Here is a 55478-nt window from a genome sequence, read left to right as displayed (position 1 = left end):
CCAGGTCGTCGGAGACCGGCACACCCTGGCGCAGCAGCAGGTCCCGCACGGCGTGCCGCGCCTGCGGGACCGAGGCGTCCACGGCGGCTGCGGTGAACCGCCAGACCCCTTCGTACGGCAGTGGATCGGGCGGCCGCTCGGCGCCCCCCGCTGGGCGCGGGCCGTCCCCACGCCCGTGGTTGTCCATCGTCCGGTCGCCACCCTCGCGCTCGATTGTCACCACACGTCGAGTGTTGGTAACGATGCGCTCCGCTCCGGAGGACTGAACACAAGTCAGCGCTTATCGAGCGGTTCTGACCGCCTGCGCATGACATGGTCGGTTGCGGGACTGTTCCTGTCGCCCGGACGCCGGTTCGCGAACTCTTCGGGTTGTACGGGTTTGACGGCTCCCCCCGGCTGCTCGCCCCGGACTCCCCGGTCGCCCGGTCCGGCGTGCCGATAGCATCCGGCGCATGGAGCCCCAGCTGTCGCACCAGGTCACCGACTCCGTCGCCACGGTCGTCGTCCGCAACCCGGCCAAGCGCAACGCCATGACCGCCGAGATGTGGCGGGCCCTGCCGCCGCTGTTGGACGGGCTGGCCGGCGACCCCGCGGTGCGGGCTCTGGTGCTGACCGGCGAGGGCGCGACCTTCTGCGCGGGCGCGGACATCTCCACGCTCCAGGGGTCACCCGCCCAGGCGCAGGGACTGGCCGTGGCCGCCGAGGAGGCGCTCGCCGCGTTTCCCAAGCCGACCCTGGCCGCCGTGCGCGGGCACTGCGTGGGCGGCGGGGCACAGCTCGCCGCGGCCTGTGACCTCCGGCTGGCGGAGGAGGGCGCGCTGTTCGGGGTGACGCCGGCGCGGCTGGGGATCGTCTATCCGGCCTCGTCCACCCGGCGGCTGGTGTCCCTGGTCGGTCCGGCCACCGCCAAGTACCTGTTGTTCACCGCCGAGTTGATCGACGCCGGGCGGGCGCTGCGCACCGGACTGGTGGACGAGGTGCTGCCCGAGGGCGAACTGGACAAGCGGGTCGCCGAGTTGACCCGGATCCTGGTGTCGCGCTCCCAGCTGACCCAGGGCGCGGCGAAGGAGTTCGCGAACGGCCGGACCGACCGGGACGCCCACTGGGCCGAGCAGGCGCGCAGCAGCGGCGACACCGCGGAGGGCGTCGCCGCGTTCCTGGAGCGCAGGCAGCCGCGGTTCACCTGGACTGCGTCAGGATGAAGCGGCTGCGCGCGCGGAGCTTCTCCACGAGGTCCGCGGGGGCCTTGTGGGGCGAGCCGGCGTCGTAGGGCGGCTGCGGATCGTACTCATGGGCGAGCTGGACGGCCTGGGCGTGGGCGTCGCCCGAGATCCGGCCGGACAGGGTGAGCGCCATGTCGATGCCGGCCGACACGCCGGCGGCGGTGACGTACTTGCCGTCGAAGACCACCCGCTCCTCGACCGGTTCCGCGCCGAACCGGCTCAGCTGGTCGACGGCCAGCCAGTGCGAGGTGGCCCGGCGGCCGTCCAGGAGCCCGGCGGCGCCCAGCAGCAGGGAGCCCGTGCACACGGACGTCGTCCAGGTGCTGGTGGCGTCGACGGCGCGCAGCCAGTCCAGCAGCGGCCGGTGCTCCATCAGGGCGCTCTGCCCGGGGCCGCCCGGCACGAGCACGACGTCGGGCGCCGTCACCTCCGCCAGGGACGCGTCGGCGACGAGCGCGAGCGCACCGGTCTCCGTACGGATCTCCCCGGGCTGCTCGGCGACGAAGACGGTCTGTGCGTCCGGGGTGCGGGAGAGGATCTCGTAGGGTCCGACGGCGTCGAGGGCGGTGAAGCGGTCGTAGAGGACGACGGCGATCTGCACGGGGGTCCCTTCCGGGGCTCGGGGATGGGGGTCGGGGCTCAATGGCTTCGTGGGGTCAGTGGCTTCGCGGGGTCAGTGGCTTCGCGGGGTCAGTGGCTTCGTGGGGTCAGTGGCTTCGTGGGGTCAGTGGCTCAGCTGGTCGGGGCAGGGCGGAAGCGGCGTCGGTATTCGGCCGGGGCCGTGCCGAGGGTCTTGACGAAGGCGCGGCGCATGGCCTCGGGGGTGCCGTAGCCGCTGGCGCGGGAGATCTCCTCGATGCCGTCGGACGTGTCCTCCAGCAGCCGCCGGGCGTGTTCCAGGCGGACCCGGTCGACGTAGCGGCCGGGGGTCGTGCCGGTCTCCTCCCGGAACGCGCGGGCGAAGTGGCGGGGCGAGAGCCGGGCGCGGGCCGCGAGCGCCTCGACGGACAGGTCGTCGGCCGGGTGCTCGCTGACCCACCGCTGCACGTCCCGCAGCGGGTCGCGCTGTGCGGTCTGGGCGGCGAGCTGGGCGCTGAACTGGGCCTGGTTGCCGGGCCGGCGCAGGAACACCACCAGGTGCCGGGCCACGGCGAGCGCGACCTCCCGGTCGAGGTCCTCCTCGACCAGGGCCAGCGCCAGATCGATGCCGGAGGTCACACCGGCCGAGGTGGCGACGTGCCCGTCCCGGACGTAGATCGGCTCGGGGTCCACCGCCACGGCCGGGTGGTCGCGGGCCAGCTTGTCGCAGTAGGCCCAGTGGGTCGTCGCCCGGCGGCCGTCCAGCAGCCCGGCCTCGGCGAGCAGGATCGCGCCCGTGCAGACCGAGACCAGGCGCCGGGCGCGCGGGGCGTGCGTGCGCAGCCAGTCGACCAGCGGCGGGTCGGGGCTGCGGGTGCCCTGGCCGCCGGGGACCAGCAGGGTGTCCGGCACGGGCACCTCGGTGAGCGCCTCGTCCGGTACGAGGGTGAGGCCGCTGGAGGTGCGCACGGGGCCGCCGTCCAGGGAGGCGGTGCGGATGCGGTACGTGCCCGGCGTGTGCGTCTCGGCGCCGTGGAACACCTCGAGGGGGCCGGTGACGTCGAGGCTCTGCACGCCGTCGAAGAGGACGAGGAGGAGGGTGCGCTGCGGCATGTCACCGATTCTTCGCCGGTGCCGTCACGGCCGCAATGACGGGTTTCCCACCTTTCCTGCCACGGCACGCCCGGTCGCACGGGTCCCGGCCCGGCGCCCCGCCGGGCGGCGCCCTGATCCCCGGTTGTCGGTGTCACCTGCCACAATTGCCGCGCAACCTCAGTGAGAAGGCGGTACGGGATCGTGACGACACCCGGGTCCCTGCAAGCAGGGTCCATCGAAAGCAGGATCGCCGAGGAGCTCGGCGTACGGGAGCGGCAGGTGAAGGCCGCGGTGGAGCTGCTGGACGGCGGCTCCACGGTTCCCTTCATCGCCCGCTACCGCAAGGAAGCGACCGAGATGCTCGACGACGCGCAGCTGCGCACGCTCGAGGAGCGGCTGCGCTACCTGCGGGAGCTGGAGGAGCGGCGGACGGCGATCCTGGAGTCGGTGCGCGAGCAGGGCAAGCTGACGCAGGAGCTGGAGGCGCGGATCCGGGGCGCCGAGACGAAGGCCCGGCTGGAGGACATCTACCTGCCGTTCAAGCCCAAGCGGCGCACCAAGGCGCAGATCGCCCGCGAGGCGGGCCTGGAGCCGCTGGCCGATGGCCTGCTCGGCGACCCGTCGGTCGAGCCGCTGGCCGCCGCGGCCGCGTTCGTCGACGCCGACAAGGGCGTCGCCGATCCGCAGGCCGCGCTGGAGGGCGCCCGGGCGATCCTGACCGAGCGGTTCTCGGAGGACGCCGACCTGATCGGCGAGCTGCGCGAGCGCATGTGGGTGCGCGGGCGGCTGGTCGCGAAGGTGCGCGAGGGCAAGGAGGAGGCCGGTGCCAAGTTCGCCGACTACTTCGACTTCGCCGAGCCGTTCACCGAGCTGCCCTCGCACCGGATCCTGGCGATGCTGCGCGGCGAGAAGGAGGAGGTCCTGGACCTCGTCCTGGAGCCGGAGGAACCCACCGAGGGCCCGTCGTCGTACGAGGGGATCGTCGCGTCGAAGTTCGGGATCGCCGACCGGGGCCGGCCCGCCGACAAGTGGCTGACGGACACGGTCCGCTGGGCCTGGCGCACCCGCCTCCTCGTCCACCTCGGCATCGACCTGCGCCTCAGGCTGCGTACGGCGGCCGAGGACGAGGCGGTGAACGTGTTCGCCGCGAACCTCAGGGACCTGCTGCTGGCCGCCCCGGCGGGTACGCGCGCGACGCTGGGCCTGGACCCCGGTTTCCGTACGGGCGTGAAGGTCGCCGTGGTCGACGCCACCGGCAAGGTCGTCGCGACCGACGTCATCCACCCGCACGTACCGGCCAACAAGTGGGACGAGGCGATCGCCAAGCTGGCGCGGCTGGCGAAGGAGCACGCGGTCGAGCTGGTCGCCATCGGCAACGGCACGGCGTCCCGGGAGACCGACAAGCTCGCCGGTGAGCTGATCTCCAAGCACCCGGAGCTGAAGCTCACCAAGGTGATGGTCTCGGAGGCGGGCGCGTCGGTGTACTCGGCGTCGCAGTACGCCTCGCAGGAGCTGCCCGACATGGACGTGTCGCTGCGCGGCGCCGTGTCGATCGCCCGGCGGCTGCAGGACCCGCTGGCCGAGCTGGTGAAGATCGACCCGAAGTCGATCGGTGTCGGCCAGTACCAGCACGACCTGTCCGAGGTGAAGCTGTCCCGGTCGCTGGACGCGGTGGTCGAGGACTGTGTGAACGGCGTCGGCGTGGACGTCAACACCGCGTCCGTGCCGCTGCTGGCGCGGGTGTCGGGCATCTCCTCCGGGCTCGCCGAGAACATCGTGGCCCACCGGGACGCCAACGGGCCGTTCACCTCCCGCTCCGAGCTGAAGAAGGTGGCGCGGCTCGGCCCGAAGGCGTTCGAGCAGTGCGCGGGCTTCCTGCGGATCCGCGGCGGCGACGACCCGCTGGACGCGTCCAGCGTGCACCCGGAGGCGTATCCGGTGGTGCGCCGCATGGTGAAGACCACGGGCCAGGACGTGGCCTCCCTCGTCGGCAACACGGGTGTGCTGCGCTCGCTGCGCCCGGCGGACTTCGTGGACGACACCTTCGGTCTGCCGACCGTCACGGACATCCTCAAGGAGTTGGAGAAGCCGGGCCGCGACCCGCGGCCCGCGTTCAGGACGGCCACCTTCAAGGAGGGCGTGGAGAAGATCTCCGACCTGTCCGCCGGGATGGTCCTGGAGGGCGTGGTCACGAACGTGGCCGCCTTCGGTGCGTTCGTGGACGTCGGCGTCCACCAGGACGGTCTGGTCCACGTCTCGGCGATGTCGAAGCAGTTCGTCAAGGACCCGCGGGACGTGGTGAAGCCGGGCGACATCGTCAAGGTGAAGGTCCTCGACGTGGACATCCCGCGCAAGCGGATCGCGCTGACCCTGCGGCTGGACGACGAGGCCGCCGGCGCCTCCGGCCAGGGGCAGGGGGGCCAGGGGCAGGGCCGTCAGCAGCGCGGTGGCGGCAGCCGGCCGCCCCAGCAGCGCCAGGGACAGGGCCAGCGTCAGGGGCAGGGTCGCGGTGGGGACCGGGGCGGGCGCCAGGCGCCGCCGCCGGCCAACAGCGCGATGGCCGACGCGCTGCGCCGGGCCGGTCTGCTGGATCCCGGGAAGCGCTGACGCCTGCGGGGTTCCGGGCCTGGCGGGGCAGCCCGCCCGGCCCGGAAGGCTTGGCGGGAAAGTCTGTTGAGAGAACGGTCGGATCACTACTATTCGAGCGGTTTCGGCCTCCGCCCTGCATGGGGGCGGAACTCTCATCCTTGTGGGGACACATGTTCAGACGTACCGCCGTCGCGGCCCTGTCGGGCGCGCTGGCACTGTCAGCCTTCACCGCGACGGCAGCCCGGGCCGACTCCGGCGACGGAGACACCCAGGTCCTCCTGGCCGTCGTCAACGGCGGCGAGCCGGTCGTGCTGGGCGCGATGACGAAGAAGACGGTCACCCTCAGCATCAGCGCGAGCGACGACTCGGGGATCAAGGAGGCCTACGGCTTCCTCTGGCACGGCTCGTGGGACAACCCCGACGGCGCACTGGGGCCCGGTTCCGACACCCCGCTGACCTGCGCCCCGGTGTCCGGCAGCGCCACCACCTCCACCTGCACCGCCAGCATCGTCATCGACCCGAACGCGATGCTCATCAACGCCAACGCCGGTACCTGGCACATCTGGGCGGACGCGGAGGCCAACGACGGCGACTACATCAACAAGGAGAGCGCGGGCACCTTCCTGATGAAGCGTGCCGGGAAACTGACCGTCGACGCCTCCCCCGAACCGGTGGCCAAGGGTGGCGTGATCACCGTCAAGGGGGCGCTGACCCGCGCCGACTGGGGCCACGGCGGCACCTACAGCGGCTACGCGGGCCAGTCGGTGAAGCTGCAGTTCCGCAAGGCCGGCACGACGACGTACACCACCGTCAAGACGGTCACCAGCGGCACCGACGGGGTTCTCAAGACCACGGCGACGGCCACCGCGGACGGCTACTGGCGCTGGAGCTTCGCCGGTACCACCACGACCGGACCGGCCAAGGCCTCCGGCGACTACGTCGACGTGACGGGCGCATGAGAACCTAGCGCTCGGTCAGCTTGCCGTCCGCCACTTCCAGGCGCCGGGTCACCCGGACCGCGTCGAGCATCCTGCGGTCGTGGGTGACCAGGAGCAGGGTGCCTCCGTAGGAGTCCAGGGCGGACTCCAGCTGTTCGATGGCAGGCAGGTCGAGGTGGTTGGTCGGCTCGTCCAGCACGAGGAGGTTCACGCCGCGGCCCTGGAGCAACGCCAGGGCCGCGCGGGTGCGTTCGCCCGGGGAGAGGGTCGCGGCCGGGCGCAGCACGTGGCCGGACTTCAGGCCGAACTTGGCGAGCAGCGTGCGGACCTCGACCGGCTCGGTGTCGGGGACGGCCGCGCAGAACGCGTCGAGCAGGGTCTCGGTGCCGTGGAACAGCTTGCGGGCCTGGTCGACCTCGCCGACCACGACGCCCGAGCCGAGCGCCGCGTGTCCGGCGTCCAGCGGGACCCGGCCCAGCAGCGCGCCGAGCAGGGTGGACTTCCCCGCGCCGTTGGCTCCGGTGACCGCGACCCGGTCCGCCCAGTCGATCTGCAGGGTGACGGGGCCGAGGGTGAAGTCGCCGCGTCGTACCTCGGCGTCCCGCAGGGTGGCCACGACGGCGCCCGAGCGCGGCGCCGAGGCGATCTCCATGCGCAGCTCCCACTCCTTGCGCGGTTCCTCGACCACGTCCAGGCGCTCGATCATGCGCTGGGTCTGCCGGGCCTTCGCGGCCTGCTTCTCACTGGCCTCGCTGCGGAACTTGCGGCCGATCTTGTCGTTGTCGTTGCCCGCCTTGCGCCGGGCGTTCTTCACGCCCTTGTCCATCCAGGAGCGCTGCATCTGCGCGCGGTCCTGGAGGGCGGCCTTCTTGTCGGCGTACTCGTCGTACTCCTCGCGGGCGTGCCTGCGGGCGGTGTCCCGCTCCTCCAGGTAGGCGTCGTAGCCGCCGCCGTAGAGGTTGATCTGCTGCTGGGCGAGGTCGAGTTCGAGGACCTTGGTGACCGTGCGGGTGAGGAACTCGCGGTCGTGGCTGACGACGACGGTGCCGGCGCGCAGGCCGGTGACGAAGCGTTCCAGGCGTTCCAGGCCGTCCAGGTCGAGGTCGTTGGTCGGCTCGTCGAGCAGGAACACGTCGTAGCGGGAGAGCAGCAGGGACGCGAGGCCCGCCCGGGCCGCCTGGCCGCCGGACAGGGATGTCATCGGCAGGTCGAGATCGACGGCCAGGCCGAGGGAGTCGGCGACCTCCTCGGCCCGCTCCTCCAGGTCCGCTCCACCGAGGCCGAGCCAGCGCTCCAGGCCGGCCGCGTACGCGTCGTCGGCGCCGGGCGCGCCGTCGACCAGGGCCTGGGTGGCTTCGTCCATCGCACGCTGGGCCGCCGCGACGCCGGTGCGGCGGGCCAGGAACTCCCGCACGGTCTCGCCCGGCCGCCGCTCCGGCTCCTGCGGCAGGTGCCCGACGGTCGCCGCCGGCGGGGAGAGTCGGAGCTCGCCCTGCTCCGGCGCGAGGAGCCCCGCGAGCATCCTGAGCAGCGTGGATTTGCCCGCGCCGTTGGCACCGACCAGCCCGATCACGTCACCGGGCGCGACGACGAGGTCGAGCCCGGAGAAGAGGGAGCGGTCACCGTGTCCGGCGGCGAGATTCTTGGCGACGAGAGTGGCAGTCATCAGGGGCGATCCTAGGGCCTGCCCGGCAATTCCCGTCTGCCGCGCGAGGCCGTGCACGCACTCTCGGCTCCCCGGGTTCCCCGGCCCTCCAGGTGCCCGGCGCCTCAGGGCACCCGGCGCCCCCCACGGGCCCGGTGCTCCCCACGCGGTGCTGCGCCGGGCCCGGCACTTCGCCGGGTCTTCAGCGCCTCACCGGCTCCACCAGCACGCTCCCCGAGGTTCGGGCGACCAGGAACGACTGGCCCTTGACGGCCTTGGCGTCGAGAGGGACGCGGTGACGGCCGGGGTCCAGGACGCCGTCGAAGATCTCGCGGGTGTGGGTGCGGTAGAGCCGGTCGAGGCGGTACGCGGTGACGCGGACCCGGCACGGGGAGGTGACCTCGATGTCCGCGGTGCCGTCGGCGGCGGCCAGTGCGCTGAGCCGGCGCTGCGGCAGCGGGCTGCGGTCCAGCGCGTGCTCGATCTGCGCGACGAGCAGCGGGACGATCGGCGCCAGGCCGTCCACACAGGCGACCTCGACCCCGGCGCGCTCGAACGCGTCCCGTACGGCGGCCCGTTCGGCCTCGCCGACCGCCCGGCCGAAGGCGACGGCGCCGTAGCCGCGCAGTTCCTCGGCGGGGACGGCGCCGGCGTCCTGGGTGATGTCGGCGCCTATGCCGATGCCGCGCAGCGCGGCGGCCAGCCGGGCGAGGACGGCGACGCGGGCGCCGATCAGCAGCACCCGGCGGCGGGCCGCGGGCGGGGCGCCGGCGTCCTCGACCAGGGCGGCCAGCGCGGCGCGGTACTCGGCGCCGGGGAAACGGAACGGCCCCATGCCGTGGTAGCCGTTCCGTTCCAGGTCGGCGTGTTCGTCGGTCTGCCAGGCGAAGTCCCGCCAGACGTAGTCGTCGCCGTCGCGCTCGATGACGGCGGTGACCGCGCCGCAGCCCAGATCCGCGCACTCGGGGCAGCCGTAGAGCACGAACCGGCCGTCCGGCAGCGGCGGTTCGGCCTCCAGGAGCAGGCTGCGCACGTGGGCGCTGAAGATCGCGGGCGGCACGTCGGAGGCGAGCGGGGAGACGGCGTCCAGGTCGGCGAGCCGGAAGAGCAGCGGACGCCCGTCCACGACGAAGTCCACGAAGTCGCGGTGGACCTGGTAGCCGCCGTCGGCGAGGACGCCCCCGGCGCGGGTCGCCGGTGCCAGGCCGAAGGTCGCGTATGGGGCAGACATGCTGTGAGTATCCCCACACCCGGAGTGATGTGAGCACAGCATGACAGAGTCGGTTAGCTTCCTGGGGTGGAGCGCACACCGGGTGACGAAGTGATCGTGGTCGGCGGCGGGATCGTCGGACTGACGACGGCCGTGGCGCTGGCCGAGGCCGGCCGGAGGGTGCGGGTGTGGGCGCGGGAGCCCGCCGAGCGCACGACCTCGGCGGTCGCCGGCGGCCTGTGGTGGCCGTACCGGATCGAGCCCGAGCCGCTGGCCGGCGCATGGGCCCTGGAGTCCCTGCGGGTGTACGCGGAGCTGGCGGACCGGCCAGGGGAGACGGGCGTACGCCTGGTCGAGGGCGTACACGCCGGGACGCGGCTGGACGACCTGGGCGAGTGGGCGGGCCGGGTGCCCGGCCTGCGAGCGGTGGCCGAGGGGCTGGCGGCGCGGCTGCCGGTGATCGACATGCCGGTGCACCTGGCCTGGCTGCGGGAGCGGCTGGCGAAGGCGGGCGGCACGGTGGAGGTGCGGGAGGTGACGGACCTGGCCGCCGTGCCGGCCGGGGTTGTCGTCAACTGCACGGGACTGGGCGCCCGTTCGCTGGTGCCCGACCCGGGGTTGCGTCCGGTGCGCGGGCAGCTCGTCGTCGTGGAGAACCCGGACATCGCCACCTGGTACACGTGCGTGGACCACTCCTCGGCCGCGTCGACGTACTTCATCCCGCAGCCGGGCATCCTGCTGCTGGGCGGCACGGCCGAGGAGGACGCCTGGTCCCTGGAGCCGGATCCCGCCACCGCCCGGGCGATCGTGGCGCGGTGCGCCGCGCTGCGGCCGGAGATCGCCGGGGCGCGGGTGCTGGGGCACCGGGTCGGGCTGCGGCCCGCCCGGGACGCGGTGCGCCTGGAGCGCACGCCCCTGCCGGACGGGCGGGTGCTGGTGCACAACTACGGGCACGGCGGGGCCGGGATCACGGTGGCCTGGGGGTGTGCCCGGGAGGCGGCCGGGCTGGCGCACCCGGCCGCCTGAGGTTCAGCCCTCCGGCAGGTGTCCCGGGGCATCCGGTGTGCGCAGGCCGTTCAGGAGCCGTGGCGCGGGGGCGGTGGCCGTGGTGCCGGACGTGGCCAGGGCGAACGCCGGCGCGCCGCCGAGCAGCGGGACCCGGGCCGTCGTCCGGGACAGGTCCAGGGTGAGGGAGGGCCGGGTGGCCGGCGGGTCGATGAGGTTCTTGTCGGTTCCGGCGACGATCAGCGCCAGGCGGTGGCCGCGCGGGACGACATGATCGGTGGCCGCCAGGTCGAGGGTCATCGTGCAGGCCTCGCCCGGGGTGAGCGGGGTGCCGTGGTCGAGTGAGGCGTGGTGGCCGAGGTCGGCCCAGCCTCGGCTGAACACCGTGTAACCGACCTGGGCCGTCTTCGCCTTCGTCTTCTTGAAGCAGGCGCTGTCCCCGGCGGTGCTCGCGCCCCAGCAGTCGCGGGCGGTGAGCGTGGTGATGCCCTCGTCGCTGTCGGCGTAGTCGCGGATGGTGTCCGGGCCGAGGTCCACCAGGACGGCCGACAGATGGGCCGAGGAGGTGGTCGGGGTGGCGGTGACGGTCACCTGGGCGGATCCGGACAGGCGCAGGGCGTGCCGGAGCGGCGCGGTGACGAAGCCGGCCTTCTCCGGGGTGGGCGTGGTGGCGTGGGCGGCCCAGTCGCTCTCGCTCAGCTTCGGGTCGTCGGTGAAGGTCTCGGTGCCGGTGGCGGGGTGCAGGCCGAGGGTGCCGACGCCCGCCCGGGTGCCGGGGGCGGGACGCAGGGTGGTGGTCCGGGTGCCGTGCGGCGGCCAGCTGCGGGAGGTGACCCACTGGTCGGGGTGGCGCTCGATGTCGGCCATCGGCTCGCGGTCGATGCCGTTGTCGTAGCCGAGGAGTTCGTGGTCGAACCAGCGGTGCAGGGTGTCGACCCAGGCGCCGCGCCGGTAGTCGAAGGGGTCGACGTGGCCGGTCTGGGAGAGCCAGATCTTGCGCTGGACGCCGTGCCGGGCCAGGGCGTCCCACCACTGGCCGAAGTGCTTGGTGCGCACGTTGAGGTCCTGCATGCCGTGCACGAGGAACACGCTGGCCCGCACCTTGGCCGCGTCCTTCACGTAGTTCCGCTCGCTCCACAGCGGCGTCCAGTCGCCGCTGCTCGGGCTGCCGTCGGCGAGCTTCTTGTGTACGGCCGCGCAGTGGGCCCGGGCGCCGCTGTTCTCGACGTAGCCGGCGAGGTCGCCGGGGCCGCCGTCGTAGAGCGGGGCGCCCTGGGCGAAGTAGTAGTCGTACCAGGACGAGATGCTGCTGATCGGGACGATCGTCTTCAGCCCCTTGACGCCGGTGGCGGCGACTCCGTTGGCGATGGTGCCGTCCCAGCTCTTGCCGATCATGCCGGTCGTGCCGTTGCTCCAGCCGGCCTTGACGGTCCGGGTGCCGGTGCGGGTGGTGTACGCCCGGGCGCGGCCGCCGAGCCAGTCGATGACCGCCTTGGCCGACCGGATCTCTGAGCGGCCGCCGACGTCGACGCAGCCGGTGGAGCGGTTGGTGCCGGTCAGGTCGACGCCGATGACGGCGTAGCCGCGGGGCACGAAGTAGTTGTCGTAGAACAGCGGCATCTGGACGACACGGCCGTGCGCGTCGTAGGTCTTGAGCTGGCTCTCGTTGCCGCGGCCGCAGCAGGAGTAATACGGGCTGGCGTCCACGATGGCCGGTATCTTGCGGTGCTGTCGGGCCGGTTCGGCGGGCCGGACGATGTCGGCGGCGACGCGGTCGGTCCTTCCGTCGCCGTCCTCGTCCAGGCCGGTGTCCACCCAGACGGCCTCGCGGACGGCGTGGGCGTAGGAGTAGACGGGCCGGCTCTCACGGGGCGCGGCCTGGGCGGCTGCGGGGGTGAGGAGGGCGGCCGTCAGGGCTGCGACGGCCGCGATCGCGAACGCTCTGAGGAACGTGAAGCGCGCGCGGCGGGGGGTGTGTATCGGCATGCGCGGACGCTACCCCGGTCAACTCCCGTGCAGAAGAAGGATTTCCGGCACGTCGTGACGGCTCGTGCGGCTCGTGCACCTGGGGGTGGCGCGCGCGGCTCGTGCGCATCGCAGGGCCCGTGACGGCCGAATGGCGATCGTGTGACAGGAGGGGCCGTGGACAGCCGCGGAGCCACAGGGACTCAATAGGCTGCCGACAGAGTTCTCCGAACGGACCTGTCGTCCCGACGACTTGGAGCTGACGTGCACCGCAGAATCATCGCGCCGGGCGCACTGGCGGCGGCCTCCCTCCTGCTGGCGATCCCGGCATCGGCCGCGGCCTACTCCCCCGGCGCGCCGGGCATCGGCGACCCCTACTACCCGTACTACGGCAACGGCGGCTACGACGTCTCGCACTACGACCTGAGACTGCAGTACGAGCCGGCGACGGACGAACTGCAGGGATCCGCGACCATCCTGGCGAGGACGACGCAGGACCTGTCGAGTTTCGACCTGGACTTCCTGCTGGACGTGAGCGAGGTGCGGGTCAACGGCGCCACGGCCTCCTTCGCGACCTCCGGACAGCACGAACTGGTCGTCACCCCGAGGACACCGCTCGCCAAGGGCACTCCGGTCACGGTCGTGGTCCGCTACCGCGGGGTGCCGTCGACGAAGAGCGCCTACGGCTTCACCACCTGGCACCGCACGCCCGACGGCGCCGTCGCCGCCGACGAGCCCGAGTCCGCCTGGTGGTGGTTCCCGAGCAACGACCACCCGAGCGACAAGGCCACCTACGACGTGTCGGTCGCCGTGCCCGACGGCACCCAGGCGCTTTCCAACGGCACGCTGCAGTCGACCAGTTCGAAGCTGGGCTGGACCCGCTACACCTGGCGGCAGAACAAGCCGCAGGCCACCTATCTGACCACGCTCGCCCTGGGGAGGTTCGACATCACCACCGGCACCTCCGAGGGCGGGGTGCCGGTCGTCAACGCCTACAGCAAGGACCTCGGCGACAACGACGGGGCCGCGCGGGCGAGCGTGGAGCGCACCGGGGAGATCGTGGACTGGCTGAGCGGCTATTTCGGGCCGTATCCGTTCGGCTCGGCCGGCGGGTACGTGCCCAACACCACCACGGGGTACGCGCTGGAGACGCAGACCCGGATCTACTACAGCCCGAAGCAGTTCGCCAACGGTTCCAACACCTCCGTGGTCGTGCACGAGCTGGCCCACCAGTGGTACGGCGACGACGTGTCGCTGAAGGGCTGGAAGGACATCTGGATCAACGAGGGCTTCGCGCGCTACGCGCAGTGGCTGTGGTCCGAGCACGAGGGCGAGGGCACCGCGCAGGAACTCGCCGACCACGTGTACGCCTCCCACCCGGCCGACGACGCGTTCTGGACGGTCGCGCCCGGTGACCCGGGTCCTGACCACCAGTTCGACGCGGCGGTCTACGACCGGGGTGCGCTCGCCATCCAGGCGCTGCGGAACGAGGTCGGGGACGACGCGTTCTTCGCGCTTTTGAAGGGCTGGCCGAAGGAGCACGCGTACGGCAACGCCTCGGTGGCCGACTTCCGGCGGTACGCCGAGCAGGTGACGGGCAGGCCACTGGCCGCGCTGTTCGACACCTGGCTGTTCCAGCCGTCGAAGCCCGCCGCGCCGGCGGCCCGCGCGGCGTCCCTGGCGCAGGCCGGTCACCACCTCGCCGCACCGCGCTCCTGGAAGAAGATCGAGGCGACGAACGACGTGCACGGGCACTGAGGGCGCGGAGGCCTCAGGATCTGGTCCCGGCCGCCTGCCGGAGCAGCTCGTCCCGGCCCATCGCCTCCGCGCGGGTGGCCGGGACGGTGCAGGCGTACGCCCCGGCGATCGCTCCGTAGTGGGCGCACCGCCGGGGTGGCTCGCCGGTGAGCCGGCCGTAGAGGTAGGCGGCGGCGAAGGCGTCACCCGCGCCGTTGGAGTCGATCACCGGCGCGGGCGGGGTCGCCGCGGGGATCCGGGTCAGCTCGCCGTCGGCCAGCAGATACGCGCCCTTGGCGCCGGCGGTGGCGACGACGGCCTCGGCGCGGCCCCGCTCGGCGATGCGCCGCATGGTCCGCTCGGGGTCGGTCAGGGCGGCGGCGGAGAGGAAGACCACGTCGGCGGCGAGCGCGAACGGTTCGTGGTACGGGTTCTCGCCGTCCCAGTCGTGCAGGTCGGTGGAGAGGGGGACGCCCGTCGTGACGAGCACGGGCAGTGCCTCCGCGCAGGGCTGGGTGATGGTCACGTGGACGTGCCGGCTCGCCCCCGCGAGCAGGCGGAGCAGCTCCTCGGGGAAGCGGTCGCCGGGGCGGGTGCGGCTGGTGTCGTAGAGGGACAGGCGGCGGCCGTCCGGGCCGACGAGGTTGACCGCCCGCTTGGTGCCCGCGGGCTGCGGGAGCGCGGTCAGGCCGATGCCGTGCTCGCGGTGCAGAGCGCGGACCAGGTCGCCCTCGGGGTCGTCGCCGAGGACGTCGAGGTGGTGCGTGGCCAGGCCGAGCGCCGCCAGGCCCAGGGAGACGAAGTCCCCGGTCTGCCCGGCCCGGGTGCGGATCCCGGAGTCGATCAGGTAACTGTCGGCGTAGGGCAGGGGCAGCTCGGGGACATGAACCACCGTGTCCACCCCGGCCCCACCCACCACCAGCACATCGAGGCCCCCACTCATCCGCCACCCTCCCCGTGGTCGTACACCGTCACCGCGATCCCGCGTCGTACCAACCGCTCGATGACGAGCGGCTCGATCCGGGACCACTTTCCGCCTGCAAGACCGCAGCCTATGCGGGGCATGTGCACGGAGGCGCCGCGTTCGATCACCTGGTCGGCGAGGCGGCCGAGGGCGGTGTCGATCGCCTCGTAGCGGACCGGGACGCCCTTGCTGCCGGTCCTGATGCCGCGCTGGCCGATCATGTTGGCCACCCAGAGGTGCGGGCCCACCTGCACCAGCTGGACCGCGCCCAGGCCGAAGTCGTTCCCCGCGCGGTCCCGGTGCCAGGCGCGGTACGCCCTCTCCGGCTCCGGCCAGCGCCGCGAGAGGGCGAGCACGAAGCCCTTGCCCCAGCCCCCGATGTCGTTGCAGACGTGGGCGATCACCTTGGTGCCCTTGGCCTGCGGTGTGGTGGCGTCACCTCGGACGTATGCGATCCCCGACATGACGCCACCGTAAGCGGTGCCACCGACAGTGGCGCTGAGCTGCTACTCGGTCAGGTTCGTCAGTTCCTTGTCGGTGTTGTGCGCGACCCGGCGGCGTACGCCGAACCAGCCGGCGACGAGCATGAGTGCGATCACCGGGATGAGGAGCAGGGTCTTGCGGCCCACCTCGGGGTCGTTGCCCATCATGCCGAGGCAGACCAGGAGGAACGCGATCGTGGCGATCTCCGTGACCGGGCTGAACCTGAGCCGGAAGTGCGGCCGGGCGACCAGGCCCGCTCGGGCGCGGCGGACGAAGACCAGGTGGCAGATCATGATGATCACCCAGGTGCTGATGATGCCGAGGGAGGCGACGTTCAGCACGATCTCGAAGGCCTGGGCGGGCATCAGGTAGTTCAGGCCGACACCGAGCACGCAGACCGCGCAGGTCAGCAGGATGCCGCCGTAGGGCACCTGGCTGCGGTTCATGCGGGCGGTGAACCTCGGCGCCGAGCCGGCCGTGGCCATGGAGCGCAGGATGCGGCCGGTGGAGTACAGGCCGGAGTTCAGCGAGGACATGGCGGCGGTCAGGACGACCAGGTTCATCACGTCACCGGCCGCCGGGACACCGATCTTCGACAGGACCGTCACGAACGGGCTCTCGTCGCCGGAGTACACCGAGCCGGGCAGCAGCAGGGCGAGCAGGACCACCGAGCCGACGTAGAACAGACCCACACGCCACATGATCGAGTTCACCGCGCGCGGGACGACCTTCTCCGGCTCGGCGGTCTCACCGGCGGCGACACCGACCAGCTCCAGCGCGGCGTACGCGAAGATCACGCCCTGCATCACGAGGACGACCGGCATCATGCCGTGCGGGAAGACGCCGCCGTGGTCGGTGATCACGCTCAGGCCGGGCTTGCGGCCGTCGACGTCGTGCTGGGTGGCCAGCAGGAAGATGCCGACGAACATGAACGCCACCAGCGTCGCGACCTTGATGATCGCGAACCAGAACTCCATCTCGCCGAAGATCTTCACCGAGATCAGGTTCACCGCGAGCACCACCGCGAGGGCGATCAGCGCCAGGACCCACTGCGGGATCGCGGTGAACAGGCTCCAGTAGTGCGTGTAGAGCGCGATCGCGGTGATGTCGGCGATGCCGGTGGTCGACCAGTTGAGGAAGTACATCCAGCCGGCGACGTAGGCGCCCTTCTCACCGAGGAACTCGCGCGCGTACGACACGAAGGAGCCGGAGGAGGGCCGGTACAGGACCAGCTCGCCGAGGGCCCGGACGACGAAGAAGGCGAAGACGCCGCAGACCAGATAGGCCAGGGCGAGCGCCGGGCCGGCGCTGTGCAGGCGCCCGCCGGCGCCGAGGAAGAGGCCGGTGCCGATGGCGCCGCCGATGGCGATCATGTTGACGTGGCGGGCCTTGAGGTCCTTGCTGTAGCCGGCGTCGCCCGCGTCCGCGGGCGTCGCGGCCGTCTGGGGGCGTGCGGCGGCCTGTGCCGTCCGCACGGCGTCCTTGCTGCTCACGGGTGGTTCCACTTCCTGGTTCGCCCGCACCTCGTGGGCGCGGGTTCGTACAGTTCGGCCCGCACCACCCTGGTGTCGCGGCACAGACCAAGGCAGCAGCTTTCCAGACGGATCAGCGGGTATGCGGTGGTCCGGCTCACACAGCGGCACTTCTCACACGGCCTCCCCAGGTTTCACACCATTGGTGAGACAGCGATACTGCTGCGCATGACGACCGATGCCGAGGAGACGACCCTCACCGTCGACGAGCTGGCCGCGCGGGCGGGCGTCACGGTGCGCACCGTGCGGTTCTACGCCGGCAAGGGGCTGCTCCCTCCGCCGGTCATCGGTCCGCGCCGGGTGGGGCACTACGGGCCCGGGCATGTGGCACGGCTGACCCTCATCGAGGAGCTGCAGCGCCAGGGCATGACGCTCGCGGCGATCGAGCGGTATCTGCGGCAGCTTCCGCCGGACCTCGGCCCGCACGGTCTGGCCATCCACCGCGCCGTGGTGGCCTCCTGGGCGCCGGACGCGGTGGAGGAGGTGACCCGGCCGGAGCTCGACCGCCGGGCCGGGCGTCCGCTGACCGACGGGGACATCGACCGGCTGGTGGCGATGAACGTCGTGACGGCGGGCGAGGGCGAGACGTTCCGCGTGGACGCGGGGCTGCTCCGGCTCGGCGTCCAGCTCCTCGACGTACCGCTGTCCCAGGAGGCGATCCTCGCGGCGCGCAAGGTGCTCACCGAGCACTCGCGCGCCGCGGCCCACGAGCTCTCCCAGCTCTTCCGCGGCGAGGTGGCCGAGCGTGACGCCCGGGACGTGAAGTCCCTGTCGGCGCACATGCACCCGCTGGTGGTGCAGGCGCTGCTGACCACGTTCCAGCGCTCGCTGCGGGAAGAGCTGAGCGAGTGGCTCACCGGGTCAGGAGCGGACTGAGTCGCTGAACGGCTCCCCGCGCTCCGCCTTCTCCACCAGCAGCGCGGGCGGGGTGAACCGCTCGCCGTAGCGCTCGGCCAGCTCCCGCGCGCGGGCCACGAATCCCCGCAGGCCGTTCTCGTAGCCGTTGATGTACTGCAGCACGCCGCCGGTCCAGCCCGGGAAGCCGATGCCGAGGATCGAGCCGATGTTCGCGTCGGCGACGGAGGTCAGGACGCCTTCCTCGAGGAGGCGCACGGTGTCCAGCGCCTCGGCGAAGAGCATGCGCTCCTGCATGTCCCGGAACGGGATCCGGTGCCCGGGCCGCGTGAAGTGCTCGCGCAGGCCCGGCCACAGGCCGGCCCGCCTGCCGTCCTCGGCGTAGTCGTAGAAGCCCGCTCCTCCGCTGCGGCCCGTCCGGCCGAACTCGTCGACCATGCGGTCGATGACCGCCTCCGCCGGGTGCGCGGTCCAGGTGCCGCCGGCCTCCTCCACGGCCCGCCTCGACTCGTTGCGGATCTTGCGCGGGAGGGTGAGGGTCAGCTCGTCCATCAGGGAGAGCACCTTCGCCGGGTAGCCGGCCTGGGCGGCGGCCTGCTCCACGGAGGCGGGCTCGACGCCCTCACCGACCATGGCGACGCCCTCGTTGATGAAGTGGCCGATCACCCGGGAGGTGAAGAAGCCGCGCGAGTCGTTGACGACGATCGGCGTCTTGTTGATCTGCCGGACCAGGTCGAAGGCCCGCGCGAGGGCCTCGTCGCCGGTGCGCGCGCCCTTGATGATCTCGACCAGCGGCATCTTGTCGACGGGCGAGAAGAAGTGCAGCCCGATGAAGTCGGCCTGGCGCTGCACACCCTCGGCGAGCGCGGTGATGGGCAGGGTGGAGGTGTTGGAGCACAGCAGCGCGTCGGGCGCGACGACGGCCTCGATCTCCTGGAACACCTTGTGCTTGAGCGCGGTGTCCTCGAAGACGGCCTCGATGACCGCGTCGCAGCCGGCGAGCGCGGCCACCTCGCCGGTCGGGGTGATGCGGGCGAGCAGCGCGTCGGCCTTCTCCTGGCTGGTGCGGCCCTTGGCGACGGCCTTGGCGCAGAGCTTCTCGGAGTAGGCCTTGCCCTTGAGGGCGGCCTCCAGGGAGACGTCCTTCAGGACGACGTCGATGCCCGCGCGGGCGCAGGAGTAGGCGATGCCGGCGCCCATCATCCCGGCGCCGAGGACGGCGACCTTGCGGACCTTGCGGGGCTCGACGCCCTTCGGGCGGTTGGCGCCGGAGTTCACGGCCTGGAGGTCGAAGAAGAAGGCCTGGATCATGTTCTTCGAGGTCTGCCCGGCGGCCAGCTCCACGAAGTAGCGGGCCTCGATGACCTGGGCGGTCTCGAAGTCGACCTGGGCGCCCTCGACGGCCGCCGCGAGGATGTTGCGCGGTGCCGGGTAGGGGGCGCCGTTGGTCTGCTTGCGCAGGGTGGCCGGGAAGGCGGGCAGGTTGGCGGCGAACTTCGGGTTCGCGGGCGTGCCGCCGGGGATCTTGTAGCCGGGCCGGTCCCAGGGCTGCTGCGATTCGGGGTGGGCGTCGATGAAGGCGCGGGCCTTGGCCAGCATCTCCTCGGGGGTCGCGGCCACCTCGTGGACGAGGCCGTTCTCCAGGGCGCGCCGGGGGTTGTACTGGGTGCCCTGCAGCAGCACCTTCAGCAGTGCGTCGGCGATGCCGAGCAGGCGGACGGTGCGGACGACGCCACCGCCGCCGGGGAGCAGCCCGAGGGTGACCTCCGGACAGCCGATCTTGGAGCCGGGCGCGTCGAGGGCGACGCGGTGGTGGCAGGCCAGGGCGAGCTCGAAACCGCCACCGAGGGCCGCGCCGTTGAGGGCGGCCACGACGGGCTTGCCGAGGGTCTCGATACGGCGCAGGTTCCGCTTGATGGCGAGGCCGCCGTCGAACAGCTCCTGGGCGGTCTCCGGGGTGACCCGGATCAGGTCGCGCAGGTCGCCGCCGGCGAAGAAGGTCTTCTTGGCGGAGGTGACGATGATGCCGCGGATGGCGTCCTTCTCGGCCTCCAGCCGGTCGGTGATCGCGGCGAGGGAGTCGCGGAACGCCTGGTTCATGGTGTTCGCGGACTGGTTGGGGTCGTCGAGGACGAGGGTGACGACACCGGTGTCGTCCTGCTCCCAGCGGATGGTGGTGCTCTCGGTCATGACAGTCGTCTCCGTTGAAGTCTGATGTCGCGTGTTCCGCGGGGAGTTCAGATGCGCTCGACGATGGTGGCGATGCCCATGCCGCCGCCGACGCACAGGGTGGCGAGGCCGTAGCGCTTGTCCTGGCGCTCCAGTTCGTCGATGAGCGAGCCGAGGATCATCGCGCCGGTCGCGCCGAGCGGGTGGCCGAGGGCGATGGCGCCGCCGTTGACGTTGACCTTGTCCAGCGACAGGCCCATGTCCTTGACGAAGCGCAGTACGACGGCGGCGAACGCCTCGTTGATCTCGACCAGGTCGATGTCGTCGATGGTGAGGCCGGCCTTGGCGAGCGCCTTGCGGGTGGCGGGCGCCGGGCCGGTGAGCATGATGGTGGGCTCGGAGCCGGAGACGGCGGCGGAGACGATCCGCGCGCGCGGGGTGAGGCCGTGGCGCTCGCCGACCTCCCGGGATCCGATCGCGACCAGCGAGGCGCCGTCCACGATGCCGGAGGAGTTGCCGGCGTGGTGGACGTGGTCGATCTTCTCCACCCAGTGGTACCGCTGCAGGGCCACCGCGTCGAATCCGCCGAGTTCGCCGATGTCGGCGAACGACGGCTTGAGTCCCGCGAGGGAGTCGGCGGTGGTGCCGGGCCGCATGTGCTCGTCGTGGTCGAGGACGACCAGGCCGCTGCGGTCCTTGACCGGGACGACGGAGCGGTCGAAGCGGCCCTCCTTCCAGGCGGTGGCGGCACGCTCCTGGGACAGGGCCGCGTACTCGTCCACGTCCCGGCGGGAGAAGCCCTCGATGGTGGCGATGAGGTCGGCGCCGATGCCCTGGGGCACGAAGTTGACGGACAGGTTGGTCATCGGGTCGTTGAACCAGGCGCCGCCGTCCGAGGCCATCGGCACCCGGGACATGGACTCCACGCCCCCGGCGAGGACCAGGTCCTCCCAGCCGGAGCGGACCTTGGCGGCGGCCAGGTTGACGGCCTCCAGGCCGGAGGCACAGAAGCGGTTCTCCTGCACGCCCGCCACCGTGTCCGGCAGTCCGGCGGCGATCGCCGCGATCCGGGCGATGTCCGAGCCCTGGTCGCCCACGGGGCCGACGACGCCGAGCACGATGTCGTCGATCGCGGCCGGGTCCAGGCCAGGGAAGCGGTCGCGGATCTCGTGGATCAGGCCGACGACCAGGTCGATGGGCTTGGTGCCGTGCAGGGCGCCGGTCGCCTTGCCGCGGCCGCGCGGGGTGCGGATCGCGTCGTACACGTACGCTTCGGTGCTCACTGGGGTGCCTTTCGGGAGGGTGGGCCGGGCGGGCGGGGTCAGTCGCCGTCGGCGGCGAGGTCGTCGGTCACGAGGTCGGGTATGCCCCAGTCGCGGGCCACCGTCGCGGCGCCGTCCCCGGGCAGGGCGGGGCCGGTGCGGACGGCGGTGGGGGTCGCGGAGAAGCGGGGGGCGGGGGCCGGCTGGGTGATGCCGCCGTGGTCGGTGAAGGTGGAGCGGGCGGCCAGGTGCGGGTGGTGCGGGGCCTCACGCAGGGACAGCACGGGGGCCACACAGGCGTCCGAGTCCGCGAAGACGGCCGTCCACTCCTCGCGGGTCCGGGACGAGAAGCGGGCGGCCACACGCTCGCGCAGTTCACCCCAACGGGTGGTGTCCGTGCGGGCCGGGGCGAGGTCGTCCAGGCCGAGCAGGTGCAGGAACTCCTCGTAGAACCGCGGCTCCAGGGCACCCACCGCCATGTACCCGCCGTCGGCGGTCGCGTAGGTGCCGTAGTACGGGCAGCCCCCGTCTAGGAGGTTGGCGCCGCGCCGGTCCTGCCAGCCGCCGGCGGCGAGCATGCCGTGGATCATCGCCGACAGGTGTGCCGTGCCGTCCACGATGGCCGCGTCCACCACCTGTCCGGTGCCGGTCGCGCGCGCGTGGTGCAGGGCGGCGAGGACGCCGACGACCAGGTAGAGGGAGCCGCCCGCGTAGTCCCCGAGCAGGTTGGCGGGGACGGCCGGGGGCTCGTCCGGTCGGCCGATCAGGCCGAGGGTGCCGGTGAGGGCGATGTACGCCACGTCGTGCCCGGCGCGGTCGGCGAGCGGGCCGTCCTGGCCCCAGCCGGTCATCCGGCCGTAGACCAGGCGGGGGTTGCGGGCGTGGCAGGCGTCGGGTCCGACGCCGAGCCGCTCGGCCACGCCGGGCCGGTACCCCTCGATCAGGACGTCGGCGCGGGCGGCGAGGTCGAGCACGCGCGCGGGGCCGTCCGGTGCCTTGAGGTCGACGACGACCGAGCGCTTGTTGCGGTTCGTCACGTCGTAGGCCGGCTCGATCCCGAGGCCGGGGCCGCCCGGGCGGTCCACCCGCACCACGTCGGCGCCCAGGTCGGCCAGGAGCATGCAGGCGAAGGGGCCCGGCCCGATCCCGGCCAGCTCCACCACGCGCACCCCGTGGAGCGGGCCCTGCCCCGGCGTCCCTGCCGTCGTCATGCGTGCTGCCCCCAAGCCGAGCCCATGTGACACAACTGATGTAACACCGGTGATGCTAAGAACACGTTCCACCGGACACAAGACCTGAACGAGCAAGCGCTTAGCGAAGTGCCCGGCCGTCGGGCCCAGCACTCCTCACGCTAGCCTCAGCCACCGACAGCGGCGCGTGCTGCACGACCAATGGGGTGTCATGAGCAGGCTAAACAGGACGGATCGTCCCTACGACCTCGTGCTCTTCGGAGCCACCGGCTTCGTCGGCACACTGACGGCGCGGTACCTCGCCACCCACGCCCCCGCGGACCTGCGCTGGGCGGTCGCGGGCCGCGACGAGCGGAAACTGGAGCGGCTGCGCGAGCAGCTGCCGGGCGCCGCCGATGTCGGCGTGCTCCGGGCCGACGTGGCCGAACCGGCCACCCTGCGCACGCTCGCCGAGCACGCGCGCGTGGTCGCCACGACCGTGGGGCCGTACGTCACCTACGGCCAGGATCTGGTCGCCGCCTGCGCGGACAGCGGGACCGACTACCTCGACCTCACCGGCGAGCCCGAGTTCGTGGACCTGACGTACGTCCGGCACGACACGCGCGCGCGGGAGACCGGCGCCCGCCTCGTGCACGCCTGCGGCTTCGACTCCGTGCCGCACGACCTCGGCGCGTACTTCACGGTGCGGCAGCTGCCGGAGGGCGTGCCGCTGACCGTGGACGGCTTCGTGACCGTCGACGCGGCCTTCTCCGGCGGCACGCTGGCCTCGGCGCTGAACCAGTTCGCGCGCGGCCGGCAGCTCGTGGCCGCCGCCCGGGAACGGCGCCGGCACGAGCCGCGGCTGATGGGACGCCGGGTGACGGCACCGGCGGGGGCGCCGCGGTTCGCCCGGGAGGTCGGCGCGTGGGTGCTGCCGCTGCCGACCATCGACCCGCAGATCGTGCGCCGCTCGGCGAAGGCCCTGGACCGCTACGGCCCCGACTTCCGCTACCGCCACTACGCGGCCGTCCGGCACCTGCCGGTCGCCCTGGGCGGGATCGCGGCCGTCGGCGCGGTGGGAGCCGCCGCCCAGCTGCCGCCGGCCCGGCGCTGGCTGTCCGGCCGGCTCAGCCCCGGGGAGGGGCCGAGCGCCGAGAGGCGGGCGAAGAGCTGGTTCTCCGTGCGCTTCGTCGGCGAGGGCGGCGGGCGACGCGTGCTCACCGAGGTCGCGGGCGGGGACCCGGGCTACGACGAGACGGCCAAGATGTTCGCCGAGGCGGCCCTCAGCCTGGCCTTCGACGAACTCCCGCCGACGGCCGGGCAGGTCACGACGGCCCAGGCGATGGGCGACGCGCTGACCGAGCGGCTGCGCCGGGCGGGGATCACCTTCCGGGTGGCCCACTCCCGGTAGGCCGCGCGGGCTACGACTGCCACCCCAGCAGGGTCCAGAGCATCCCGCCGATCCACGCGAGCCCCGCCACGACGGCGAGGACCAGCGCGGCCGTCACGGCACGCTCGACAGGCTGGGCGGGGCGGGTCACGGGCTTGGCGGACCGATGCGTCGTCATGCGGCCCAGCCTGCCGCCGGGCCCCGAGCAGGCACATCCGTGCACGTACTCAGACGGGCTACTCATTCCGCGCTGAACCCTCCGCCCCTCCCGGCCGCCCCGCGCAGGCGGGACCTGCACCGCTCAGGATGCTCAAGCCTCTCGCGACCGCCCGCCCGCTTCCCGCACTGCGTTCGAACGGGCGCTCCTCCCCGGCCGCCGCCTTCAGCGCCCGTCGGCGGGCCGGCGAGTCCCTGCCGCACGAGCCCTCAGGCCTCCCCCGGCCTCCCGGTCGCCTCGCGCAGTGCGAGCCGGCACAGGGCGTCGGCTCTGCGGGTGGTTTCCGGGAGGCGGTAGTGGGGGGTCAGGGCGAGGGTGTGGGCCAGGGCGTTGTCCAGGCTCACGCGGTGGCCGACGGAGACGAAGACCGGCTTCACGCCGTCGCGGGTGCGCAGCGCGCGGCCGACCTCCTCCGTGCCCGCCAGGAGGGGTGCGGCGCTGCCACGCGCGCGTGCCGGCTCGTCGTACGTGAAGGTGAACGGGTTCTTGGCGACGCCGACGGTGGACAGGCCGGTGAGCACACCGAGGTGGCTGGCGAGGCCGAAGCGGCGCGGGTGGGCGAGGCCGTAGCCGTCGCAGACGACCACGCCGGGCGTGCACGGCAGGGCGTCCAGGGCGGCCCGTACGGTCGGGATCTCGCGGAAGGCCAGCAGTCCGGGCACGTAGGGGAAGGAGATCCGGCCGACGGCCGTCGCCTCCGCCACGACGGCGAGCGTGGCGGCGTCCAGGACGACCGCCGCGGCGGCCACCAGGTCGCGCTCGTCGTCATAGGCCACGTCCACGCCCGTGACATGGCCGGTCCCGGGCGGCGGCCCGGGCTCGTCGAGCACCACCCGGTCGCGCAGCCGGTCCTGTACCGCGCGTGCCTCTTCCTCGGTCGCGGGCCAGCCCGCGGGTACGCCAACGGTCCTCATGTGGCCAGGACTGTACGGCCCCTGGACCGCCCGGCCCTCCGCGGGGGTAGTCTCGCGATCATGTTCGTACTGGAGCTGACGTACACCGCCCCGCTGGACGCCGTCGACGCCGTCATCCCGGCGCATGTCGCCTGGCTCGACGAGCAGTACCAGAAGGGCCACTTCCTTGCGTCCGGACGCAAGAACCCCCGCGACGGCGGGGTCATCCTGGCCGTCGCGGAGGACCGCGCCCGGATCGAGGAGGTCACCGCGGGCGACCCGTTCGTGGCCGCCGGGGTGTGCACGTACCGCATCACGGAGTTCGTCGCCACGAAGACGGCTCCCGAGCTGGCACACCACCGGCAGACCGTGAACTGAACAGCCGGGTCGGCTCTCCCCGGCGGTCAGATCCTCTCGGGGTTCAGCGCCTCCCGCCGTTCAGCGCCTCTCGCCGTTCAGCGCTTCTTGTCGTTCAGCTCTTCTTGTCGTTCAGCGCGCGCTGCAGTTCGTCCTTGTTCATGTGCGAACGGCCTTCGATGCCGCGCTGCTTGGCCTCGTTGTACAGCTGGTCGCGGGTCGGGCCCTGGGAGCCGACCCGGTTGCCCGACCGCTGCCCGCCGCGCTCGCTCGCCGACTTCTTGTCCTGCGTCGAGCTGCGGCTGGCGGTCTTGGACTCGCCGGAGCGGGCGCGTTCCTTGTTGACGGTCCGCGCGGCGATCTCCTTGGCGCGACTGGCGCTCTCGCCCCGGTCCTGCGCGCTCTCCTTGATGTGCTCGTACTGACGTTCGCGCTTGGGGCTGGAACCGGCTGGCATGATCGCTCCTTTCCTCGCCCTCCTTCAGGGCAGGTCCTGTGCGGTCCGGAACGAGTACCCGGCTTCTGGGCGGTTACGTCAGCGTTCCAGGCGCGCCACCCGCCCCTGTTCCCCGGCGGCCCAGCAGCTCAGGTCGGGCGTGCAGGCGACCGTGTCGTACGAACCGGTGTCGACGGTCCGCCAGGTGCGGCCGCCGTCGGTCGTCAGGTCGGTGCCCGTGGGCCCGACGGCGAGCGCGACGGTGCGGCTGTGCGGGAGCCAGGCGGCGCCGGACCGGTAGGCGGGCGGCGGGGTGGTGGCGGGACGCCAGGTGCGGCCGCCGTCGGCGGTGACCGCGGCGGCCTCGGGTGAGGACTCGCCGGGGCGGTAGTCGCCGCCGACCGCGAGTCCGTGGGCGCGGTCGCGGAAGGCGAGCGCGAAGACGCCCTTGGCCGGATCACCCGCGGGCAGCGGCGTGTCGGCGGCCGTCCAGGTCAGTCCGCGGTCGGCGGAGTGCAGCACGCGCGCGTGGGCGCCGCCTCCGGTGGCCAGCCAGACGTCCCTCGGGCCGGAGGTGACCAGGCACTGGCCGCTCGCGGCGAATCCTGCCTCGCCGTCCAGCGCGGCCGGCATGCCGGCGGCGGGCAGCACCCGCCAGGACCGGCCGCCGTCGCTGGTGGAGAGGATGCGAAACCGGCCATCCACGGGGTCGCTCATGGCGAGGCCGTGGCGGCGGTCGAAGAAGGCGAGGCAGTCGTAGAACGCCTTCGGGTCGGTGTTGCGGAAGGACTCCGTCCACGTCGCTCCGCCGTCGTCGGTGCGGTACACGCGCGACGCCTCGCCCTCGCCGATCGCCAGCACCACCGCGCGCCGCGCGTCGAACGCCTCGACGTCCCGGAACTGCAGGTCGGCCGCACCGGGCGGAGAGACGTTCCGCCAGCTCGCCCCGCCGTCGGTGGTGCGCAGCACGGTGCCCGCCGTACCCGCCAGCCAGGCGGTGCGCCGGTCGACGGCGGCCAGGCCCCGGAAGCGGACCTGAGGTGCGCCGCTGTCCTTCGCCTCCCAGTGCGGCGCCCCCTGACCCAGCGGCCCCTTGCCGAGTGGCCCCGCCCCGGCGGCCGGGACCGTCAGCGCGGCCAGCGCCGCCGCGCACGCCACCCCCACCGCCACCAGCCGGCCCGTCCGTCCCCCATGTCGCGTGCTCACCGAGCGCCTCATGGCGGGCGAAGCTAGTGCAGCCGTCCGCCGCCGTCCAGGGGGCCTCCGCGGCCGCCCTCCCGTGCATGAACGCGGTGACCGAGGTCACTCGTTCGGGGTGTGCACGGATTGGCCGATTCCATCGTCTCTTCCAGTGCCAGGTCTCACACGCCCGGAGCACGTCCAGCCGTCACGAGGGAGCAAGGCGTTGTCCACCGTCATCGAGCAGTCCGTAGAGGCCCGCCTCGTCGCCGCCGCACCGCGCATGCCGAGCATTCCCGCCACGCTGCGCTACGACCGGCGCGACCCGTTCGCCGTCCGCATGACCTTCCCGGCCCCGGCCACCCTGGAGGGCGTCGAGGTGTGCTGGACCTTCTCCCGCGAGCTGCTCGCGGCCGGGCTGCGGGCGCCGGAGGGCTTCGGCGACGTCCGGGTGCGGCCGTACGGCTACGACCGCACGGTGCTGGAGTTCCACGCGCCCGAGGGCACCGCGGTGGTGCATGTGCGCTCCGGTGAGATCCGGCGGTTCCTGGAGGCGACCGGTGACCTCGTGCCGGTCGGCCTGGAGCATCTGCAGCTCGATCTGGACCACGACCTGGCCGAGCTGATGCGGGACGCCTGCTGAGCGTCTGCGCGCGGGTGGGCAGCGGCGGCGCTCGGGAATTGCGTTGACAGGCCCCGCGGCCCCTCCTACGGTGTACAGCGGTTCTGTTGCCGTCGATTGGAGAAGGACGTTGCTCGTCTGAGGTCCTGAGACACCGCGTTCACACCGGTGAGGTGTGCGTGCGTGCGACCTCGGCGTCCGAGCCGTCCGTCCTCCGGCACAGGCCCTTTTTCATGGGTTCCCCCCTGCCCCAGGTCCTCGGTTTCCGCCTCGCGGTGTCTCGACACGTGCCCCCCAGACCGCACTCGGCAACCGCGAGGCCCTCATGTCAACCTCCCTCACCTGCAGCTCCCTCTCCTTCGCCTGGCCCGACGGCACATCGGTCTTCGACGGCCTGGACATCGCCTTCGGCCCTGGCAGAACGGGTCTCGTCGGCGTCAACGGGTCGGGGAAGTCCACCCTGTTGAAGCTGCTCGCCGGCGAACTCGGCCCGGCCGAGGGCACCGTCAAGGCGACCGGCGAGATCGGCCACCTGCCGCAGAACGTCACGCTCGACACCACCCTCCGCGTCGACGAGGCCCTCGGCATCGCCGCCCGGCGGGCCGCCCTGCACGCCATCGAGGCGGGCGACGCGTCCGAGGAGCACTTCGAGACGGTCGGCGACGACTGGGACGTCGAGGAGCGTGCCCTCGTCACGCTCGGCGAGCTGGGTCTCGGCCACATCGGCCTGGACCGCACCGTCGGCGAGGTCTCCGGCGGCGAGTCGGTGCTGCTGCGCCTGGCCGCCCTGCTGCTGCGCCGGCCGGACGTCCTGCTGCTGGACGAGCCCACCAACAACCTGGACCTGTACGCGCGGCGCCGGCTGTACGCTGCCGTCGCGGCCTGGCCGGGTGTCCTCGTCGTGGTCAGCCACGACCGGGAGCTGCTGGACCTGGTCGACCAGATCGCGGAGCTGCGCTCCGGGCAGGTCGCCTGGTACGGCGGCAACTTCTCCGCCTACGAGCAGGCCCTCGCCGTCGAGCAGGAGGCCGCCGAGCGGATGGTGCGCGTGGCCGAGGCGGATGTGCGCAGGCAGAAGCGCGAACTGTCCGACGCGCAGGTGGCACTGAGCCGGCGCAAGCGGTACGGGCAGAAGATGTTCGACAACAAACGCGAGCCCCGGGCGGTGATGCGCGTCCGCAAGCGCACGGCGCAGGAGTCCGCCGGCAAGTACCGGATCCTGCACGAGGAGAAGCTCGCCGAGGCCAGAGAACGCCTGGACGATGCCGTGGAGGCCGTACGGGACGACGACGAGATCCGCGTCGACCTGCCGTACACGGCCGTCCCGCCCGGCCGTGAGGTGCTGACCCTGGAGAAGCTGGAGATGGCCCACGGCGCGCGCGTGGAGGGGATTCTCGATCTGCGCGGGCCCGAGCGGATCGCGCTCGTCGGGCGCAACGGCGCCGGCAAGACGACCCTGCTGCGGACCGTCGCCGGGGAGCTGGCGCCGGTCGCCGGCGCGGCGCGGGCGCATGTGCCGCTGCGGTTCCTGCCGCAGCGCCTGGACGTGCTGGACGACGGGCTGACCGTGGCCGAGAACGTGGCCCGGTTCGCGCCGGGCGCCACCAACAACCGGGTCCGGGCGCGCCTCGCCCGCTTCCTGTTCCGGGGCGCGCGGGCCGACCAGCAGGCGGGCACGCTCTCCGGCGGCGAGCGCTTCCGGGCCGCCCTGGCGGCGCTGATGCTCGCCGAGCCCGCGCCCCAGTTGCTGCTGCTCGACGAGCCGACCAACAACCTGGACATGGCGAGCGTGCGGCAGCTGACCTCGGCGCTGGAGTCGTACCAGGGTGCCCTCGTCGTGGCCTCCCACGACCTGCCGTTCCTGGAGTCCCTCGGCATCACCCGCTGGCTGCTGATGGAGGACGGCCGGCTGCGCGAGTCCTCGCCGGAGGAGGTGGGCGCCCTGGGCTAGCCGCCCGTCTCAGGTGGGGCACAGCCTGACAACGAGGGTTTTGTCCTGGCCACGGCGCCCTGCATGATGGCGGACCGGCGTCGCATCATGGCGCCGTACCGCACCACCGACCAGGAAAGGCCCCTCGTGCCCAGCAAGAAGGCCCTCGTCCGCCGCCCCAGCCCGCGCCTCGCCGAAGGCCTGGTGACGCACATCGAGCGGGAGAAGGTCGACGTGGAACGCGCCGTGGAGCAGTGGGAGGCGTACGTCGAGGCGCTGCGCACACACGGCTGGGAGACGATCGAGGTCGAGCCGGCCGACGACTGCCCGGACTCGGTGTTCGTCGAGGACACCGTGGTCATGTACAAGAACGTCGCGCTGATCACCCGGCCCGGTGCCGAGTCCCGGCGCGAGGAGACCGCGGGGGTCGAGGAGGCGGTCGCCCGCCTCGGCTGCTCGGTCAACTGGATATGGGAGCCGGGCACGCTGGACGGCGGTGACGTCCTGAAGGTCGGCGACACCGTCTACGTCGGCCGGGGCGGGCGCACCAACGCGGCCGGCGTGCAGCAGCTGCGGGCCGCGTTCGAGCCGCTGGGCGCGCGCGTGGTGGCCGTACCGGTGAGCAAGGTGCTGCACCTGAAGTCGGCGGTCACCGCGCTGCCGGACGGAACGGTCGTCGGGCACATCCCGAAGGTGGACCGGCCCTCGTTGTTCCCGGGCTTCCTGTCGGTGCCCGAGGAGTCCGGCGCGCACGTGGTGCTGCTCGGCGGCCACAAGCTGCTCATGGCGGCGAGCGCGCCGCAGACGGCGGAGCTGCTGACCGACCTCGGGCACGAGGTGGTCACGGTGGACATCGGCGAATTCGAGAAGCTCGAGGGCTGTGTGACCTGTCTCTCGGTGCGGATGCGGGAGCTGTACGCCTGAACGGGTGATCCTTCGCCTCCGACAGCCCCGGGACCTGCGTGTCCCGGGGCTGTTGCGCATGCCCGGGAACAGCCCGGCCGTGTCGGCTGATCAGCGATCTTTACAGCGGGCTTAACCTACGGCTTCGTAACCTACGGATTCGTAGCCTACGATCACGTAGGTTTCCCGGCACCGCTCGCCGGGCCGTCCCCTTCCTCCCCCCTGTTCGGCGTCCCCTGGAGTTCCTGTGACGATCACTTCCCCGCACCTCGGCAGCCCTGCCGTCTGGACCGACGCCCGGTTGCTGTACGCCCTGGAGGAAGTGGTCGAGACGGAGCTGAACCGGCATCTGAAGGTCGCCAAGGACTGGATGCCGCACGAGTACGTGCCGTGGTCGGACGCCCGCAACTTCCCCGGCCTCTTCGAGGACGGCGAGGCCTGGGACAAGGACCAGTCCAAGGTGACGGAGATCGGCCGCATCGCCCTCGTCGTCAACCTGCTGACGGAGGACAACCTCCCCAGCTACCACCACGAGATCGCCTCGCTGTTCGGCCGCGACGGTGCCTGGGGCACCTGGGTGCACCGCTGGACCGCCGAGGAGGGCCGGCACGGCATCGTGATGCGGGACTATCTGCTGGCCTCGCGCGCGGTGGACCCGGACAAGCTGGAACGTTTCCGCATGGCACACATGAGCGAAGGATTCGAGTCCGACAACCGGCACTCGATGCTGCACTCGATCGCCTACGTCGCCTTCCAGGAGCTGGCGACCCGCATCTCGCACCGCAACACCGGCCACCAGTCCGGCGACCCGGTCTGCGACCGGATGCTGGCGCGCATCGCGACCGACGAGAACCTGCACATGGTCTTCTACCGCAACCTGCTGAAGGCCTCCTTCGAACTCGCCCCCGACCTGACGATGCAGGCGGTCCGCGACGTCGTGGTCGACTTCCGCATGCCCGGCCACGGCATCCCCGGCTTCGAGCGGGCCGCCGCGCAGATGGCGATCGGCGAGGTCTACAACCTGCGCATCCACCACGACGACGTGCTGCAGCCCGTACTGCGCTTCCTGAAGATCATGGAGATCGACGGCCTCGGCCCCGAGGGACGCCAGGCCCAGGAGGAACTCGGCCTGTTCCTGGGCGGCCTGGACGCGGAGGCCCTCCGGTTCGACGAGCGCCTTGCCGCGCGCAAGGCGCGGATGGCGGCGCGGGCGGGAGCCTGACCCACGGGACACGGGCCGCACCGCATCACCGGTGCGGCCCGTCCGTGGCGTTTGGCATCATGCCCGCATGCGTGATCACACCAGCGCGGAGCAGGCCGTCGGCTTCCTGCTGCGGCTGACCGACGAGGAGACGGCCGGCCGGATCCGGGCGCGCATCGGCCTGCCCGGACCCGAGGACTTGGAGGCGGTCCGGAGGCGGGTGGCCCGCGCCTGGCACTGGGGGAACGCCGCCCTGCCGGCCTCGGTCGTGCTCTGGATCCTGGAGCAGGACGACCCGGACCTCAACGCCGCGGTGTGGCACTGCACGGGCATCGACACGGGCCTGCGACGGGCCCTCGCCCGAGGCGTGCCCTTCGGCGCGGGGCGCACCGAGCCCGTTCCGGTACGTCCCGCCCTGCGCGCCGAGGAACCCGAGATCCCCGCCGGTTACGTGCGCCACGGCCTGGTCGGTGCCCTGCGCGAGGCCACGTCCATGGCCGCGGGGCGCGGGGCCGCCTCGATGGTCCTCACCCGGGACGACTGGCGTGCGGTGACCGAGGCCGACGCCGCGCACCCGCTGCCCGGCTACGCCCGCTGGGCCCTGTCCGTCCGCCCCGACTGCCCGCCCGGCCTGCGCGCACGCTTCGGCACGCACCCCAAGTTCACGCACCGGACCCGGCAGGCGGGCATCCTGGAGGGCCCCGCCCAGTACGCGGGCACCTACCGCTCGGCCTCGCAGGTCCTTCGGGTGCTGTCCCTGGGCCATGTGCTGTTCCCCGCGCGGAGCCGGGAGGCCGAGGACGCCCTGCGCCCCCTGGTGCGCGAGCACCTGAGCGATCGTGAGGAGGCGTGGGCGGTGCTGGCGCAGCTGGTCGACACCTTCCACGGCACCGCGCCGGAGCTGATCGCGACGGCGGGCGCCATCGCCTGAGCGCGGCGGCGGGCAGGGGGGCGGGGCGGCTGGATTCGAACCAGCGGGCGGCGCTGCGGGGCCGCTGGACCGTGCTGCTGCAGGGGCCGCCGGGCTGCGGGAAGACGGAGGTTCGTCCGGGAGACGCTGCGCTCGGGACTGGGCCGGGAGCCGCTGTACTTCTCCCTGCCGGTGACGAACGTCGAGGACCTGTGCGCGCCCGTCCCGTCCCCGGACGGCACGCTGGACACCCTGATGGCGGCCCGGTTCACCGGCCCGGAGCCGAAGGCGATCGTCTGGGACGAGTACAACCGGCCCAAGGACAGGGCCGCGTTCGCCAAGCTGATGGAGGTCACCCAGGAGTGGTCGCTGGCCGGGCGGCGGATCGAGAACCTGAGGGCGCAGATCGCCGTGCAGAACCCGCCGTACCATCTCGGCCGCAAGCTGCTGGTCGCGCGGAACAACATCGCGCAGGCGACCCGCTTCACCGCCTCCCTCACGGTGGAGCCCGACGACATCCCGGCCAACGAGTGGCTGCTCGCCCGCTACGGCTCGGACGCCGAGACGGTGCTGGAGTGGTGGAAGCACGACATCGACGAGGAGGGCCGTGCCTGGATCACCAAGCGCACCCTGGAGCGGCTGATCAAACTCCACCGGCGCGGGCTGCCGCTGGAGATGGGCACGGTCTACCTGGGCGACGGGGAGTACGCCCCCGTGCCGCTCACCGCCCTGACGGACCGCTTCCGGGGCCGTCCGGTCACCGGCCTGCGTGAGCTGGCGCGGGACGCCGACGCCTGGGAGGCGCGGCTGCGCCGGGCCGCCGAGCACTCCACGGAGGGCGGCGACGACAGCGACGTCGTCCACCAGATCCTCGCCAACGCCGAACTGTCCCAGCTCACACGGCACCGGGCAGTCGTCGCCCGCCTGGTGGCCCTCCTGCCGCCAAACTGCGGGCGACCTATCTGGTGGGGGCATCGGAGAAGCAGCAGCGCTTCTGGACGGAGGTGTTCACCGGGATGCGCCGGAACGCCTGACCTCCCCGCGCTCCGGCGAAGCCCGGCCTCTCGCCGCGGCATCCGTCGCTCACCACGGTGCCTCCCGGTAGTCCTTCAGGAACACGCCGGCGACCGGGTCCCCGGCCTCGCCGCGCACGATCGGGTCGTACACCCGGGCCGCCCCGTCCACCACGTCCAGCGGCGTGCGGAAGCCCGCGCCCGCCATCCGGGCCTTCTTCGGTGCCGGGTTCTCGTCGGTGATCCAGCCGGTGTCGACGGCGCACATGTGCACGCCCCGCTCGGCGAGTTCGCCGGCGCTGGTGCGGGTGAGCATGTTCAGCGCGGCCTTGGCCATGTTGGTGTGCGGGTGGCCCGCCGTCTTGTTGCGGACGGCGAACCGGCCCTCCACCGCGGTCACGTTCACGACGTAGCGCCGCTCGTGCGGGGAGGCCAGCAGCAGCGGCAGCAGCCTGTCGCACAGCAGGGCGGGGGCGAGCGCGTTGACGAGCTGCGTCTCCAGCACCTCGGCCGCGTCGAGCGCGCCGAGCCGCGCCGACCAGGAGTTCTCCGGGGAGGGATCGGGCAGCAGCCCGGCCTCGTCGGCCTCGCGCAGCGCCGCCGGCAGGGCGGCGGCCGAGCCCGGCAGCATCCGCATCGGCGTGAAACCGGGCGCCTGCCGGGCACCGGGAGGCAGCGCGTCGTACTCGCCGGCGGCCAGCAGTGCGTACGACTCCGGTGGCCGGCGCACGGTCTGGGCCGCGTTGTTGACGAGGACGTCCAGCGGCCGCCCCTCCTGCCGGAGGTCCTCGCACAGGCCGAGCACCTGGCGCGGGTCGCGCAGGTCGACGGCGAGCACGGTCAGCCGGTCCAGCCAGCGCCCGCTGCCGGACGCGGCGCCGAAGCGGCGCAGGGTGTCGTGCGGGAAGCGGGAGGTGACCAGCAGCTCGGCGCCGTCCCGGAGCATCATCAGTGCCAGCTGGAAGCCGATCTTCACCCGGCCGCCGGTCAGCAGGACGCGGCGGCCGGTCAGGTCGGTGCTCAGGGCGCGGCGGGCGGAGTTGTCGGCCGCGCAGCTCGGACAGAGCCGGTGGTAGAAGGCATCGACCTGTCGATAGGGCGACTTGCAGACGTAGCAGGTGCGCGGCTTGCGGAAGACCCCCGTGTCGCCCGGCTCGGCCAGCGGGGCGTCCTCGCGCCGGTCGAGGGCACCGGTGGCGGTCGCGGCCATCGCGGCGGCGTCGGAGGCGGAGGCCTCGGCGCCGCGCGTCCTGCGGCGCCGGAGCCGCCCGTCCCGTGCGAAGGAGGCGGCGACCTGCTCGGCCCGCAGCCGCACGGGATCGTCCACGGGCAGCGCGCGCAGCTTGCCCACCACTTGGTGGAAGGCCGCCAGCTCGGCCTCTGTGACCGCCTGTCCGCCCGGCCCGCCGGCCGCCTCGCCCATCCGCCCCGCCCGCCCCGTGTCCGTCGTCCCGTGTGGTCCCGACCGGATTCGAACCGGCGTGTCCGCCCTGAGAAGGCGGCGAGTCTGCCTCTGCTCCACGGGACCGACGCGCCCGGACGGCCGGATTCGAACCGGCGTGGCCCGCATGCCATGCGGGTGCGCCTGCCTCTGCGCTACGCCCGGGCGCGCTCCGGATCCTAACCGCACGCCGGAGCCGCGGGCGCGCGGGAGGTGCGCGGGGCGGGGGGTCAGCCGGACGTGCGCCGCAGGGCGAGGCGTTCCTTCTCGGACAGGCCGCCCCAGACGCCGAAGCGTTCGTCGTTGGCGAGCGCGTAGTCGAGGCAGGCGGGGCGCATCTCGCACAGGGCGCAGATGCGCTTCGCCTCGCGCACCGAGCTGCCTGGCTCGGGGAAGAAGAAGTCCGCCCCGGTCTGCGCGCACAGGGCCTGTGCCTGCCAGGCGGTGTCGGCCGGGCTGATCGTTTCGATGTGCATGGCCAGGATCGTGCCGGGCGGTGAAAAACGTTCGATCAACGCCGGGTCAACGGCACGGCCGGGGCCCGGGCCGCGCCGTCACCGCACCTGGTGGACCCGATGGTGCTCCGCGGGACGCCTCCGGCGCACGGCGGCGCGCGGGTCCGAACGGAATTGCGCGGAACCCTGCTGCTCCCACGGGTGAGCGCGGGCAGGTGGCGCAGCTTGGGCGGCGGTTGTCAGTGGGCGGTGCAAGACTCGGCTGTGCAGAGGACAGGACCCGCTGTGCGGGCCCCCTTCCCGAGGAGGGCGAAGATGCTCACCACCCGTTTCGTCAACGGCGCTCCGAACTGGATCGATGTCACCACCCCCGATCTCGACGGCGCCCTCTCCTTCTACGGCGGTCTCTTCGGCTGGCAGTTCCGGTCGGCGGGACCGGATGCCGGCGGCTACGGCTTCTTCCAGCGGGACGGGAGGACGGTCGCCGGCGGGATGCAGACCGGCCCGGACCAGGGGCCGCCGACCTGGACGGTGTACTTCCAGAGCGAGGACGCGCAGGCCACCGCCAAGGCGGCCGAGCAGGCGCACGGCCGCGTGCTGAGGCAGCCCATGGACGTCATGGGTGAGGGGCACCTGGCGCTGCTCGCCGACCAGGCCGGCGTGCCGTTCGGCATCTGGCAGCCGGGCCGGACCAGGGGCGTGGACGCGGCGAACGAGCCGGGCGCGCTGTGCTGGGTCGAGCTGTACACGCCGGACATCGCGGCGGCTGCCGCGTTCTACCACCAGGTCCTCGGCCTGGAGACCTCGGCCGCGCCCTTCCCGGGCGGGACGTACACCTGCCTCAACCCCGGCGGCGCCGGGGAGGACGCGATGTTCGGCGGCGTGGTCCCGCTGGCCGACGACCCGACGGAGAAGGAGTCGGGGCCGTACTGGCTGCCGTACTTCGAGGTCGAGGACACCGACGCCGTGGTCGACAAGGCGCGGCAGCTGGGCGGCACCGTACGCATGCCGGCGACGAGCGTCGAGGGCGTCGGCCGCATGGCCAAGCTCGCCGATCCGTACGGCGTGCGGTTCGCGGTGATCAGGAGCGAGTCACCGCAGAGCTAGCGGAGCCGTCGGCGCCTCGGACGGCTGGGGGCGGACGCCTCAGGGCGTGCGGTCGCGGCGGGCCCGGCTCGGCTGGACGCGGGTCGGTTCGCCCGGCATCTTCGGGTACTCCGGCGGGTACGGCAGGTCGCCCAGCCCGTGGTCGTGTTCGTCGCGGCGGGCCAGCTCCAGGAGGGGCTCCAGGGAGAAGGCGTGTTCGTCCATGTCGGCGTGCACGTCGCCGAGTTCGGCGAACCGGGCCGGCATCGTCGCGAGGTCGAAGTCGCGGGGCTGGGCCACGCCGACCTCCTCCCAGCGCAGGGGCGCGGAGACGGGGGCGTGCGGGCGGGGGCGTACGGAGTAGGCCGAGGCGATGGTGCGGTCGCGGGCGGTCTGGTTGTAGTCCAGGAAGATGCGTTCGCCGCGCTCCTCCTTCCACCACTTGATGGTGACCTGGTCCGGCATCCGGCGCTCCATCTCCCGCCCGACGGCGATGGCCGCGCGGCGCACCTGGGTGAAGGTCCAGCGCGGTTCGATGGGCACGAAGACGTGCAGGCCCCGCCCGCCGGAGGTCTTGGGCCAGCCGCGCAGGCCGCCGAACTCCTCCAGGACGGCGCGCAGTTCGTGGGCGGCGCGGACGGCGTCGGCGTAGTCGGTGCCGGGCTGCGGGTCGAGGTCGATGCGGAGTTCGTCGGGGTGGTCGACATGGGTGCGGCGCACCGGCCAGGGATGGAAGGTGAGCGTGCCGTACTGGGCGGCCCACACCACGGCGGCCTCCTCGGTGGGGCACATCTCGTCGGCGCTGCGGCCGCTGGGGAAGGTGATGTGGGCGGTGGGAATCCAGTCGGGCATCCCCTTGGGAGCGCGCTTCTGGAAGAACCACTCGCCGCCGACGCCGTCCGGGTAGCGCTCGAGCGTGGTGGGGCGGTCGCGCAGGGCGCGCAGGATGCCGGGGCCGACGGCGGCGTAGTACCGGGCGAGGTCGAGCTTGGTGAATCCGCGCTCGGGGAAGAAGATCTTGCCGGGGCTGGACAACCGTACGGTCCGGCCGGCCACCTCCAGTTCCACCGCATCACCCATGCGGCCACGGTAGGCGCACGCGGCACGGCCCGCACACCGGGCGGCACCGGGCGCGGGCGCGCAGAATCGGTGCATGGGTCTGCGCCGGTCCATGGATGCCCAGATCAAAGGCCTTGCAGACGCCCTCTCGACGCGCTCGGCGTGCGGGCCGCCCGCTACGGCGCTCCCCCCCGACTGTCGGGGTCCCCACTCTGATGCCGCGCCGCTGCACCGACCCGGCCGCCCGCCTGTCGGCTGACGGCCCGGGTCGTCCGATCGGGTGACTTTCGCCGATATGACGCAACCGCACCTCGCGATGACAAGTCGCACACCTGTAAGACACATCGATCCCTCGGGGGGACACGTGAGCCAGCAGTACCCGCCGCAGCAGCCGAACCAGCAGTACCAGCAGCAGCCCGGATGGGGCGCTCCGCAGCCGCCCTACGGCCGGCCTCCGTTCCCGCCCCAGGCGCCGAAGAAGACCGGCGCAGGAAAGATCATCGGGCTCGGCTGCCTCGGCCTCGTCGGCCTCTTCGTCCTGATCGGCATCGTCGGCGCCATCGCCGGCGGCGGCTCCAAGAGCTCGAACAGCTCCGGCAACGACGTCAAGCCGGCGACCACCGCCTCCAAGAACGACAAGGCCGCCACCGACGACAAGTCCGACGGCAAGGCGAAGACCAGCGACACAGAGAAGACCGACAGCAAACCCAAGAAGAAGATCGTCACCTTCAAGGTCTGGGGAACCGCCCCCGCCGGCGCCCTCGGCCCGCTCGACATCACCTACGGCTCCGACTCCGACAACCGCTCTACGGACAGGGGCAGTTCGCGCGAATCCTGCTCGTCCTGCCTCATGACAGACCCGTGCACGGACTCCTGTCGGGAGACACCCGCCGTGCGCTCCCGTCACTGCTCGCCGCGGCGCACAGCGGGCGGGCGCCGTGGACGCCTCATAGAGTCGGTCCATGGACCTGCCCGTGATGCCTCCCGTGAAGCCGATGCTCGCCAAGTCGGTGGCGAGGATCCCGCCGGGCATGCACTACGAGGCGAAGTGGGACGGGTTCCGGGCGATCGTGTTCCGCGACGGGGACGAGGTCGAGCTGGGCAGCCGGACCGGGAAGCCGCTGACCAGGTATTTTCCCGAGCTGGTGGCGGCACTGAAGGAGCGGGTGCCCGGGCGGTGCGTGCTGGACGGGGAGATCGTGATCGCGCGGGAGGGGCGGCTGGACTTCGACGCGCTGACCGAGCGGATCCATCCGGCGGACTCACGGGTGCGCACGCTCGCCGAGCGGACCCCGGCCTCGTTCGTCGCCTTCGACCTGCTGGCGCTCGACGACCACTCCCTGCTGGACGTGCCGCTGACCGAACGGCGGGCGCTGCTGGAGCGTGCGCTGTCCGGGGCGGGCGCGCCCGTGCACGTGGCACCGGCGACGACCGACGCGGAAGTGGCGCACGCGTGGTTCGAGCAGTACGAGGGTGCTGGACTGGACGGGGTCGTCGCCAAGCCGCTGGACCTGCGCTATCTGCAGGACGAGCGGGTCATGTTCAAGATCAAGCACGAGCGGACGGCGGACGTGGTGGTGGCCGGTTACCGCTTCCACAAGAGCGGCCCGGTGGTGGGCTCGCTGCTGCTCGGCCTGTACGACGACCGGGGCGCCTTGCAGCACGTGGGGGTGTCGGCCGCGTTCGCCATGAAGAAGCGCGCCGAGCTGGTGGAGGAGCTGGAGCCGCTGCGCATGGACGACGCGAGCGGCCATCCCTGGGCGGCCTGGTCGGACGAGGCCGCCCATGAGACGGCCCGGCTGCCGGGGGCGCCGAGCCGCTGGTCGGGCAAGAAGGACCTGTCGTGGGTGCCGCTCAGGCCGGAGCGGGTCGCCGAGGTGGCCTACGATCACATGGAGAACGGCGCCCGCTTCCGGCACACGGCCCGCTTCCGCCGCTGGCGCCCGGACCGCACCCCGGAGAGCTGCACCTACGCCCAGCTCGAGGAGCCGGTGCGCTACGACCTCACGGAGATCCTGGGCGCCTGACGCTGCTCACGGCGCCCGACCGGAAAGGGCTCCTCACGGCTCCAGCAGGATCTTGACGGCGCCGTCCTGCTTGCGCTGGAACATCTCGTACGCGTGCGGTGCCTCGCTGAGCGGCAGCCGGTGCGTGGCGAAGTCGTCGACGCCGAGCGGGTCCTCGGCGGTGAGGTACGGCATGATCTCGTCGCTCCACCGGCGGACGTTGGCCTGGCCCATCCGCAGCTGGATCTGCTTGTCGAACAGGGTGAGCATGGGCAGCGGGTCCGCCATGCCGCCGTACACGCCGGAGAGCGAGAGGGTGCCGCCCCGCCGGACCAGTTCGATGGCCATGTGGAGGGCGGCGAGCCGGTCGACGCTGAAGTGCTCCGCGAGCGGTGCGCTGATCTTGCGGGGCATGAGCGCGGTGGCCTGCTGGGCGAGCTTGGCCGCCGCGCTGCCGTGGGCCTCGGTGCCGACGGCGTCGATCACGGCGTCCGGGCCCCGGCCGCCGGTCTGGTCGCGGATGGCGGTGACGAGCGTCTTCTCGTCGTCGAAGGCCCTGAGGTCGTACGTCTGCACACCGCGCCGGGCCGCCCGGGCCAGCCGCTCGGGCACCAGGTCGACGCCGAAGACCTGCTCGGCGCCCCGGGCCAGGGCGATGCGGCAGGCCATGTCGCCGATCGGGCCGAGGCCGAGCACGGCGACGGTGCCGCCGGGCGGGACGGAGGCGTACTCGACGGCCTGCCAGGCGGTGGGCAGGACGTCGGAGAGGTAGACGAAGCGGTCGTCGGGGGGACCCTCGGGCACCTTCATCGGTCCGAACTGCGCCTGCGGTACGCGCAGGTACTCGGCCTGGGCGCCGGGGACGGCGCCGTACAGGCGGGTGTAGCCGAACAGGGCGGCGCCCATGTGCTCGCCGGTGACCTGGGTGGTCTCGCACTGGGTGGGCAGCCCGGTCAGGCACATCCAGCAGTTGCCGCAGGCGATCTGGAACGGCACCACCACCCGGTCGCCCACCGCGAGGTCGGGCACCCCGGGGCCGACCTCCTCGACGATGCCCATCGGCTCGTGGCCGAGGATGTCGCCCGGTGTCATGAACGGGGTGAGCACCTCGTACAGATGCAGGTCCGAACCGCACAGTCCGCTGGACGTGATGCGGATGATCGCGTCGGTGGGCTCCTCGATGCGCGGGTCGGGCACGTTCTCCACCCGCACGTCCCGCTTGCCCTGCCAGGTCACTGCCTTCATGGGGTCGCGCTCCCTTGGTCGCGTGCGCGCCGGTTCGCCCTGGCGCGTCCGGTTTGCGGTGGCGCCCGGGTACCCGTGCCGTCCCGCACCGAACCGCGGTACGGCTGGTCGCGCGGTTCTCGTGGCCCCTGTCGGCGCGGTTCGGCCGCGCCGCCCTGCCCATGGCCCGCAATGAACACATGAGCGCACAATCGGAAGAAACCGGGGGAGACAGGGGGGCGGCGAGGGTGAGGACGAGACGCAGGACGCGGGGCCGGCGCACCGCGCTGACGGCGGCGCTGCTGGCCGCCATGACAGCGGCGGCCCTCACGACGGGCTGCACCCGGCACGGCCCGGCCGGCGACGACGGCCGGAGCCCGAGGACGCGGACCGCGGCGCCGACGCCGAGTACGTCGGCGGCGCCCGCCGGCTCCGTACTGGCCGTGAAGATCGACAACGTGTCCGCCGCCCGCCCGCAGACCGGCCTGGACGCGGCGGACGTGGTCTACGCCGAGCAGGTCGAGGGCGGTCTGAGCCGGCTGATGGCGGTGTACGCCACGAAGCTGCCGAAGGCCGTGGGGCCGGTGCGCAGCGTCCGGGAGTCCGATCTGGAACTGCTGCGCCAGTTCCACGAGCCGACGCTGGCCTTCTCGGGCGCCCAGCACCGGCTGCTGCCACTGATCCACCGGGCACCGCTGCACGCGGAGTCACCCGACGAGGCGGCCGGCGCCTACTACCGCAGCGCGGACCGGGCCGCCCCGCACAACCTGTACGTGCGCCCCGCCCGGCTGCTGCCCTCTCCTGCCGGGCGCACGGCACTGACCACCGGCTTCCGCTACGGCCCGGCGCCCTCGGGCGGCACCCCGCGGTCCTCGCTGACCGTGCGCTACCCGGCGGCGCGCTTCACCTTCACCTGGTCCGCGCGCCAGGGCGGCTGGCTGGTCGCGATGGACGGCAGCCCTACGGTGACGGCCGGCGGCAAGCGGCCGGCACCGGCGACGGTCGTCGTGCAGTACGTGCGGATCCGGGCCTCCGGCTATCACGACTTCCTCGGCAACCGCACCCCGTACACCGAGACGGTCGGCTCCGGAAGGGCGGAGGTGCTGCGGGACGGGCGGTCCTTCGAGGCCACCTGGTCGCGGCCTCGCGGCACGGAGGGTACGACGTTCACCGGACCGGACGGCAGGCCGGTGGGCTTCGCCGACGGCCAGGTGTGGGTGGTGTTCGCCGCCAAGCCGTAGACCGTGGTCCCGGCGCTCGGCGGTGCCGGGCGGCGGGGCGGTTCACCGCCCGGTCACGGCCGGTTCTGCCGGGTTGCGCAGGCCTTCCGCGGCGTCCGCGACCCGGCGGAGCAGGTCGACGAACAGCCCCTGTTCCTCGGCGGAGAGCGGGGCGAGGAAGACCTGGTTCATCCGGGCGGTGCGCACGGTCAGTCTGCGGTGGGTGCGCGTCCCCTCCTCGGTGAGGCGGAGCAGGAAGCGGCGGCCGTCCTGCGGGTCGCGCACCTTGTCCAGCAGTCCGCGGCGGTCGAGCCGGCTGATGACCTCGGCGATGGTCGACCGGTCCAGGCCCACCCGCTCCCCCACGGTCCGCTGGTCCAGGCCCGGCTCGGCGACCAGGGTGTTGAGGACGGCGAACTGGGGAGAGGTGATCTCCTCCGAGACCATGGTGTTCCACAGCAGGTAGTGCGCCTGCTGGAGCCTCCGGGCCAGGTGCCCGGGGTGGGTGGTGAGGTCCACCGCGGCCATGTGCGCTCCCCTGATCGATTCGTTGGTGCACTGAACGATACCGGGCCGACCGCCCCCTGTCTTCACTCACGCCCCGCCATAGCACCAGGTATTGACGTCCTTGGCGCCCAGTGGCAACGTGAGCGGCACCTCGCTGAAACACTCAGTGCCCTGACTAATTGCAGAGATGGGGCTTCACGGATGGACAAGGTGGTCGCCTCGGCCCTCGAAGCGGTGGCCGACGTGCCGGACGGCGCGTCCCTCGCGGTGGGCGGCTTCGGGCTGAGCGGTGTGCCGGACGTACTGATCCAGGCGCTGTACGAGCACGGAACGAGCGGTCTGAGCGTGGTGTCGAACAACTGCGGGGCGATGGAGTCCGGCCTCGCGGTGCTGCTGGCGGCCGGGCGGATCGCCCGCGTGACCGGCTCCTACATCGGGGCGAACAAGGAGTTCGCCCGCCAGTACCTCGGCGGCGAGCTGGAGCTGGAGCTGATCCCGCAGGGCACGCTGGCCGAGCGGCTGCGCGCGGGCGGATCCGGGATCCCCGCCTTCTACACCCCGGCGGGCGTCGGCACACAGGTCGCCGAGGGCGGGCTGCCGTGGCGCTACGACGGCGCCGGCGGGGTCGCGGTGGCCTCGCCGGCGAAGGAGGTGCGGGAGTTCGACGGCGTCGAGTACGTCCTGGAGCGCGGTATCCGCACCGACTTCGCGCTGGTCCGCGCCGCCAAGGGCGACCGGCACGGCAACCTGGTGTTCAGCAAGTCCTCCCGGAACTTCAACCCCCTGGCCGCCATGGCGGGCCGGGTGACCGTCGCCGAGGTCGAGGAGCTGGTGGGGCCCGGGGAGATCGAGCCGGACGCGGTGCATCTGCCCGGCGTCTTCGTGCAGCGCGTGGTGGCGCTGACCCCCGAGCAGGCGGCGGACAAGAAGATCGAGCGGCGGACGGTGAGGTCCTGATGGCCTGGACACGCGAGGAGATGGCCGCCCGCGCGGCCCGCGAGCTGGCGGACGGACAGTACGTCAACCTCGGCATCGGGTTGCCGACGCTGATCCCGAACCATCTGCCGCCGGGCGTCGAGGTGGTCCTGGAGTCGGAGAACGGCATCCTCGGCACCGGCCCGTATCCGGCGGACGACGAGGTCGACCCGGATCTGATCAACGCCGGCAAGGAGACCGTCACGGTCCTGCCGGGTGCCTCCTTCTTCGACTCGGCGCTGAGCTTCGCGATGATCCGGGGCGGTCACATCGACGTGGCGGTGCTGGGGGCGATGCAGGTGTCGGCGGGCGGCGACCTGGCGAACTGGGCGGTGCCGGGCAAGCTGGTGACCGGGATCGGCGGGGCGATGGACCTGGTGCACGGCGCCCGGACGGTCGTGGTCGTCATGACGCACTCCGCGAAGGACGGATCCCCGAAGGTCCTCCAGGAATGCACACTGCCGCTCACGGGCAAGGCGTGTGTGAACAAGGTCATCACCGATCTGGCCGTGCTCGACGTCACCGACGAAGGGTTGAGGCTCGTGGAGACCGCCCCCGGCGTGAGCGTGGACGAGGTCGTCGCCAGGACCGACGCGAAACTCACGGTCGCGGGGGACCTGCTGTGAACCCGGCTTACATCGTCGACGCCGTCCGCACTCCCATCGGCCGCTGCAACGGCGGACTGGCCTCCCTCCGCCCCGACGACCTCGCCGCCCACACCCTCCGCGGCCGCGAACCCCTCGCCCGGGTCTCGGCGACCGGGGTGTCCGCCGTCGACCCGCACTGCTTCGGCCTCGCCCCGGTCGAGGCCGTCGACCGGGCACTCACCAGGGCGGGCAAGGGATTCGACGACCTGTCGGTCCTCGAACTGAACGAGGCGTTCGCCGCGCAGGTCCTCGGCTGTCTGGCCGAGTGGCCGGAGTGCGACCCGGCGGTGCTCACCCCGCAGGGCGGCGCGATCGCGCTCGGCCATCCGCTCGGCGCCTCCGGTGCCCGGCTCGCCGGCACCGTCGCCCACCGGCTCGCCCGCCGCGGCTCCGGCACCGGTGTGGCCACCCTCTGCATCGGCGTGGGCCAGGGTCTCGCCCTCGTCCTCGAACGGTAAGACGGGAAGGAAGCGTCAGGTATCCCCATGGCCCTCACCCAGCAGGACATCGACCAGGAGATCGCGGCCGAGCACGCCGCGTACGAGAAGCGGGTCGCCGACGGCGCGCCCGTCGAGCACCACCCGCGGCGCGACTACGCGCCCTACCGCTCCTCCGTGCTCCGCCACCCCGAGCAGCCGCTGGTCGCCATCGACACCGGCCAGGACCCCGAGATCGTGGAGCTGCACGCCCCCGCCTTCGGGGAACGCGACATCACCGAGATCGACAGCGACCTCACCCGGCACCACCGCGGCGAGCCGGTCGGCGAGCGGATCACCGTCTCGGGCCGGCTGCTGGACCGCTCCGGACGCCCGGTGCGCGGCCAGCTCGTGGAGATCTGGCAGGCCAACTCGGCCGGGCGGTACGCCCATCAGCGCGAGCAGCACGACGCCCCGCTGGACCCGAACTTCACCGGGTTCGGCCGCACCCTCACCGACGCCGAGGGCCGCTACCACTTCACCACCGTCCGGCCGGGGCCGTACCCGTGGCGCAACCACGTGGGCGCCTGGCGTCCGGCGCACATCCACTTCTCCGTCTTCGGCAGGGCGTTCACGCAGCGGCTGGTGACGCAGATGTACTTCCCCGACGACCCGCTGTTCCCGTACGACCCCATCCTGCAGTCGGTGACGGACGACGCGGCCCGGCAGCGCCTGGTCGCCACCTACGACCACGGCCTGTCGGTGCCGGAGTTCTCGCTCGGCTACCACTGGGACATCGTGCTGGACGGCCCGGCCGCCACCTGGATCGAGGAAGGACGCTGACCGCAACGATGACGAAGATCGACACCAGCAGCCCGGGGCACGTGCTGCCCACCCCGTCCCACACGGTCGGCCCCTTCTACGGGTACGCGCTGCCCTTCCGCGGCGGCGAGGAGATCGCACCGCTGGGCCACCCCGACACGATCACCGTGCACGGGTACGTCCGCGACGGCGAGGGCAGTCCGCTCCCGGACGCCCTGATCGAGCTGTGGGGGCCCCGCCCGGACGGCACCGTGCCGCGGGTGGACGGCTCCATCCGGCGGGACCCGGCGACCGGCGGGTATCTGGGCCGCAACGGCGTGGAGTTCACCGGCTGGGGACGCATCCAGACCGATGCCGACGGCCACTGGTACGCGCGGACGCTGCGGCCCGGCGCGCGCGGGCTCAGCGCGCCGTACGTGAGCGTGTGCGTGTTCGCGCGCGGCCTGCTCGTGCACCTGTTCACCCGGATCTATCTGCCGGACGACCGGGCCGCGCTCGCCGCCGACCCGCTGCTCACCCGGGTGGGCGACCGGCGCGACACACTGATCGCCCATGACGAGGGCCGCGGGACCTACCGTTTCGACATCCGCCTTCAGGGCGAGGGCGAGACGGTCTTCCTGGAGTTCCAGTGACACCTGAGGACAGCGACACCGGCCTGCTCGCCCCCGGGTGGGCCGGTACCCGAGCCGCTGCCGCGACGAGCGACTCGGCCTTTCTGCGGGCCCTGCTCGACGCCGAGGCGGCGCTGACCCGCGCCCAGGCGGGGCTGGGCCTCGTTCCGGCGGGGGCCGGCCCGGCGGTGACCGCGGCGGCGGACCCGGCACGGTTCGACGTGCGTTCCCTGGCCGAGCGCGCCCGCGGTGGCGGCAACCCGGTGATCCCACTGGTCGCCGACCTCACGAAGGCGGCGGGCGAGGAGTACGGCTCCTGCGTCCACCGGGGCGCCACCAGCCAGGACATCATGGACACCGCGACGATGCTGGTCGCCGCGCACACCCTGGACCTGGTCCGCGCCGGTCTCGACCGGACCGGGCGGGCCCTGGCCGCGCTCGCCGCCGGGCACCGGGACACGGTGATGCCCGGACGGACGCTGACCCAGCACGCCGTGCCGACGACGTTCGGGCTGAAGGCGGCCGGCTGGCGCTCCCTGGTCCTGGACGCCCGCGACCGCCTCGGCCGGGTACGGGACTGCCTCCCGGCGCAACTCGGGGGCGCCGCCGGGACGCTGGCTGGCTTCCGGGCGTACGGCGCCGAGGACGCGGACGCGCTCACCCGGGCCTACGCCCGCGAAGTCGGTCTCGCCGCACCGGCGTTGCCCTGGCACACGCTGCGCACCCCCATCGCCGACCTGGCCGGCTGCCTGGCCTTCACGGCGGGCGCGCTGGGCAAATTCGCGGTGGACGTGCTGACGCTGTCGCGGACCGAGATCGGCGAGCTGAGCGAGGGCAGCGGCGGCGGCTCGTCCGCCATGCCGCACAAGGCGAACCCCGTGCGGTCCACGCTGCTCGCGGCCGCCGCCCGGCGCGCCCCGCAGCTCGCGGCCGTCCTGTACGGCTCGCTCGCCGCCGAGGACGAGCGGCCGGCCGGTGCCTGGCATGCCGAGTGGGAGCCGCTGCGGGACCTGCTCAGGACGGTGGGCGGGATGGCCGAGCACGCGGCCGAACTGGCCGAGGGGCTGCGCGCGCACCCCGCCGCGATGCGCCGGAACCTCGGCGTCACCCGAGGGCTCGTCGTCTCCGAGCGGCTCTCCGCCGCCCTGACGCCCGTGCTCGGCCGGGCCCGCGCGAAGGAACTGTTGACCGATCTGGCCCGCCGCGCCCACGACGAGGGCCGGTCCCTGCGCGAACTCCTGGGTGAACGGGACGAGTTGCAGGGCCTCGACCTCGACGAACTCACCGACCCCGCCCGCTGCACCGGCTTCGCCGGCTCCCTCACCGACCGTGCCCTGGAGCGATCTTGACCGCGAGACTCCTCAACCACCTGGCCGAAGGCCCGGCTTCCGCTCCCCCGCTGCTGCTGGGTCCCTCGCTCGGCACCTCGTACGCCCTGTGGGACGCGATCGCGCCCGAGCTGTCGATCAGCCACCGGGTGGTCCGCTGGAACCTGCCGGGGCACGGCGGTTCGGCGGCGGACCTGATCGGGCCGGGGGCCACCGTCGGTGACCTCGCCGAACTGGTGCTGCGGCTCGCCGACACCCTCGGCATCGAGCGGTTCGCCTACGCCGGGGTGTCGCTCGGCGGCGCGGTCGGCCTGCACCTGGCCGTGCACCACCCGGAGCGGCTGACCTCGCTGGCCGTCATCTGCTCCTCCGCCCACTTCGGCGGCGGGACGCTGTGGCGGGAGCGTGCCGAGCGGGTGCGCCGGGAGGGCCTGCGGTGGCTGGTGGAGACCGCCGACGCGCGCTGGTTCACGCCCGGGTTCACCGTGCCGCGGCTCGTGCGGGACCACGGGGAGGCCGACGCACAGGCGTACGCCGCGTGCTGCGACGCGCTGGCCGCCTTCGACCTGCGCGACCGGCTCGCCGGCATCGCCGTACCGACGCTGCTGGTGGCGGGCCGGCAGGATGCCGCGACGCCGCCGGCGCATCTGCGGGAGATCGCGGACGCGGTGCCGGCCGCCACGCTGGTGGAGCTGCCCGGTGCCTCGCACCTCGCGCCCGCGCAGTGCCCGCGGGCCGTCCTGACCGCGCTGCGCACCCAGCTCGACGGGCCTTCGGCGAGCGGGATGGCGGTGCGCCGGGAGGTGCTGGGCGACGCTCACGTGGACCGGGCGCAGGCTCGGCAGACCCCGTTCACCGCGCGGTTCCAGGACTTCATCTCCCGCTACGCCTGGGGGGAGATCTGGAGCGACCCGACGCTCTCGCGTCGCGAGCGCAGCATGATCACCCTGACGGCGCTGGTGGCCCACGGCCACCACGACGAGCTGGCGATGCACGTCCGGGCAGCCCGGCGGGGCGGGCTCACTCCGGAGGAGATAGGGGCAGTGCTGCTGCAGACCGCGGTGTACTGCGGGGTGCCGGCGGCCAACTCGGCGTTCGCGACGGCCCAGCGCGTCCTCGCCGACCTCGGGGACACCGCTGACCTCGCGGACATCGCTGACCCCGCTGGGGAGGAGAACCCTCCGGGCCAGGGGTGACCGGCCGGACGGGAGAGTCCCGCTACCCCGGCCCCGATCCCGCCTCCAGTGCCTCCTGCGCCTGTTTCACCAGGCCGTCGGCTCCGCAGGAACGCGCCAGGTCCCGTCCCCGGTCGAGTTCCGCGGCCGAGCGGATCGCGATGCCGTACTCCACCCGGGCCGCCGCGTGCTCGTACTGGCAGGGCGAGGCCTCCAGGTAGGTGACGGCCTGGGCGGCGAGGCGGACCGCGCGCTGGCCGGTCTCCAGGGCGGCGGCGCAGCGCAGGGCCTCGCCGATGGCGGTGTCCGTGCCGAACCGCTCGGCCTGCCGGCGGGCGTCGGTGGCGAGCCGGGCGGCACGGACCGGGTCCTGGCCGGCGAGGGCCTTGGCGAGGTCGATGGACCAGGGGGCGAGGACGGGGTTGTGGCCGCCGCGGGAGGCGGCGGTCTTCTCGGCGGCCTCCAGCTCGTTGATGCCCTCCTCGGTGCGGCCGACGGCCAGCAGCAGACGGCCGCGCACGGAGCGGATGTCGGGCAGCACGATGGTGGACGGGTAGGGCGGGGCGAAGCCGTACTGCTCGGCGACCGACCAGGCCTCGCCGACCCGGCCGCGGGCCAGCAGCGTGTCGACGAGTCCGCAGGTCGCCGACCAGTGCAGGGGCAGGCCGCGGCCGACCCGCTCGGCCAGCTCCAGGGCCTCGCGCAGGGCGTCCTCGGCGTCCCTCAGCCGGCCCTGCCGGCGGTAGGCGAGGCCGAGGAAGGCGTTGGCCAGCGAGAGGTGGCCGCCGCGCCAGCCGGCGCCGGTGTAGGCGCGCAGGGCCTCGGCGAAGAGACTCTCGGCGCGGTCGAGCCGGTCGGCGTAGGTGTAGGCGCTGCCGAGCATCATCAGCAGCTCGATGCCCCACTCGCCGTCGGTCCAGCCGAGGCCGGGCGCGAGGCGGCCGTTGACGAGGGCGCGGTCGCACAGGTGGACGATCTCCTCCGCGTTCTCGCCGTGGGTCATCGCGTCGAAGCCGCGCAGGATCAGCAGGGCGCGCTCGGAGTTGTCCCGGCCGGTGCAGGTGGCGGCCAGGTCGGCCAGGCGCCGGGAACGCTCCTGGGAGACGGTCTCGCCGTGGATGCCCTCCCACATGAACTGCACGGCCTGCAGCCGCATCCGGACGGGGCCGCCCTCGTGCCGGGCGGCCTCGGCCTCGACCGTGCGGACGGCCTCCTCGAGCTGGTCGTTGTGGAGCAGTGCCTGGGAGAGGCGGATCACGGCGTCGACCCGCTGCTCGCCCTCGAGGCCGGGCATGGCGAGGGCGCTGCGCAGATGCTCGATGGTGGTGGCGGGCGCGGTGAGCAGGGTGGCGCGGCCCAGTTCGTAGAGCACGTGCGCGTGGACCTCGGGGCGGGGCGGTTCGGCGAGGGCCCGCTCCAGGCAGCGGCGGGCGGCGTCGGGCGCGCCGACGGCCAGGTGCTCGCGGGCCGCCACGCGCAGCTGCTCGACGAGTTCCTCGTCGTCGTCCGGGTGCACCTTCAGCAGGTGCCGCGAGGCCTCGGCGGCGCCGTGTCCGCTCTCGGTGAGGATCTGGGCGGCGACGCCGTGCATGGCGGTGCAGACGCCGGAGGGGATGGAGTGGTAGACGGCGGAGGCGATCAGCGGGTGGACGAACTCCAGCTCGCCGTCCCCGGCCTCGGCCCCGGCCGCCGGATCGGGCGCGGTGAGGATTCGGGCGGTGCGCAGCAGTTCGGCGCAGCCCTGGGCGACGTCGGGGTGCATGCCGGCGAGGCGGGCGACCAGGTCGACGGAGATGCCGGTGCCGAGGATGGCGGCCGCCCAGGCGAACCGCGTGGCGTCGATGCCGAGTGTCTTGAGCCGGTCGACGAGGCCGCCGCCGCGCGCGGAGCGGTTCAGGTCGCGCAGTTCGGGGGCCTGGGGCTCGGTCGGCTGGAGTTCGGCGTCCTGGACCTTGGCGAGGAGTTCGACGGTGTCGTAGGGGTTGCCGCCGGTGACGGCCCAGACCTCGCGGCAGAACGGGTCGTCGGCGTGCCGGCCGACGGTGGCCCGGGTGAGGCCGGCGGTGGCCTCCGGGGTGAGGGCGCTGAGGCTGGTGACGAAGCGGCCCGCGGCGGCGGCCACCGCGTCGAGGTGGCGGGCGCTGTCGCCCTTCACCTCGCCGGGGCGGCGGGCGACCACGACCAGCACGGACACGTCGTCCAGGCGTTCGGCGAAGGCGGCGAGCCAGCCGAGGGTCTCCTGGTCGGCCCAGTGGGCGTCGTCGACGATCAGGACGAGCGGCCATTCGCGGCGGACGAGCCGGCGTACGGCCGCGACGAGTCCGTCGCACACGTACTGCGGGTCGGCGCTGGCGTCCTGGGGGTCGGCTATGCCCAGGGCGGGGCCGGCGATGTCGTACCAGTCGCCGAGGTACTCGCGGGCCTCGTCCGGCAGTAAGGAGACCAGCGCGGGCTGCAGCAACTGCCGTACGACGTTGAACGGCACGGACCTCAGGGTCTCGGCGCCGCGGGCGGACCACACGGTGCAGCCGCGGCGCTCGGCGACGCGGCGGATCTCGGCGAGCAGCGCGGTCTTGCCCAGTCCGGCCTCGCCGCGGACGAGCAGCAGGCGGCCCGGGGAGGACCGGTCGGCGCACAGGACGTCCAGCGCGCCCGCGACGGTGGCGATCTCCGCGTCCCGCTCCCACAGGGCAGCCGAGCCGCCGGCCGACGGCCGTCCCTCCGTCATCCCGTTCCCTCCCCAGGCCGCCCGAATGACGTACAGACCACGAGCGTAGCCGTCCGAGGGGAGGCATGGTGGCAGCTCGGGGCAGGTGTTGCCCCGCCGGGTGACAGCGGGTGCGGCCGGGCGACGCGCACCCCGCCCGACCAGCCGGTCCGAACCCGACGGGCCGTCAACTTCCCTTGCCCGTCGGGGAGGCGTCAGGCGTTCGTCGGGGATCCGTACGGGATCGGGGGCCGGGAGCAGAAATCCGGGGCGTTTTGTTCCACTTTGCACGCTTCGCGGCGGATCTTCTCATCCGGCTTTCACCGATGCCTCATACGGTAAGAGCATGACGCAGGTGACTCCTCCCGGGTGGTACCCCGACCCCGGGCAGACGAACGACGGCCCGCCCACCGAGCGCTGGTGGGACGGCAAGGCCTGGACGGACCAGACCCGCCCCGCCGGGACGGCCGCCCCCTGGGGTCCCACGACGCAGCCGCCGGCCGCTGGCCCCCGACCGGCTCCGCCGGCGTACGGTGCGCCGCCGTACGGCGCGCAGCCGGGTGGGTACGGCGCCCCGCCGGCCGGCGCCCCGGTGTACGGGGCGTACCCGGGCCACCCGGCGTACCCGGGCCACCCGGCGTACCCGGCCCAGCCGCCGGCCGCGCCCCGGCGCGGACTGCGCGCGGCGATAGCCGTCGCGGCGGCGGCCGCGGTCCTGGCGTGCATCGGGGTCGGCGTGTATGTGCTGTCCGACGACGGCGGCGGCAGCGGCAGCGACCATGCCGGCCGGCAGCAGGGCCAGGGCGGCCGGAACGGCGGTCCCGGCGGCTCCGGCGGGCCGGACGGCTCGCCCTCGCCCGGCCGGTCGGAGCTGCCCAAGGTCCCGGGCGGCGGCACCGTGCCGGACCTGAGGAACGGCATCAGCCTGCCCGTGCCGAAGAACTGGACCGGGGAGGTGCTCAGCATCGGTGCGCAGGTGACGTCCGACAAGGCGTACAAGTGCCCCGGCAACGGCTCCCAGACCTGCACGGCGGGCGGCGCCTACACGGCGTCCGCCGGCACGCTCGGCACCAGGGGCAGCACGGCCGAGCAGGTCGCCAAGGCGGACATCGCGGCCAACGCCGAGCACGCCTACGGCGGCAGCACCTACGGCAGCATCACCTCGCACCGGGAGCTGGCCTCCAAGGCGGTGACGGTGGCCGGGCAGAAGGGCTACCTGGTGCGCTGGAAGGCGGTCACCAGCAAGGGCGCGGACGGCTATGTGGAGTCCGTCGCCTTCCCCTCGCCCAACGACGCCCAGCAGATCGTCGTGGTGCGCTTCGGCGTGGACGCCGGCCAGGACCTGTCGGTCATCGACGAGATCCTGAAGGGCATCAAGGTCGCGTCGGGCGGCGGCAACGGCCAGGACGTCTGAGCGCCGGCAAGCCGGCCGGGTGGGGTGCCCCTCCGCTCAAGAGGAACCCCACCCGGCCGGGGGGTGCGCGCCGCCCCCGTCCCCACGGTGCGGCGCGGACAGGTCACCGTTCAGTCATCCCGTGAACGGTGGCCTGAGTCATTACGTCAGTCCGAGCGCGGGCAGCACGGTGGCCTCCACGAACCGGACGAGATAGTCGGAGTCGGCGTACTGGCCGCTGAGCACCGGCCGCACGCGCAGGACGCCGAACATCATGGCCGGGATGTACTCCAGCGCCGGATGGTCCGCCGGCACCTCGCCCCGCGCCACGCCCCGCTGCAGCATCTCCTGCAGCGCGGCTATCTCCGGCAGGACCAGTGCCTCGCGCAGCGCCTGGGCCAGTTCCTGGTCGGCCGTGACGGCGTGCCCGAGGGCCTGCATGAGCCGGGCGTCCTTGTGGGACCAGTCGCCCGCGGCTCGCGCCGCCTGGCGCAGGTCCTCCGGGAGCGAGCCGGTGTCGATGCCGGCGAAGCGCACCTTGCGGTTGGCGCGCAGCGCGGCCGCGACGAACTGCGGCTTGGTCTTCCACTGCCGGTAGAGCGTGGACTTGCTGCACCGGGTGCTGGCGGCGACACCCTCCATGGTCACGGAGTCGTAGCCGCACTCGCGGATCTGTTCCAGCACGGCGTCGAAGAACTCCCGCTCACGCTCCGGCGTGATCTTGGAGCGGCGCGAGGCGGCGACCGTCTCCGGTCCGTCCGCTGCCTGCGACGTCATGTGCTGCATCTCCTCACTCGCTCAAGTACGGCTCGACCCGGGTAAGGCCTGCTGAAGCCTCACCTCGGGTGCGGGACCTCGCCCCGGGGGCGCCGACCCTGTCCCCAGTGTGTCGCACATCAATCGATACGCAAGTGTACCGGTACTCGAGCGTATCGGTACACTGACGTATCGGTACCATGCCGTTTCGGTACGGTCACGTACCGATGCCCAGCACCAGCCACGCACCACCGTCAGCGAAGGGGCCGGGGGATGACTGCCCTGATCGAGCCTGCAGAGCCGGAGCCGGACGCGCCCAGTACGGCGCGCCCGCCACTGCTGCGTGAGTTCCTGCTCGTCGCGGGGCTCTTCCTCGTCTACAAGCTCGGACGGCAGCTGGCCACCGGACACACCGGGAACGCCTTCCACAACGCCCACCGCGTGTGGGACTGGGAGCGCGCTCTGGACCTCCCCCACGAGACCGCCGTGCAGTCCGCACTGCTGCACGGCACCGTCCTGGTGCACCTGGCGAACACCTACTACGCGACCGTCCACTTCCCGGCCACGCTGGCCTTCCTGGTCTGGCTGTACCTGCGGCGGCCGGCGCACTATCTGTGGGCCCGCCGGGTCCTGGCCGTGGTGACGGCGGTCGCCCTGGTGCTGCCGTTCACCTTCCCGCTGGCCCCGCCGCGGATGCTGACCGGCACCGGCCTGGTGGACACGGCCCGGGTCTACGGCCCCTCCGTCTACGGGCCGCCGGCCGGCGACCATCTGTCCAACCAGTTCGCGGCGATGCCCTCGCTGCACTTCGGCTGGGCCCTGATGGTCGCGATCGGCCTGATCGCGGCCACCCGGTCGGCCTGGCGGTGGCTGTGGCTGCTGCATCCGCTGATCACCCTGCTGGTGATCGTGGGCACGGCGAACCACTTCTGGTTCGACGCGATCGCGGCGACCGCGCTGCTGGGCGCCGCCCTCGCGGTCGTCCCCGCGCCGCACCGGATCCCGTCCCAGGCCGGGCGCGGCGCCGGGCGGCCGGCCGCGCAGGACACCGTCCTGGTCGGAGCGGGCCGATGAGCGCCGCCGTCCTGCTCGCCGTCGGCCTGTCCCTGGTCTCGGCCGTCGCCTACGCCTCGGCGGCCGTCGCCCAGGAGCGCCTCGCCTCCCGCAGCTCCGGCACGGGCCTGCTGCGGCTGCTCCGCACCGGGGCCTGGTGGTCGGCGGTCGGGCTGAACGCGGCCGCCGCGCTGCTGCATGTCGTGGCCCTCGAGTACGGCCCGCTGACCGTCGTCCAGCCCCTGGGCGCGCTCACCCTGGTCGCGGCCGTACCGCTCGGAGCGCGGGCCGCCGGGCGACGGGTGAGCCCGACGGAGTGGCGCGGTACGGCGCTGACGCTGCTCGGACTCGCCGCGCTGCTGGTCACCGCGGCGGGGCCGGCGCCGGAGCGGGTGCTGAGCCTGACCGAGGCGCTGGCGGTGGCGGGGACGACCGTCGCCCTGATCGGCATGCTGTCCCGGCCCGGTGCCCGGCCGGGCCTGCGGCACGCGACCGCCTCCGGCGTCGCCTCGGGCGTCGCCTCCGCGCTCACCCAGACGGTGACGGTGGCGGCCACGGGCCGCGCGGGCGCGGGTCCGGGCGTGGAGGTCGTCCTCGTCGCCGTCCTGGTCGCCGCGTTCGCCACCGGCGGACTGCTGCTGTCCCAGACGGCCTACCGCGGGGGCCTGGGCGCCCCACTGGCCGTGGTCACCCTGTCGAACCCGCTGGCCGCCGCCGTCATCGGCCTGGCCCTGCTCGGCCAGGGCCTGCGCGGCGGCGCCGACGGCGTGCTGCTGGCGCTGGCCGGGGCGGGTGTCGCGGCCCGGGGCGTGGTCCTGCTGACCCGGCTCTCCTCCTCGCCGGAGCCGGCGCACGCGCCGCCGCATCCGCCGGTGCCCGACGAGGAGCACCCGGTGGCCGCGGTACTGGCCCTGGAGCCGGGCACGGCCACGGCGGAACCGGCGCTGGTGCCCCGGCAGCCGGAGCAGCCCGGACACCTCACGGCGCTCTGACCGGACGCGTCTTCTTCCGGACGTGCAGCGGCGGGGGGGGGGGGGGGGGGGGGGGGGGGGGAAGGGGGAGGGGGGGGGGGGGGGGGCGGGGGGGGGGGGGGGGGGGGCACGACCAAGAAACCCACCTTCTGGGG

49 protein-coding genes, 2 tRNA genes and 2 pseudogenes (1 of these 53 running past the window's edge) are annotated in these 55478 nt (G+C 73.2%); 27 read left to right on the top strand and 26 right to left on the bottom strand.

The annotated features are described in order from the left end of the window. Positions 1-187: the beginning of an ATP-binding protein gene (locus ACZ404_RS28600; protein WP_468445060.1), read on the bottom strand. It extends 308 nt beyond the left edge of the window; 187 of the gene's 495 nt are visible here — the first part of the coding sequence; the start codon lies at positions 185-187; its stop codon lies beyond the left edge, outside the window. 265 nt (positions 188-452) lie between these two features. Between ACZ404_RS28600 and ACZ404_RS28595 the strand changes: the two genes are divergently transcribed. After that, the gene (locus ACZ404_RS28595) at positions 453-1202 is read left to right on the top strand and encodes an enoyl-CoA hydratase/isomerase family protein (protein WP_468444754.1); all 750 of its coding nucleotides are present in this window, start codon (positions 453-455) and stop codon (positions 1200-1202) included. On the opposite strand, the gene ACZ404_RS28590 is transcribed toward ACZ404_RS28595, so the two are convergent. Beyond that, positions 1180-1824: a DJ-1/PfpI family protein gene (locus ACZ404_RS28590; RefSeq protein WP_468444752.1), complete on the bottom strand. Its 645-nt coding sequence runs from the start codon at positions 1822-1824 to the stop codon at positions 1180-1182. The two genes, ACZ404_RS28595 and ACZ404_RS28590, sit on opposite strands and share 23 nt — an antisense overlap. Positions 1825-1955: 131 nt before the next feature. Further along, complete coding sequence (locus ACZ404_RS28585) at positions 1956-2915, bottom strand: GlxA family transcriptional regulator (protein WP_468444750.1); 960 nt, start codon at positions 2913-2915, stop codon at positions 1956-1958. A 183-nt stretch (positions 2916-3098) separates the two neighbouring features. On the opposite strand from ACZ404_RS28585, the gene ACZ404_RS28580 reads away from it, so the two are divergent. Both ACZ404_RS28580 and ACZ404_RS28575 read left to right on the top strand, forming a co-directional pair. After that, on the top strand, positions 3099-5504 hold the full coding sequence (locus ACZ404_RS28580; RefSeq protein ID WP_468444748.1) for a Tex family protein: 2406 nt from the start codon (positions 3099-3101) through the stop codon (positions 5502-5504). 152 nt (positions 5505-5656) lie between these two features. Next, positions 5657-6445: a calcium-binding protein gene (locus ACZ404_RS28575; protein WP_468444746.1), complete on the top strand. Its 789-nt coding sequence runs from the start codon at positions 5657-5659 to the stop codon at positions 6443-6445. Between the two features lie 4 nt (positions 6446-6449). On the opposite strand, the gene ACZ404_RS28570 is transcribed toward ACZ404_RS28575, so the two are convergent. Both ACZ404_RS28570 and ACZ404_RS28565 read right to left on the bottom strand, forming a co-directional pair. After that, positions 6450-8090: an ABC-F family ATP-binding cassette domain-containing protein gene (locus ACZ404_RS28570; RefSeq protein WP_468444744.1), complete on the bottom strand. Its 1641-nt coding sequence runs from the start codon at positions 8088-8090 to the stop codon at positions 6450-6452. Between the two features lie 181 nt (positions 8091-8271). Next, complete coding sequence (locus ACZ404_RS28565) at positions 8272-9300, bottom strand: oxidoreductase (protein WP_468444742.1); 1029 nt, start codon at positions 9298-9300, stop codon at positions 8272-8274. A gap of 90 nt (positions 9301-9390) precedes the next feature. On the opposite strand from ACZ404_RS28565, the gene ACZ404_RS28560 reads away from it, so the two are divergent. Further along, positions 9391-10305, top strand: a complete 915-nt coding sequence (locus tag ACZ404_RS28560) for an FAD-dependent oxidoreductase (RefSeq protein WP_468445058.1) — start codon at positions 9391-9393, stop codon at positions 10303-10305. Between the two features lie 3 nt (positions 10306-10308). On the opposite strand, the gene ACZ404_RS28555 is transcribed toward ACZ404_RS28560, so the two are convergent. Beyond that, the gene (locus ACZ404_RS28555; protein ID WP_468444740.1) at positions 10309-12270 is read right to left on the bottom strand and encodes a Xaa-Pro dipeptidyl-peptidase; all 1962 of its coding nucleotides are present in this window, start codon (positions 12268-12270) and stop codon (positions 10309-10311) included. Between the two features lie 243 nt (positions 12271-12513). Between ACZ404_RS28555 and ACZ404_RS28550 the strand changes: the two genes are divergently transcribed. Next, entirely contained in the window at positions 12514-14007 is a 1494-nt protein-coding gene (locus tag ACZ404_RS28550) for a M1 family metallopeptidase (protein WP_468444738.1), read from the top strand. Positions 14008-14020: 13 nt separating this feature from the next. Here ACZ404_RS28550 and ACZ404_RS28545 read toward each other — a convergent pair whose 3' ends face one another. Genes ACZ404_RS28545 through ACZ404_RS28535 form a run of 3 tightly spaced genes read right to left on the bottom strand, consistent with a single transcriptional unit; the run spans position 14021 to position 16926 of the window. Then, the gene (locus ACZ404_RS28545) at positions 14021-14929 is read right to left on the bottom strand and encodes an adenosine kinase (protein ID WP_468444736.1); all 909 of its coding nucleotides are present in this window, start codon (positions 14927-14929) and stop codon (positions 14021-14023) included. Further along, entirely contained in the window at positions 14926-15414 is a 489-nt protein-coding gene (locus ACZ404_RS28540) for a macro domain-containing protein (protein ID WP_468444734.1), read from the bottom strand. Before ACZ404_RS28540 ends, ACZ404_RS28545 begins: the two co-directional genes overlap by 4 nt. Before the next feature lie 42 nt (positions 15415-15456). Then, entirely contained in the window at positions 15457-16926 is a 1470-nt protein-coding gene (locus tag ACZ404_RS28535) for an amino acid permease (protein ID WP_468444733.1), read from the bottom strand. Positions 16927-17133: 207 nt separating this feature from the next. On the opposite strand from ACZ404_RS28535, the gene ACZ404_RS28530 reads away from it, so the two are divergent. Beyond that, complete coding sequence (locus ACZ404_RS28530) at positions 17134-17841, top strand: MerR family transcriptional regulator (RefSeq protein WP_468444731.1); 708 nt, start codon at positions 17134-17136, stop codon at positions 17839-17841. Here the strand turns inward: ACZ404_RS28530 and ACZ404_RS28525 are convergent. The 3 genes from ACZ404_RS28525 to ACZ404_RS28515 are packed head-to-tail and all read right to left on the bottom strand — an operon-like array spanning position 17827 to position 22462. Beyond that, positions 17827-20010, bottom strand: coding sequence for a 3-hydroxyacyl-CoA dehydrogenase NAD-binding domain-containing protein (locus tag ACZ404_RS28525; protein ID WP_468444729.1), 2184 nt, complete (start codon positions 20008-20010; stop codon positions 17827-17829). The two genes, ACZ404_RS28530 and ACZ404_RS28525, sit on opposite strands and share 15 nt — an antisense overlap. A 47-nt stretch (positions 20011-20057) precedes the next feature. Continuing rightward, positions 20058-21272: an acetyl-CoA C-acetyltransferase gene (locus ACZ404_RS28520; protein ID WP_468444727.1), complete on the bottom strand. Its 1215-nt coding sequence runs from the start codon at positions 21270-21272 to the stop codon at positions 20058-20060. A 38-nt stretch (positions 21273-21310) separates the two neighbouring features. After that, the gene (locus tag ACZ404_RS28515; protein WP_468444726.1) at positions 21311-22462 is read right to left on the bottom strand and encodes a CaiB/BaiF CoA transferase family protein; all 1152 of its coding nucleotides are present in this window, start codon (positions 22460-22462) and stop codon (positions 21311-21313) included. 190 nt (positions 22463-22652) lie between these two features. Between ACZ404_RS28515 and ACZ404_RS28510 the strand changes: the two genes are divergently transcribed. Then, the gene (locus tag ACZ404_RS28510) at positions 22653-23831 is read left to right on the top strand and encodes a saccharopine dehydrogenase family protein (RefSeq protein ID WP_468444724.1); all 1179 of its coding nucleotides are present in this window, start codon (positions 22653-22655) and stop codon (positions 23829-23831) included. A gap of 10 nt (positions 23832-23841) precedes the next feature. Here ACZ404_RS28510 and mmpA read toward each other — a convergent pair whose 3' ends face one another. After that, complete coding sequence (gene mmpA, locus ACZ404_RS28505) at positions 23842-23988, bottom strand: morphogenic membrane protein MmpA (protein ID WP_468444722.1); 147 nt, start codon at positions 23986-23988, stop codon at positions 23842-23844. A 248-nt stretch (positions 23989-24236) separates the two neighbouring features. Then, the gene (locus ACZ404_RS28500) at positions 24237-24941 is read right to left on the bottom strand and encodes an endonuclease V (protein ID WP_468444719.1); all 705 of its coding nucleotides are present in this window, start codon (positions 24939-24941) and stop codon (positions 24237-24239) included. Positions 24942-25001: 60 nt separating this feature from the next. Here ACZ404_RS28500 and ACZ404_RS28495 point away from each other — a divergent pair, with 60 nt between their 5' ends. Beyond that, a complete protein-coding gene (locus tag ACZ404_RS28495; RefSeq protein ID WP_468444717.1) occupies positions 25002-25298 on the top strand; it encodes a YciI family protein in 297 nt (98 codons plus the stop codon). Between the two features lie 94 nt (positions 25299-25392). Here the strand turns inward: ACZ404_RS28495 and ACZ404_RS28490 are convergent, their stop codons facing one another. After that, complete coding sequence (locus ACZ404_RS28490) at positions 25393-25734, bottom strand: plasmid stabilization protein (RefSeq protein WP_468444715.1); 342 nt, start codon at positions 25732-25734, stop codon at positions 25393-25395. A gap of 78 nt (positions 25735-25812) precedes the next feature. Continuing rightward, positions 25813-26931, bottom strand: coding sequence for a WD40/YVTN/BNR-like repeat-containing protein (locus tag ACZ404_RS28485; protein ID WP_468444713.1), 1119 nt, complete (start codon positions 26929-26931; stop codon positions 25813-25815). A 187-nt stretch (positions 26932-27118) separates the two neighbouring features. On the opposite strand from ACZ404_RS28485, the gene ssgD reads away from it, so the two are divergent. The 6 genes and pseudogenes from ssgD to ACZ404_RS28455 form a co-directional block, all read left to right on the top strand. Continuing rightward, positions 27119-27535 (top strand): spore wall synthesis regulator SsgD, encoded by a 417-nt coding sequence (ssgD, locus tag ACZ404_RS28480; RefSeq protein WP_468444712.1) that lies wholly within the window; start codon positions 27119-27121, stop codon positions 27533-27535. A gap of 304 nt (positions 27536-27839) precedes the next feature. Next, the gene (locus tag ACZ404_RS28475; RefSeq protein WP_468444710.1) at positions 27840-29465 is read left to right on the top strand and encodes an ABC-F family ATP-binding cassette domain-containing protein; all 1626 of its coding nucleotides are present in this window, start codon (positions 27840-27842) and stop codon (positions 29463-29465) included. Between the two features lie 126 nt (positions 29466-29591). Beyond that, positions 29592-30368 (top strand): dimethylargininase, encoded by a 777-nt coding sequence (gene ddaH, locus ACZ404_RS28470; RefSeq protein ID WP_468444708.1) that lies wholly within the window; start codon positions 29592-29594, stop codon positions 30366-30368. Between the two features lie 226 nt (positions 30369-30594). Next, complete coding sequence (locus ACZ404_RS28465) at positions 30595-31569, top strand: acyl-ACP desaturase (RefSeq protein ID WP_468444706.1); 975 nt, start codon at positions 30595-30597, stop codon at positions 31567-31569. Positions 31570-31636: 67 nt separating this feature from the next. Further along, the gene (locus ACZ404_RS28460; protein ID WP_468444704.1) at positions 31637-32479 is read left to right on the top strand and encodes a hypothetical protein; all 843 of its coding nucleotides are present in this window, start codon (positions 31637-31639) and stop codon (positions 32477-32479) included. 44 nt (positions 32480-32523) lie between these two features. Further along, a pseudogene (locus ACZ404_RS28455) lies at positions 32524-33492 on the top strand (ATP-binding protein); the annotation flags it as partial. Between the two features lie 49 nt (positions 33493-33541). Here the strand turns inward: ACZ404_RS28455 and ACZ404_RS28450 are convergent. From ACZ404_RS28450 to ACZ404_RS28435, 4 genes are all read right to left on the bottom strand, one after another. Continuing rightward, complete coding sequence (locus ACZ404_RS28450) at positions 33542-34894, bottom strand: SDR family NAD(P)-dependent oxidoreductase (protein ID WP_468444702.1); 1353 nt, start codon at positions 34892-34894, stop codon at positions 33542-33544. 33 nt (positions 34895-34927) lie between these two features. After that, positions 34928-34999: transfer RNA gene (locus ACZ404_RS28445), tRNA-Glu, on the bottom strand. Positions 35000-35005: 6 nt separating this feature from the next. After that, positions 35006-35077 (bottom strand) — tRNA-Ala (locus ACZ404_RS28440). A gap of 65 nt (positions 35078-35142) precedes the next feature. Then, positions 35143-35388, bottom strand: a complete 246-nt coding sequence (locus ACZ404_RS28435) for a WhiB family transcriptional regulator (protein ID WP_468444700.1) — start codon at positions 35386-35388, stop codon at positions 35143-35145. Between the two features lie 294 nt (positions 35389-35682). Here ACZ404_RS28435 and ACZ404_RS28430 point away from each other — a divergent pair, with 294 nt between their 5' ends. After that, on the top strand, positions 35683-36474 hold the full coding sequence (locus tag ACZ404_RS28430) for a VOC family protein (RefSeq protein ID WP_468444698.1): 792 nt from the start codon (positions 35683-35685) through the stop codon (positions 36472-36474). Between the two features lie 39 nt (positions 36475-36513). Here the strand turns inward: ACZ404_RS28430 and ligD are convergent, their stop codons facing one another. Continuing rightward, complete coding sequence (gene ligD / locus ACZ404_RS28425) at positions 36514-37533, bottom strand: non-homologous end-joining DNA ligase (RefSeq protein ID WP_468444696.1); 1020 nt, start codon at positions 37531-37533, stop codon at positions 36514-36516. 420 nt (positions 37534-37953) lie between these two features. Then, complete coding sequence (locus ACZ404_RS28420) at positions 37954-38238, bottom strand: hypothetical protein (protein WP_468444694.1); 285 nt, start codon at positions 38236-38238, stop codon at positions 37954-37956. Between the two features lie 236 nt (positions 38239-38474). Here ACZ404_RS28420 and ACZ404_RS28415 point away from each other — a divergent pair, with 236 nt between their 5' ends. After that, complete coding sequence (locus tag ACZ404_RS28415) at positions 38475-39539, top strand: ATP-dependent DNA ligase (RefSeq protein WP_468444692.1); 1065 nt, start codon at positions 38475-38477, stop codon at positions 39537-39539. A gap of 33 nt (positions 39540-39572) precedes the next feature. Here the strand turns inward: ACZ404_RS28415 and ACZ404_RS28410 are convergent, their stop codons facing one another. Further along, the gene (locus ACZ404_RS28410) at positions 39573-40763 is read right to left on the bottom strand and encodes a zinc-dependent alcohol dehydrogenase (protein ID WP_468444690.1); all 1191 of its coding nucleotides are present in this window, start codon (positions 40761-40763) and stop codon (positions 39573-39575) included. 179 nt (positions 40764-40942) lie between these two features. On the opposite strand from ACZ404_RS28410, the gene ACZ404_RS28405 reads away from it, so the two are divergent. Further along, on the top strand, positions 40943-41983 hold the full coding sequence (locus ACZ404_RS28405) for a DUF3048 domain-containing protein (protein ID WP_468444689.1): 1041 nt from the start codon (positions 40943-40945) through the stop codon (positions 41981-41983). 42 nt (positions 41984-42025) lie between these two features. Here ACZ404_RS28405 and ACZ404_RS28400 read toward each other — a convergent pair whose 3' ends face one another. After that, the gene (locus tag ACZ404_RS28400) at positions 42026-42490 is read right to left on the bottom strand and encodes a MarR family winged helix-turn-helix transcriptional regulator (RefSeq protein WP_468444687.1); all 465 of its coding nucleotides are present in this window, start codon (positions 42488-42490) and stop codon (positions 42026-42028) included. A gap of 180 nt (positions 42491-42670) precedes the next feature. Between ACZ404_RS28400 and ACZ404_RS28395 the strand changes: the two genes are divergently transcribed. The 7 genes and pseudogenes from ACZ404_RS28395 (at position 42671) to pcaDC (ending at position 48464) form a co-directional block, all read left to right on the top strand. Next, positions 42671-43426, top strand: coding sequence for a CoA transferase subunit A (locus ACZ404_RS28395; RefSeq protein WP_468444685.1), 756 nt, complete (start codon positions 42671-42673; stop codon positions 43424-43426). Then, the gene (locus tag ACZ404_RS28390; protein WP_468444683.1) at positions 43426-44070 is read left to right on the top strand and encodes a CoA transferase subunit B; all 645 of its coding nucleotides are present in this window, start codon (positions 43426-43428) and stop codon (positions 44068-44070) included. The genes ACZ404_RS28395 and ACZ404_RS28390 overlap by 1 nt, the downstream gene beginning before the upstream one ends. Positions 44071-44168: 98 nt before the next feature. Continuing rightward, positions 44169-44549, top strand: a pseudogene (locus ACZ404_RS28385) (3-oxoadipyl-CoA thiolase); the annotation flags it as partial. 27 nt (positions 44550-44576) lie between these two features. Then, positions 44577-45350, top strand: a complete 774-nt coding sequence (pcaH, locus tag ACZ404_RS28380; protein ID WP_468444681.1) for a protocatechuate 3,4-dioxygenase subunit beta — start codon at positions 44577-44579, stop codon at positions 45348-45350. Positions 45351-45358: 8 nt separating this feature from the next. After that, a complete protein-coding gene (pcaG, locus tag ACZ404_RS28375; protein ID WP_468444679.1) occupies positions 45359-45961 on the top strand; it encodes a protocatechuate 3,4-dioxygenase subunit alpha in 603 nt (200 codons plus the stop codon). Next, complete coding sequence (pcaB, locus tag ACZ404_RS28370) at positions 45958-47289, top strand: 3-carboxy-cis,cis-muconate cycloisomerase (RefSeq protein WP_468444677.1); 1332 nt, start codon at positions 45958-45960, stop codon at positions 47287-47289. The genes pcaG and pcaB overlap by 4 nt, the downstream gene beginning before the upstream one ends. Continuing rightward, positions 47286-48464: a bifunctional 3-oxoadipate enol-lactonase/4-carboxymuconolactone decarboxylase PcaDC gene (gene pcaDC / locus ACZ404_RS28365; RefSeq protein WP_468444675.1), complete on the top strand. Its 1179-nt coding sequence runs from the start codon at positions 47286-47288 to the stop codon at positions 48462-48464. The genes pcaB and pcaDC overlap by 4 nt, the downstream gene beginning before the upstream one ends. Positions 48465-48486: 22 nt before the next feature. Here pcaDC and ACZ404_RS28360 read toward each other — a convergent pair whose 3' ends face one another. Further along, on the bottom strand, positions 48487-51171 hold the full coding sequence (locus ACZ404_RS28360; protein WP_468444673.1) for an ATP-binding protein: 2685 nt from the start codon (positions 51169-51171) through the stop codon (positions 48487-48489). Between the two features lie 325 nt (positions 51172-51496). Here ACZ404_RS28360 and ACZ404_RS28355 point away from each other — a divergent pair, with 325 nt between their 5' ends. Next, complete coding sequence (locus ACZ404_RS28355) at positions 51497-52564, top strand: DUF2510 domain-containing protein (RefSeq protein ID WP_468444671.1); 1068 nt, start codon at positions 51497-51499, stop codon at positions 52562-52564. Positions 52565-52705: 141 nt separating this feature from the next. Here ACZ404_RS28355 and ACZ404_RS28350 read toward each other — a convergent pair whose 3' ends face one another. After that, entirely contained in the window at positions 52706-53320 is a 615-nt protein-coding gene (locus tag ACZ404_RS28350) for a TetR/AcrR family transcriptional regulator (protein WP_468444669.1), read from the bottom strand. 252 nt (positions 53321-53572) lie between these two features. Between ACZ404_RS28350 and ACZ404_RS28345 the strand changes: the two genes are divergently transcribed. Together ACZ404_RS28345 and ACZ404_RS28340 are read left to right on the top strand one after the other, a co-directional pair. Further along, positions 53573-54373: a phosphatase PAP2 family protein gene (locus tag ACZ404_RS28345; RefSeq protein WP_468444667.1), complete on the top strand. Its 801-nt coding sequence runs from the start codon at positions 53573-53575 to the stop codon at positions 54371-54373. Continuing rightward, positions 54370-55344: a DMT family protein gene (locus tag ACZ404_RS28340; protein WP_468444665.1), complete on the top strand. Its 975-nt coding sequence runs from the start codon at positions 54370-54372 to the stop codon at positions 55342-55344. Before ACZ404_RS28345 ends, ACZ404_RS28340 begins: the two co-directional genes overlap by 4 nt. The last annotated feature ends 134 nt before the right edge of the window (positions 55345-55478 follow it).

This window comes from Streptomyces sp. NPDC030798, from assembly GCF_055572275.1.
This window is presented reverse-complemented; position numbering and strand designations above follow the sequence as displayed.

What these genes read in the sequence shown, in the direction of transcription:
- ACZ404_RS28555 (WP_468444740.1), bottom strand. Translation starts at nt 12,270, where the DNA reads ATGCCGATACACACCCCCCGCCGCGCGCGCTTCACGTTCCTCAGAGCG.
- mmpA (WP_468444722.1), bottom strand. Translation starts at nt 23,988, where the DNA reads ATGACGACGCATCGGTCCGCCAAGCCCGTGACCCGCCCCGCCCAGCCT.
- ACZ404_RS28490 (WP_468444715.1), bottom strand. Translation starts at nt 25,734, where the DNA reads ATGCCAGCCGGTTCCAGCCCCAAGCGCGAACGTCAGTACGAGCACATC.
- ACZ404_RS28575 (WP_468444746.1), top strand. Translation starts at nt 5,657, where the DNA reads ATGTTCAGACGTACCGCCGTCGCGGCCCTGTCGGGCGCGCTGGCACTG.
- ACZ404_RS28355 (WP_468444671.1), top strand. Translation starts at nt 51,497, where the DNA reads ATGACGCAGGTGACTCCTCCCGGGTGGTACCCCGACCCCGGGCAGACG.
- ACZ404_RS28540 (WP_468444734.1), bottom strand. Translation starts at nt 15,414, where the DNA reads ATGTCGGGGATCGCATACGTCCGAGGTGACGCCACCACACCGCAGGCC.
- ACZ404_RS28410 (WP_468444690.1), bottom strand. Translation starts at nt 40,763, where the DNA reads ATGAAGGCAGTGACCTGGCAGGGCAAGCGGGACGTGCGGGTGGAGAAC.
- ACZ404_RS28390 (WP_468444683.1), top strand. Translation starts at nt 43,426, where the DNA reads ATGGCCTGGACACGCGAGGAGATGGCCGCCCGCGCGGCCCGCGAGCTG.
- ACZ404_RS28360 (WP_468444673.1), bottom strand. Translation starts at nt 51,171, where the DNA reads ATGACGGAGGGACGGCCGTCGGCCGGCGGCTCGGCTGCCCTGTGGGAG.
- ACZ404_RS28545 (WP_468444736.1), bottom strand. Translation starts at nt 14,929, where the DNA reads ATGAGTGGGGGCCTCGATGTGCTGGTGGTGGGTGGGGCCGGGGTGGAC.
- ACZ404_RS28450 (WP_468444702.1), bottom strand. Translation starts at nt 34,894, where the DNA reads ATGGGCGAGGCGGCCGGCGGGCCGGGCGGACAGGCGGTCACAGAGGCC.
- ACZ404_RS28350 (WP_468444669.1), bottom strand. Translation starts at nt 53,320, where the DNA reads ATGACGTCGCAGGCAGCGGACGGACCGGAGACGGTCGCCGCCTCGCGC.
- pcaH (WP_468444681.1), top strand. Translation starts at nt 44,577, where the DNA reads ATGGCCCTCACCCAGCAGGACATCGACCAGGAGATCGCGGCCGAGCAC.
- ACZ404_RS28460 (WP_468444704.1), top strand. Translation starts at nt 31,637, where the DNA reads ATGCGTGATCACACCAGCGCGGAGCAGGCCGTCGGCTTCCTGCTGCGG.
- ligD (WP_468444696.1), bottom strand. Translation starts at nt 37,533, where the DNA reads ATGGGTGATGCGGTGGAACTGGAGGTGGCCGGCCGGACCGTACGGTTG.
- ACZ404_RS28435 (WP_468444700.1), bottom strand. Translation starts at nt 35,388, where the DNA reads ATGCACATCGAAACGATCAGCCCGGCCGACACCGCCTGGCAGGCACAG.
- ACZ404_RS28515 (WP_468444726.1), bottom strand. Translation starts at nt 22,462, where the DNA reads ATGACGACGGCAGGGACGCCGGGGCAGGGCCCGCTCCACGGGGTGCGC.
- ACZ404_RS28595 (WP_468444754.1), top strand. Translation starts at nt 453, where the DNA reads ATGGAGCCCCAGCTGTCGCACCAGGTCACCGACTCCGTCGCCACGGTC.
- ACZ404_RS28405 (WP_468444689.1), top strand. Translation starts at nt 40,943, where the DNA reads ATGAGCGCACAATCGGAAGAAACCGGGGGAGACAGGGGGGCGGCGAGG.
- ACZ404_RS28525 (WP_468444729.1), bottom strand. Translation starts at nt 20,010, where the DNA reads ATGACCGAGAGCACCACCATCCGCTGGGAGCAGGACGACACCGGTGTC.
- ACZ404_RS28430 (WP_468444698.1), top strand. Translation starts at nt 35,683, where the DNA reads ATGCTCACCACCCGTTTCGTCAACGGCGCTCCGAACTGGATCGATGTC.
- ACZ404_RS28495 (WP_468444717.1), top strand. Translation starts at nt 25,002, where the DNA reads ATGTTCGTACTGGAGCTGACGTACACCGCCCCGCTGGACGCCGTCGAC.
- ACZ404_RS28570 (WP_468444744.1), bottom strand. Translation starts at nt 8,090, where the DNA reads ATGACTGCCACTCTCGTCGCCAAGAATCTCGCCGCCGGACACGGTGAC.
- pcaG (WP_468444679.1), top strand. Translation starts at nt 45,359, where the DNA reads ATGACGAAGATCGACACCAGCAGCCCGGGGCACGTGCTGCCCACCCCG.
- ACZ404_RS28500 (WP_468444719.1), bottom strand. Translation starts at nt 24,941, where the DNA reads ATGAGGACCGTTGGCGTACCCGCGGGCTGGCCCGCGACCGAGGAAGAG.
- ACZ404_RS28565 (WP_468444742.1), bottom strand. Translation starts at nt 9,300, where the DNA reads ATGTCTGCCCCATACGCGACCTTCGGCCTGGCACCGGCGACCCGCGCC.
- ACZ404_RS28475 (WP_468444710.1), top strand. Translation starts at nt 27,840, where the DNA reads ATGTCAACCTCCCTCACCTGCAGCTCCCTCTCCTTCGCCTGGCCCGAC.
- ACZ404_RS28340 (WP_468444665.1), top strand. Translation starts at nt 54,370, where the DNA reads ATGAGCGCCGCCGTCCTGCTCGCCGTCGGCCTGTCCCTGGTCTCGGCC.
- ACZ404_RS28585 (WP_468444750.1), bottom strand. Translation starts at nt 2,915, where the DNA reads ATGCCGCAGCGCACCCTCCTCCTCGTCCTCTTCGACGGCGTGCAGAGC.
- ACZ404_RS28400 (WP_468444687.1), bottom strand. Translation starts at nt 42,490, where the DNA reads ATGGCCGCGGTGGACCTCACCACCCACCCCGGGCACCTGGCCCGGAGG.
- ACZ404_RS28510 (WP_468444724.1), top strand. Translation starts at nt 22,653, where the DNA reads ATGAGCAGGCTAAACAGGACGGATCGTCCCTACGACCTCGTGCTCTTC.
- ACZ404_RS28530 (WP_468444731.1), top strand. Translation starts at nt 17,134, where the DNA reads ATGACGACCGATGCCGAGGAGACGACCCTCACCGTCGACGAGCTGGCC.
- ACZ404_RS28345 (WP_468444667.1), top strand. Translation starts at nt 53,573, where the DNA reads ATGACTGCCCTGATCGAGCCTGCAGAGCCGGAGCCGGACGCGCCCAGT.
- ACZ404_RS28395 (WP_468444685.1), top strand. Translation starts at nt 42,671, where the DNA reads ATGGACAAGGTGGTCGCCTCGGCCCTCGAAGCGGTGGCCGACGTGCCG.
- ACZ404_RS28485 (WP_468444713.1), bottom strand. Translation starts at nt 26,931, where the DNA reads ATGAGGCGCTCGGTGAGCACGCGACATGGGGGACGGACGGGCCGGCTG.
- ACZ404_RS28415 (WP_468444692.1), top strand. Translation starts at nt 38,475, where the DNA reads ATGGACCTGCCCGTGATGCCTCCCGTGAAGCCGATGCTCGCCAAGTCG.